Consider the following 57,671-nt stretch of genomic DNA (forward strand, 5'->3'; position numbering starts at 1 on the left):
GTGCCAGCGCCTATGGCCTGGGCGAGGAATAGAATTACATGACCGGAACGGACAATAAACGCGTCGAGATTTATACCGACGGCGCGTGCAGCGGCAACCCCGGCCCCGGTGGCTGGGGCGCGATCCTGCGATTTAATGGCGTGGAAAAGGAAATGTCGGGCGGCGATCCGGAAACCACCAACAACCGCATGGAAATGATGGCCGCCATCAGTGCGCTTGAAGCGTTGAAACGCCCCTGTGTGGTCGATATCTACACCGACAGCAGCTATGTCCGCGACGGAATTACCAAATGGATTTTCGGCTGGCAGAAACGCGGCTGGAAAACGGCGGATAAAAAGCCCGTCAAGAATGTCGAGCTTTGGCAAAGGCTTCTGGAAGCTCTTAAAACGCATAAAGTTGAATGGCACTGGGTCAAAGGACACGCCGGACACCCGGAAAACGAACGATGCGATGAACTCGCCCGTCAGGCCGTGCCGAAATAAATCCGCCCTAAATAAGAAATCCGAAATAAACTGGCATACAAGTGCTTGAAGCTGCTGCACTTCGATCCAAAATAGATGGATCGGATTGCTTTTTGTGAACGCTATATGAAAAAAATGAAATCAAACTTGCTTTTGGGCTGACTTCCAGATTGAGTAACGTCAGTGTCAGGGATGTTGGACCCCGTCCTAAGGTCGGGTATGGTTGCCATTAACTAGTCGATAGTGGGTGCCGAGGAGAAATACGCTTGTCGCGCGGATCGTACGGCTTTTTACAACGGAAGTCGCTTAGCAGCCGATTGCTTTTTATCGCGCTGCCGCTGGTTTCCTTGTTCTCCCTCGCGCTGTTCGTTGTCTTCGGATACGTCAGTTACACGGTTCTGCGTGACGACCTGACTGAAAAAATCGAACAGACCGCCGACATCAATGCCCGCGTTCTGGCGACACCGTTCTGGTATCTGGATGTCGACAATATCGAATCCGCCCTGAATGCCATGAGCCGGGATCGCGATATTGTCGCCGTGCTGGCACTGGGCGCTGACGGCACCGAATTTGCCCATACCGGCGTGTCACAATCCGAACTGAACGACACCCTGCGTCTGTCACGGCGCGTGTTCTTTGAACGCAATAATGTGCGTCATGACGTCGGCGAACTTGTGATTTACTTCACAGAAGCCCGCGTTCAGGATTTGCTGTTCCGCCGGATGGTGATCGACATGATCCTGTTCGGTCTGCTGATTGCGGTTGTCGCCGCCAGCCTTCTGATCGCCAACAAACGGTCGATCAAGGAACCGCTGAACCGGCTTTTGCATTCCATCCGCATGACCAAGCATGGCCGCCTGCGCCGTCCGGTGGAATGGAACAGTTCGGATGAACTGGGTCTTCTGATCCGCGAATATAATGAAATGGTGACCCTGCAAGGGCAGGCACAGGAAGAAGCCCAGCGCAAACAGGCCCTTCTGGAAGCAACCCTTCACAATATCGGCCAAGGCATATGCCTGTTCGATCAGGACCTGAACCTGATGGTCTGGAACGAACGCTATATCGAATTGCTGAACCTGCCGCGCGATCTGGTCAAGGAAGGAACGCCACTTTCCGATATACTGCGTTACAACGCCGAACGCGGCGAATATGGCGATGTCAGCATTCAGGCCCTGATTTCCGACCGGGTGGCGATTGCGCGCCGTCGCGAACCGTACCGCATGGAACGCACCCGCCCGAATGGCCGGGTCGTTCAGGTGGACCACAACCCGATGCCCGGCGGCGGTTACGTTGCGACCTATACCGACATTACCGAACGCAAACAGACCGAAGCCCGCATGCGCCATCTCGCCGTGCATGACGTCCTGACCAGCCTGCCGAACCGCACCCTGTTCCTTGACCGTCTGCGTCAGGCATTGCTATCCGCCCGCAGGTTCCAGCGCGGGGTCACGGTGCTGTTTGTCGATCTGGACCGGTTCAAGGACATCAACGATCACTTTGGCCATGATGTCGGCGATCTGATGATCCAAGAAATGGGGCAGCGCCTGTCGCGGATCATCCGTGATTCCGATACCGCCGCCCGCCTTGGCGGCGATGAATTCGCCATCATCCAGACCGATGTCCAGAATATCGAAGACACCATTGCCCTTGCCCAGCGCATCATTGATGAACTTTGCCAACCGTTCGATTGCCGCGGCATCCGCCTGCATTCAACCGCCAGTGTCGGCATCACGCTGTTCCCAGAAGACGGCGAAAATCCCGAACAACTGGTCAAAAACGCCGATATGGCGATGTATGCTGCCAAGGCCGAAGGGCGCAACAATTACCGGTTCTTCCTGCCGTCGATGCACGAGAGGGTCAAGGAACGCAAAACCATCGAAGAAGATCTGCGCAACGCGCTCGAATATGATCAGCTTGAACTTTACTATCAGCCGAAAATCGACTGCCGCACCGAGCGGGTTGTCGGGGCGGAGGCACTGGTGCGCTGGCACCACCCGGATCGTGGCCTGATCCTGCCGGGCGAATTCATTTCGGTGGCCGAGGAATGCGGCCTGATCAACCGGCTGGGCGCATGGGTTATGAACAAGGCCTGCCAACAGACGCAAATCTGGCGGGAAACCACGTTGCCGGGCCTTCGGATCGCGGTGAACCTGTCACCGGCACAGTTCCAGGATGCCGAACTGGTCCGTTCTGTTACCAAAATCATGGATCAGACCCGCCTGCCCGATGGCACGCTGGAACTGGAAATCACCGAATCGATCCTGATGAACAACCCGGAAAAGGCCGTTTCAACACTGAACGAGCTTAAGGCCCTTGGCGTGCGGATCGCGATTGACGATTTCGGCACCGGTTACTCATCGCTGAACTATCTGAAACGTTTCCCGGTTTCGTCGATCAAGATCGACCGGTCGTTTGTCAACGACATCCATGTCGATATGGATGACAAGGCGATTGTCGATGCGGTGATCGGCCTGGGCCACAGCCTTAATCTTGAAGTCGTCGCCGAAGGTGTCGAAGAAGTCGAACAGCACGAATATCTGCGCGACAAGGGATGCGACTTCATTCAGGGCTTCCTGTTTGCCAAACCGTTGCCCGCCGCAACCTTTGAAAGCTGGGTTCTTGAACGCCAGGGCGGTCAACCGGCACGGGTTGCCGTCAAGAGCTGACGGCAAATCCGCAAAACCGCAGCAATCAATAAATCGCCGTTCCGGCCCCTTCCGGCTTGCCTTCGATGTTACGCGGTGCCGGATGTTCGGTTGACTTGCGATCCACAAGATCGACAATTTCGGAAATCACCCGGACCAGTTGGTAATCCTTGGGCGTATAAACCGCCGATACGCCCATCTGACGCAGAACAAGCATATCGGCATCCGGGATGATGCCGCCAACAACAACCGGAATATGCCCCGCCCCTTGCGCACGCAGTCCATTGACCACTTCGCGCACCAGTGGCACATGCGACCCTGACAGGATCGAAAGCCCGATCACATGCGCGCCTTCGTCGATGGCATTGCGCACCAGTTCATCAGGCGTCCAGCGAATGCCGTCATAAAGCACGTCGATCCCGGCATCGCCCGCCTTGACCGCGATCTGTTCCGCCCCGTTGGAATGGCCGTCCAGCCCCGGCTTGCCGACCAGCATTTTCATGCGTTCGCCAAGTTTTTCGGAAACCTCGTCCACGCGACTGCGCAGGTTTTTGATGTCATCTGCATCCCCGGTCACGATCATCGATGTGATGCCGGTCGGCGCACGGTATTCGCCAAATACCTGACGCAGCGTTTCCGACCATTCCCCGGTCGTAACCCCGGCATGGGCACACGCAATCGAACTTTCCATGATGTTGCGGTCTTCGCGGGCGGCGGCTTCAAGATCGGCAAGGCTTCTGGCAACCGCGGACGGGTCGCGACCGGCCCGCCATTCTTTCAGCTTTTCAATCTGTTCCTGTTCGGCCATGTCATCGACCGTCAGGATCGATTTTTCCCCCGATGTCAGGGGTGATGCTTCGGTTTCGGTATAGGCATTCACACCGATCACCTTGGTCAACCCGGTTTCGATATCGGCCAGACGGCGCGCATTGGACCGCACCAGTTCCTGTTTCATGTAACCAAGATCGACTGCGGCAATCGCCCCGCCCATGGCATCGATTTTCGCCAGTTCTTCGCGTGCACCGTCCTTAAGCAATCCGACCTTGCGTTCAATCGCCGGATTGCCGTCAAACAGGTCGTCATATTCCAGAAGGTCGGTTTCATAGGCCATGATCTGTTGCAGGCGCAGCGACCATTGCTGATCCCATGGGCGCGGCAAACCAAGGGCCTCGTTCCACGCCGGAAGCTGCACGGCACGCGCGCGCGCATTCTTTGACAGCACCACCGACAGCATTTCGATCAGGATGCGATACACATTGTTTTCGGGTTGCTGTTCGGTCAGGCCAAGCGAATTGACCTGCACGCCATAGCGGAACCGGCGATATTTTTCATCGGCAATGCCATAACGATCCCGCGTGATTTCATCCCACAATTCGCAAAATGCCCGCATCTTGCAAATCTCGGTCACAAACCGGATACCGGCATTCACAAAAAATGAAATGCGCCCGACAACTTTGGCGAAATCTTCTTCGGGCACCTGACCGGATGCCTTGACCGCATCAAGGACGGCAATGGCAGTTGCCAGCGCATAGGCCAGTTCCTGTTCAGCCGTCGCCCCTGCTTCCTGCAAATGGTACGAGCACACGTTCATCGGGTTCCATTTCGGCACCTCGCGATAGGTGAAGGCCGCAACATCGGTAATCAGTTTCAGACTGGGTGCCGGCGGAAAGATATAGGTCCCGCGAGACAGATATTCCTTGATGATGTCGTTCTGGGTCGTGCCCTGCAGGCTGTCGCGCGGCGTTCCCTGTTTTTCGGCAACGGCAATATAAAGCGATAAAAGCCATGCCGCCGGTGCGTTGATCGTCATCGATGTGTTCATCTGATCAAGCGGAATAGCCTCAAACAGGGTCATCATGTCGCCCAGATGCGATACAGGCACGCCGACCTTGCCGACCTCGCCGCGCGCCAGAACATGGTCCGAATCGTAACCGGTCTGGGTCGGCAGATCGAACGCGACCGACAGCCCCGTCTGCCCCTTCGCCAGATTCTGGCGATACAGCGCGTTCGATGCGCTGGCCGAACTATGCCCGGCATAGGTACGGATCAACCACGGGCGGTCGCGTTCCGGCTTTGCTGCACTGCGTTGATTTTCCATCGACATGGCGACCTCGCGTATCTTTATTACCCAAAAGCTTTATGTTTATTACAAGAAAACGTTATTAAATTACCTACTAGACATCACTTGGATAATTATATAACAATTTGTGCAACGCGATAAAAGCAAAAACTAAGAAAGCATTCGGGGAACCCGGCTAAAACCCAAGGGACACCGGTGCATTTCAGGGAAAATATCACAAGTTCCGTGGCTTGGAGGATTCGTCGACCGCAGCGCAACACAAGGTAATTTTATTACCAGCCATTTACAGCGCATCCCGGATCGACCCCGAACAAGGAGTGAAGGCCATGAATACGACTGCTGAAGTTCTGCCGTTCCGTGGTGGTCATGAAGAAAAAGACCTGTATGAAATCGGCGAAATCCCGCCGCTGGGTCATGTGCCGAAAAATATGTATGGCTGGGCCATTCGCCGTGAACGTCACGGCGAACCCGATACCGCCATGCAATGCGAAGTCCTGCCCGTCATCCAGCCCGACAGCCACGAGGTCCTCGTCCTCGTGATGGCGGCGGGTGTGAACTATAATGGTGTGTGGGCGTCGCTTGGCAAACCGATCTCGGTCTTTGACGTGCATGACCTGCCCTATCACATCGCGGGATCGGATGCGTCGGGCATTGTCTGGGCGGTCGGGTCAAAGGTCACACGCTGGAAAGTCGGCGATGAGGTCGTCATTCACTGCAATCAGGATGACGGCGATGACGAGGAATGCAACGGCGGCGACCCGATGTTATCCCCCACCCAGCGCATCTGGGGCTATGAAACACCGGACGGATCCTTTGCCCAGTTCACCTGCGTGCAGGCCCAGCAGCTCATGCCGCGTCCCAAACACCTGACATGGGAAGAAAGTGCGTGTTACACGCTGACCCTTGCCACCGCCTACCGCATGCTGTTTGGCCATCGCCCGCATATCCTGCGACCCGGTCACAATGTTCTGGTGTGGGGGGCCTCGGGCGGCCTTGGATCGATGGCGATCCAGCTTATTACCACGGCAGGTGCCAATGCGATTGGCGTGATTTCCGATGAAAGCAAACGCGATTTCGTGCTGGGCCTTGGTGCGAAGGCCGTGATCAACCGCAAGGATTTCAATTGCTGGGGCCAGTTGCCAACCGTGAATGGCCCGGAATTTGGCGACTATATGAAAGAAGTACGCAAATTCGGCAAGGCGATCTGGGACATCACCGGCAAGGGCAATGACGTTGATATCGTCTTTGAACATCCGGGCGAACAGACCTTCCCCGTATCGTGCAACGTGGTCAAGCGCGGCGGGATGGTCGTGTTCTGTGCCGGGACGACGGGCTTTAACCTGACCTTCGATGCGCGCTTTGTCTGGATGCGCCAGAAACGCATTCAGGGCAGCCACTTTGCCAACCTGAAACAGGCCGCCCAGGCCAACAAGCTGGTGATTGAACGCCGCATTGATCCCAGCATGTCCGAAGTGTTTGGCTGGGACGATATTCCGCGTGCGCATATGAAAATGATGCGCAACGAACACAAGCCCGGAAACATGGCCGTTCTGGTTCAGGCCAAACGCCCGGGCATGCGCACCCTTGAAGAAGCAGTCGACGCCTAACCCACATAAAGCGTCGGCTGACCGTTGGCGGCCCTGATGCGTTCTCGCCCGATCCGCATCGGGGCTGCCACTTTTCAATCCTTGCCCAACCGGCAGGACAACAATGATAGTCTGCTTCATGCACCAGATGGACCGAACCCGATGACCAGACCGATGACCGATAATGCCCTGCTGCCCGAACTGACCCGGCTTTGCGATGATGCGCTGGCGGCCCTTGCCCCGGTGCATCACGCCGCCGAAACCGCCATGCGCGAAAGCGTGACGGTGGATGGCAAAATCGATGCCAGCGCACTTGATGAAAACCAGTATGCCGCCCATGGCTTTGCATGGTTTTCAACCTATGTCACAGCACTTAAGCAGATGAAGGCATGGGCTGATCGGCTTGAAACGCAGGGCAAATTCGGAACGCTTGAACAATTGATCCTTCAGGCGGCCTTTGGCGAATATCTGGCGCAAATTCAGGGCGGCATTCCAATGTCGCAGGGCGAATTTATCCGCCTTTCAACCCTTGGCGTTCCGGCTGATGTGATTGCCGCCCTTGGCGACAGCCGCGCGGTTGCGACCCTGACCGGTTCGGGCAACAACGACGCCACCCGGCGTGCGATTGCCGACCAGATCAAGGACAGCCTTGATACCGGCCGCTTTGGCGAAACCGGGCTTGAAGACGAAACCCTTGATATGGTCCGCGACCAGTTCCGGCGCTTTGTCAATGAAAAGGTCAGCCCGCATGCCCATGGCTGGCACGAACGCGATGAACTGATCCCGATTGAAATTATCAACGAGATGTCCGAACTGGGCGTTTTCGGCCTGACCATCCCCGAAGAATACGGCGGGCTTGGCATGGGCAAAACCGCGATGTGCGTCGTGACAGAAGAACTCTCGCGCGGCTATATCGGGGTGGGCTCGCTTGGCACCCGGTCCGAAATTGCCGCCGAACTGATCCGCCTTGGCGGCACCGACGCGCAGAAAGAACATTACCTGCCGAAACTGGCATCGGGTGAAATCCTGCCAACCGCGGTCTTCACCGAACCCAATAACGGATCGGATCTGGCGCATCTGCGCACGCGCGCGACCAAGGATGGCGATACCTATAAGGTCACCGGCAACAAAACATGGATCACCCACGCGGCGCGTTCCGACCTGATGACGCTTCTGGCACGCACCAACCCCGATGAAACCGGATATCGCGGGCTATCCATGCTGCTGGCCGAAAAGCCGCGTGGCACGGAAAATGATCCGTTCCCGGCCAAGGGCATGAGCGGCGGAGAGATCGAGGTGCTTGGCTATCGCGGCATGAAGGAATACGAACTGTCGTTTGACGGCTTCGAAGTCCCCGCCGAAAACCTTCTGGGCGGGGATGAAGGCCAGGGCTTCAAACAACTGATGGCAACCTTTGAATCGGCGCGCATCCAGACGGCTGCGCGTGCGGTTGGCGTCGCCCAGAACGCGCTTGAAATCGGGATGCGCTACGCACAGGACCGCATCCAGTTTTCCAATCCGCTTTACAGCTTCCCGCGGGTTTACGGCAAAATCGCCTGGATGGTGGTCGAAACCATGATCGCGCGCCAGCTCACCTATTTTTCCGCCATCGAGAAAGATCAGGATATCCGCTGCGATATCGAGGCCGGCATGGCAAAGCTTCTGGGCGCGCGCGTTGCGTGGTCAAATGCCGATAACGCGCTTCAGATCCATGGCGGCAATGGCTACGCGCTTGAATACCAGATCAGCCGGGTTCTGTGCGATGCCCGCATCCTCAACATCTTCGAAGGGGCGGCCGAAATACAGGCACAGGTGGTGACCCGCGGTCTTCTGGGCCGATAGCCAACGATTGGCCCCCTGATGTCGTCTCTCTCCAGCGAACCGTGGCCCCGGTGAAAAACCTGGGCAAACTTGGCCCGTCACCCTTGACGGGCCTCTTTCTTGTGTCAACCTAAAGTATGATATCTTTATATCTACCTTGCGGTGGTAACATCACCCCAATCAGCAGGTAAAAAATCGAAAAAATCGAAGCCTGCGCGGCCTGATATGCCGATGGGGAAACAGGGAGAGACGTTTCATGAATCACGCGTCTGCATCACCGGAAAATGCAATTTTCACGCGTGCACATGCTGCGCGTGAAATCTTTGACAAACATGCCGACAAGCTCGCCGAAAGCCTTCTGGCAGAGCTGTTTGGCACAGGCCAAAGCAGCCGCAATCCGCACGATCCGAAGGCCCATGTCAGCGAACTGGCCAAACGCCTGCGCACCTTGATGGCCGCCAATAGCGGATCGGATTTCGATGCCTGCTTTGCCGATCACATTCTGGCCGATGCCATTGCCGGCATCCCCGCCAGCCGCATCGTCCAAGCCTACCACAACACAATCGAAAATTTCGCCAGACTGGCAGCATCCGAGGGACGCGGCCGACGCGATCCCGGCGTTCTCGATGCCTGCCGTTCGATGCTGATGGGCGATATGGCCTGCCTGATGGCCAAGGCCGAACGCCACGCGGCACAGGCAAGGTCGGCATCGGAAATCCAGTCGATGTCGGAAATCATCGAACGCGAAACCGATAACATCATCGCCGAAGTCGGGTTTCAGGCCGGACGTACCAATGACGTCGCGCAAACCATGGCATCCGATGCGCATGATCTGTCGGAACTGGTTGAACGGATCACGTCAACCACCGCCATTGCCAGCAACAATGTTTCCACCGTCGCCTCCGCGACCGAGGAATTGCAGGCATCGAGCGAGGAAATCGCCGACCGCATCCACAAAACCAACGATATCGCCAGTCAGGCCGTGACCCGTGCACAGGAAACATCGGTCACGATGAACAGCCTGTCAGACACCGCAAGCGAGATCGGCAAGGTTGTCGATATCGTCAAACGCATTTCCGATCAGACCAAGATGCTGGCCCTTAACGCCACCATCGAAGCCGCCCGCGCGGGCGATGCCGGCAAGGGTTTTGCCGTTGTTGCCAACGAGGTGAAAAACCTGGCATCCCAAACCGAAAAAGCCATTTCCGACATCAACGCCCAGATCACCGCCATTCAGGACGCAACCTCCGACGCCGTTGGCGCGATTGAGGGCATCGGCGGCGCGATTGACGAAGTCAGCCAGCTGTCATCGGATATCGCCTCATCCGTCCAGCAACAGACCGCCGCCATCAGCGAGATTTCAACCAGCGCGCAGGAAGTGTCCACCCACATGCAGGGCATTTCCAGCGACATCGCACTGGCAAGTGAAAGATCGCACAATGCCAGCAAGACATCGGAAAACCTGCGTATTCTCTCTTCGAATATCCGCAAGGATATCAACGAAATGGAAAACCGGTTCCGCGTTGTTCTGCGCACCAGTGACAGCAGCAACCGCCGCAATCAGGAACGCGTCCCGATTGCCGTTGATATCGAAATGGATTTCGGCAATGGCGACAAACGCAAAGGTGTTTCCGCCGATATGTCGGTTGCCGGTCTTCTGGCGCGCATCAAGGCCAGCGATCAGGACAATGGCAAACCGGTTTCGATCCTGCTTGATGGCAGCACACGTTTACATGGCATTTTAAAAGCGGTTTCAGGTCTGGGATCGCATGTCCAATTCACCGAACTGGACGAAGACGCCAACCGCACGATCATGGGGCTTTTGCAAAAAACCCGCGATCACGACAACAAGATCGCCGAACTGGGCGCACCCTTGGCGGCCCAACTGGCAAAGACACTCGAAAACGGTATCCGCAATGGCGAGATCCGCAAAGATGATCTGTTCCGCCCCCGCTATGAACCGATTGAGGGCTCTGATCCGATACAGTTCATGACGCCCTATATCCCCTTTACCGACCGGCATTTCACCCCGTTACAGGAAGAAATCCTGCAAAAGGACAAACATATCGTCTTTGCCGCCGGGGTGGATATCAACGGCTTCCTGCCGACCCATAACAAGGTTTACAGCCAGCCACAGCGCCCCGGTGAACCGGCATGGAACATGGGCAATTGCCGCAACCGGCGCATCTTTGACGACCGGGCCGGCCTGATGGCGGCGCGCAACACCAAACCCAAACTGTTGCAGACCTATTTCCGCGACATGGGATCGGAAGTCGTGTTCATGAAGGAATGCGACATCCCGATTGTCGTGAACGGCGAACAATGGGGCAATCTGCGCATCGGATATCGCGCCTGATCAGATCGGGCTGCCCGCCAGATCGCAGATTGAAAAAAGGGGCAGATCACAAGACCTGCCCCTTTTGCATTTTGACCTAGCGAAATTCAAACAGTTCGGTATGGAATGATTTGGCGGGCAACCCCTCACGGACCAGATCGCGTTTCAATGCCGCGGCAAAGGGCTGTGGCCCGCAGAACCAGAAACTGGCAGCATGCCAGTCGGGGATATCGGCCCGAACCCGCTCCGCTTTCAAAAGGCCATCCTCATCATCACGCCAGACATGCAGGGTAACCCCGGCCTTGTGCGCCAGTTGCCTGATACGGTCCATCAGGGTCGCATCCTCGCTCGGGGCGACCTGATAGAAATCGATCTTCTGTTCGCCCGCAGCCGGTTTCAGCGCGAGTTCTTCAAGTTTTGCAAGGAACGGGGTCAAACCGATACCACCAGCAATCCAGACCTGACGATCATTGCCCTGCCCAAAGGTGAACCGGCCATAGGGCCCTTCAAGCCGGACGTCACCCCCGACGCGCAAATTATCCGGCAATGTTTCCGTATAATCGCCCAATGCCTTCACCAGCAGGGTGATCTGCGGGAATTCCGGGTTCCAGTGCGAGGAAATCGTAAAGGGATGCGGGCGTTCGTCATCCCCAAAGGCAACGCAGGCAAACTGCCCTGCCTTGTGCCCCCGCCAGCCCGCCTCGGGCATGATGGTGATCTGCACGGTATCGATATCAGGCAGACGCACGATATTGACGATCTTTCCGGCGACCTGCCGGTTACGGCCGACCCGCCCGGCAAGGACAATACATGCCGATATCGTGCCCGCGATCAGAAGCACAGCCGTCACAATGCCAATCGGGCTGATCCAGTTGCCAAATTCAAACAGGAACATAGCGTGCACCACCAGCACCAGATACGCCGCAGCGATGAAGGTGTGTGTTTTGGCAAACCAGCGATAGGGAAACCATTTGATCAGCGCAATAATCATCAGGGCCACGGCAACATAGAACGCCCATTCGCCAATCCCCTCGGCAAAGCCGCGCTGACCGGCAAAGAAGCCCTGTAACTGGGAAAATCCGGTCTGATCCCCATGCGACCTGCGCCGACCGCCTTCAATCAGGCCAAGGGCCGATGCCCATTTCGGGCCATTCGACCAAAGCCAGTGGATCACGGATGTCACCAGAACCGTAATGCCAAGCCATTTGTGCAGCCGATAGGTTTTATCCAAGCCGCCGGTATAATCTTCAAGCCATACCGGACGTGTCGCCAGGATCATGATCAGGCTCATGATGGCAATCGACAGGGTGCCAAAATACTGGACCATGAAATTTCGAAGCTGAATGAATTCGGCAACTTCGAACAGGCCCGGATTGGCCGCCAGCCAAAGCAGCGTAATCACAGAAAGAAAACCGGCATAAATGAAGGATATGTTTTTCATGATCGTGGTCCCGAATGTCATCCCGCAGCCGGGAAGACCCCGACAGCGCAATGAACTAACCAGAAAAACTTCACCATATTATGCCAGTTGGGGCATTAACTTGTATCAAACCGTATCAAAATACCGGTTCTGATACAAAAGGCGGGAAATCGATATCCCCGCCCTGTTGCATCTTCCGTCCTGTCAGCTGTGCGAATGCAAAACCGCCTCGGCGATTTCGCGTTCGACATCGGCCGGGTAATCATAGAATCCCGGCTTGAACGACGATGCCCCACCCGATGCCAGCCAGTCGATCCCGCGGATCAGAATGGCGGAAAATGGATCAAACAGATCCTTGCCCGAACCGCCCATGCCCGGCGCGAGGTTAAGCAGGCTACCACGGTTCAGAAGGTAGACTTCCTTGCCATTATCAAGCGTGAAACGCTCGATATAGCGGCGCATCCGGGTGCGTTCCTGCGTATCAAGCCATTTGACGTCAATTTCGGTATTGGAATGCCCGACATTGACCAGAATGACGCCACGACGCGCCAGCTTGATCTGATCCGCACCAAGAATGCCGGAAAAACCCGTCGCGGTAACGACAATCGCACACTCCCGAAGCCCGTCTTCAAGGCCAACAACCCGGCAACCGTGATGCTGGGCTTCAAGCGCCCGGACCGGATCACGTTCCGCGACCGATACCACAGCCCCCAGATTGCGCGCCCGTTCGGCAACGCCGCGCCCGACCGGGCCAAAACCGATCACCAGAACCGAACGCCCATAAAGCGCCAGACCGGTCACATTGGAAAACACCGGCCACATTTCCTGCGCCACGTGATGGCGGTTATGCAGACGATCCTTGATCGCAATATCGTTCCAGTTAAACACCGGGAAGGTGAAATCAAGCTTTTCGACGCGGTGAACACCCGTCGTGGTCGCTTCAAGCGCGCCATCGACCTTATGGCCCTTTTTCACGAACGCCTCGATCAGCTCCCCACCCATATCGGCCACGATATCGGCCGGGCTGTCGGACAGGATATCGATGCTTTTGGCATATTCATCAGGCGTCATGCCGGAAAAGGCATGGACCTCGACCCCGTTCGCCGCCAGATAGGCGGCGGCAACATCATCGGTGCTATCGGGGTTGCACGCCCCGACCTTGACCGTGGCGCCTGCTTTGACAAACGGCAGCAGGGTCGGAATGGTGTCTTCAAGAACGTGCTGAAAACTGACGATGGTTTTGTCACGCAAGTCGCGTTTGGCAACGTAATTGCCGTATTTGGCGGTCACCGGGCAGATCACCTCGCGCCAGGCAAGGGTTTCATCGGTGATATTGGCGGCAAGTGCCGGGTCCTTGATGCGGCTGGTCGTCGAGGTGGTCATGGGTGGGCTCGCTTGAAACGTGGGACGAATACTGGATTACCCCCATGTGTTAATCCCAGCCCGGCCGGATGAAAAGCATTTCTGACCGGCTGGTCAGATTTTTCATCCGGCAGGCCAATTGATTACACAACCCCGGCAAACTAAGGACGCGCCGGAATTTCCAGACCACGCTTGACCGCCGGACGCGCAAGCCCGCGCTCAAGCCATGCCGGAACGTTTTTCAGACTGTCATAATCCACCAGTGCCCCGGCATCATAGAAACCGATCAGGTTGCGCACCCAGCCAAGGGTCGCGATATCGGCAATGGTATATTCATCACCCATGATCCAGTCACGCCCGGCAAGACGGGTTTCGAGAACACCGAGCAAACGTTTGGATTCCCCAACATACCGATCCCGCGGGCGTTTATCCTCATACTCGCGACCGGCAAATTTGTGGAAGAAACCAAGCTGACCAAATATCGGGCCAATCGCCGCCATCTGGAAAAACACCCATTGGATGGTTTCGATCCGGGCAATCGGATCAGAAGGCAGGAATTTTCCGGTTTTTTCCGCCAGATACAAAAGAATTGCGCCCGATTCAAACAGGCCAACCGGTTTTCCATCCGGGCCGTTCGGGTCAATGATGGCCGGGATTTTGCCATTCGGGTTCAGCGACAGGAATTCCGGTGTCCAGGTTTCGTCCTTGCCGATATCAATGAAATGCGGCTCGTAATCGATGCCGGTTTCTTCCAGCATGATCGAAACCTTGACCCCGTTCGGTGTCGGCAGGGAATAAAGCTGCAATATATCCGGGTTCGTAGCAGACCAGCGTTTGGTGATGTCAAATGCGGACAGATCAGCCATCTGATTATTATCCTTCCTGATTTGGGTCATGGCGGTTGATGGGGGCGGCATTGCGCCAGACCATCAACCCTTATCCAACGTGATATCCCCAAGATGCAGGACAAGACGGCCTTCCCGCCAGCGCGAAATTGGCAATTGACTGTTTCCCGCCCTGTTTCAGTCCTGCGGCAACAACAGATCAGGCCAACCCGCTGATGCAGATTGGCCTGACTGGACTGCGACATCCGGATCAGTATTCATCCGCTGCCGATATGGGATTGCCTAAACCGCGTGCGATATTACCACGCACGATAAGGCAGGAATTTGCCATCAAGGGTCACGACAACGCGGTCGCCCTTCGGATCGGCCTTGCGTTCGATATACATTTCGTAATCAATCGCGCTCATGATGCCGTCGCCGAACTTCTCATGGATGATTTCTTTGATCGTTTCGCCGTAAACGCCCATGATTTCATAAATGCGGTACACCGCCGGATCGGTCGGCACCGCCTGCTCCCAGATTTTCATCGGGCATTCCTGCAGCACGGCGGATGCCTCCGCCGGAAGCTCCAGCAACGCCACCAGCATATCGGCCTTTTCCTTGGGCGCGGAATTCATGCCAAGGCAGACCGAGGTGGTCCAGACCGGGGACATGCCGATCTTGCTGGCGATTTCTTCCCAGCCAAGGCCCTTGGCTTTTTTGGACGTAATGATCAGTTCTTTCACATCTGCTTTTTTCACAGCTTTTCTCCACTTCACTGTCTGTGTCGTTACGGATTAGTCGGCACCATTCACCACCCGCGCACGCGCAGGTGTTTCCCCGGTACCTTTGTTGGATGTATTGGCAACCGGCCCGTTCAGGCCAAAACGGACAACGTTTGGTTCGGAAACGCCATCCTCGTCGCGCTTCCCGGCCAGTTCGCGGGACCGCTTGGCAAGGAATTCGACCAGATGGTTGCGAATGTCGTAATAGTCGGGATGATGGATGATATCGGCGCGAACGCGCGGACGTTCGATATCGACCTGTACCGATTCCGCGACCCGCGCATAAGGTCCGTTGGTCATCAGAAGGATGCGGTCGGCAAGAAGGATCGCCTCGTCCACATCATGGGTGATCATGAAAACGGTCTGATCCGACCCGGCCCAGATACGGATCAATTCATCCTGAATGCTGCCCCGTGTCAGGGCATCAAGTGCCCCAAACGGTTCATCCAGCAACAAAAGTTCCGGCTGAATGGCAAAGGCCCGTGCGATTGAAACGCGCTGCCGCATACCGCCTGATAACTGCGATGGCTTGCGAAGCTCTGCCCCGCCGGTAAGTCCGACCATTTCCAGATATTTGATCGAATGATCATGGACCTGCTTCTTGGTCCAGTTGCGATGACGCGCCTGCACGGCAAAGGTCACGTTTTTAAGCGCGGATAACCACGGCAACAGGGAATAGTTCTGAAACACGATACCGCGATCAAGACTTGGCCCCGATACTTCCTTGCCATTCATGATCACCGCACCGTCGGTCGGCTCGTCCAGCCCGGCAAGGATATTCAGGATCGTCGATTTGCCGCAGCCCGAATGACCGATGATGCAGACAAATTCGCCCTTTTCGATGCCAAGATTGACGTTTTCAAACACGGTTAACGGATCAGAGCCCTTGGGGCCGGGGAACCGTTTGCTTAGTCCCTGTACGCTCAGGAAGGGTGTTGGCATGGTGCTTTTCCTTATTCCTGGTACTGCACAAGGCGGGCGCAATAGGCGAACGCCGTATCAAGAAGCATGCCGACAAGACCGATCATCAGGATCGAAAAGATCACACTGGTCAGATCCAGATTGTTCCATTCGTTCCAGACGTAATAGCCAATGCCGGTACCCCCCACGAGCATCTCGGCGGCCACAATCACCAGCCACGCAATCCCGATGGAAATCCGCATCCCCGTCAGGATGGTCGGTGCCGCCGCCGGAAGAATGACGATCCACGCGGTTTTAAGCGTGCCAAGTTCATGGGTGCGCGCTACATTGACCCAATCCTTGCGCACACCGGCAACACCAAAGGCCGTATTGATCAGCATCGGCCAGATCGAACAGATAAAGATCACAAAGATCGCCGATGCCTGACTGTCCTGAATGATAAACAGCGCAAGCGGCATCCACGCCAATGGCGAGATCGGGCGAAGGATCTGGATGAACGGATCAAGTGCCCGATACATCAATGGTGACATGCCAATCAGGAACCCGGCGGGAATGGCAATTGCCGCCGCCAGAAAATAGCCCGATAGAACGCGATAAAGCGAATAACCGATCTGAATGCCAATCCCCTTGTCGTTGGGACCGGCATCATAGAAAGGGTTGGAAAGTTCTTCCCACGCCTTGACGAACACCGCAGATGGCGGCGGCACAGCGGCCTTTGGCTCTGCCCCGCCCATCAGGATTTCATATTCTGTCAGTTCACTGCCCAGTTTCTGCTGGGGGCTGGCGGCCTCCCATATTCCAAGAAGAACCGCCAGCAAAACAGCAGACAACAGCAGCGCCCTGGCATTCAGGGATGCGATCATATCAGCTTACCCCTTTGCCAATCGGGAAGCTGTTGACATAGGCCTCGGGCTGATCGGGATCGAACACTTTGCCCATGATCGTGTATTTCTGATAGGTGCTGTCTGGCGCTTCGTAACCAAGGTCTTTCATGATCTTGGCGCAATCGGCCGCGACATAGACTTCTTCGGCGATTTTCTTGTAATCAACATCGCCGTCGATATAGCCCCAGCGCTTCATCTGCGTCAGAATCCACACACCCATCGAATGCCACGGGAACGGATCGAAATCGATGCGATCCGGCACATTTTTGACCTCGCCCAGACCATCGGCATACCGCCCGGTAAGCACCTGCTCGATGACCGGCACCGGCTGGTTCAGATAGTTGGTCGGCGCAATTGCGGCCGAAATTTCCTTGCGGTTTTCGGGTTTGGATGCGTATTGCGTCGCATCAACAATCGATTTCAGAAGTGCGCCATAGGTATTGGGCATTTCATCGGCAAACGCCTTGGAACAGGCAAATGCGCAGCACGGATGACCTTCCCAGATATCCTTGGTCAGGGTGTGGATGAAGCCGATTTTTTCCCAGACGGCGCGCTGGTTGAACGGATCAGGCGACAGATAACCATCAAGGTTACCGGCACGCAGGTTTGCGACCATTTCGGGCGGCGGAACGACACGGATCTGAATGTCTTTATCCGGGTCAAGGCCATGTTCGGCGACGTAATAACGCAGCAGGAAGTTATGCATCGAATATTCGAACGGCACACCGAACTTGAAGCCCTTCCACTGTTTGGGATCGCGTTTATCAAGATGGTCGTTATGCAGGACAATCGCCTGCCCGTTTATGTTTTCAACCGCCGGCATCAGGAACGGGGTCGCGGTCGATCCGGCCCCCATGGTGATGGCAAGCGGCATCGGCGTCAGCATATGCGACGCGTCATATTCATTGTTCAGGGACTTGTCGCGTGCGACTGCCCAGCCCGCCGTCTTGATCACATCAACATCAAGACCGTATTTCTCATAAAAGCCCATCGGCTGGGCCATGATGATCGGTGTGGCGCAGGTGATCGGAACAAAACCGATATTAAGCTTGGTTTTTTCCGGCGTGCCCAGATCATCAAGGATCGCCGCCTTGACCTTATCAAGCGGCAGGACCGACGCCAGTGCCGCCATCATCGTCCCGCTGCCAACCATTTTGGCAAAGGAACGACGTGAAATCTCGTTATGCCCGAAGACAGAGCGGACCACCGCACTTTCAATCGCGCGATCCAGCATTTCCTCGCTGCTGGCAAGCTTGCCAGACGACGAAGCAACGCCATCCACAGCCATATCGCTATGGGCGGGCATCGATGCCAGATCGTATGTGTCTTCGTGATGGTCATGACCGGCATGGTGATGTTTGCCGGTTGCGCAAGCCTCGCAGCCGCAAGATTTGCTATGCCGCAGATCGCTTTCGCCACTGAATGGATCGCCCAGACTTTTGATAGACATGTGGTCACCCCCTGTTTTGTTTACGCCGCCCGTCAGGCGACACCGATATTCGGGGTGATAACAGCAACCGGCGTGCCAGATTTGTGCAGCGCGAAAAACTCTAGGGAAAGACTGGACTTTGGCCCGAAACAGGCGCAATCTCAGACCATACGAAATTTCGTAATTTACGATATTTCGTAACCATATTTACGAAATATCGTAGGCCGACCACGATGGATCAGATTGCAAACCCGCCACCCCCAACGGTTTCGGACGCCCTGTATCAACAGGCCCTTGCATCGCATATTCATCCGACCCTGCTGGTGCATCCGCAAAGCGATCGCATCATGTTTGCCAATCAGGCCGCGGCGAATTTGCTGGGCCGCAGCATTTCCGATCTGAAATCCACCGCCATGAGCAGCCTGCACAAGGGACAGGTGCCAAGCCTTGTGGTGTTCAGTCAGGCCGCCCTTTATCACGGTTTTGCCTGGACACGGGGCCTGAACCTGATGCATGCGGATGGCACCGAAATCCGGCTTGAACACGAAGCCCGCGCCCTGCATTGGGAGGGCGCGGATTACCTGATCATCATCCTTTGTGATCTGGACGCCCGCCACCGCCGCGACGTTGATGCAGAGGCCGATAATTACCTGCGCGAAGGCATTGCCGAATGGCGGCGCGCCGAACGTTTTTTCCGTGAAATCGAACGCGAAAACCAGTTGATACTGGGTGCGGCGGGCGAAGGCATTTACGGGGTCAACAGCGACGGCGTCACCACCTTTGTCAATCCCGCCGCCGAACGCATGCTGGGCTGGACGGCCGAGGAACTGGTGGGCAAGGAAATCCATTCGATCATCCACCATTCGCATGTCAATGGCGACCCATACCATGCCGAACATTGCCCGATTTACAATGCGTTTCGCGAAGGCATCGTTCGGCGCGTTGACGACGAAGTCTTCTGGCGCAGCGACGGCAAACCGATCCGGGTTGAATATACCTCCACCCCGATCCGCGATCATGGGCTGGTGATTGGCGCGGTGATCGTGTTTCGCGACATTACCGAACGCAAAATTGCCGAGGAAAAGCTGCATGCCGCCCTGGCCGAGGTTGATCGCCTTCGCGAAAGGCTGGAACTTGAAAACGCCTATCTTCAGGAAGAAATCCTCTCGACCAACAACCATCACGAAATCATCGGCCAGTCCGAGGCGATCAATAGTGCGCTTAAACAGATCGATCTGGTCGCCCCTACCGATGCCAACGTCCTGATCACCGGGGAATCGGGGACCGGCAAGGAACTGATCGCGCGCGCCATCCATCAGGCCAGCCACCGGCGCGACCGCGTTCTGGTGCGCGTAAACTGTGCCGCCATCCCCCATGAACTGTTCGAAAGCGAGTTTTTCGGCCATGTCCGCGGTGCCTTTACCGGGGCCGTGCGCGATCGCGTTGGCCGGTTCGAACTGGCCGATGGCGGGACGTTGTTTTTGGACGAGGTCGGTGAAATCCCGCTGGAACTGCAGGGCAAGCTTTTGCGCGTTCTGCAGGATCAGAAGTTCGAACGCATCGGCGAGGAACGCACGCGCGAGGTCAATGTAAGGCTATTGGCCGCAACCAACCGCGATCTCAAGGAAGAAGTCCGGCTCGGCCGCTTCCGCGAGGACCTGTATTTCCGCCTCAATGTATTTCCCATCGAATGTCGGCCACTGCGCGAACGGCCCGACGATATCCCGCCATTGGCGACACATTTCCTGCGCAATATCTGCCAGCGGCTGAACATCCCGCAACTGACCCTGACCAACGGGCAGGTCAGAAGCCTGATGAAATATGACTGGCCCGGCAATGCGCGCGAACTTGAAAACATTATCGAACGCGCCGCCATTCTGGCCCGTGATGGTAAACTGAATTTTGACCTGCCCGAACCCAATCGCCGCGAAACCGACCCCGGCAATGCCGACCCCGCGCGTGATCAGATAAACCACGCATCCGCAATCCTCACCGAAGATGACCGGCGCAAACGTGAATATGACAATATCATCCGCGCCCTTGAAACCACACGCGGCCGGATTTTTGGCCCCGATGGCGCGGCGGCCCTTTTGAATGTAAAGCCAACAACACTGGCATCGCGGATCAAAAAGCTTCGGATTGACCGGCGCGATTTCACGCCATCGGGCCAGCACTAGGAACCAGTCATCGGAAATCGCAAAGATTTTTCGATCTGCGACCTTGCCCCCGCCCGCAGTTTGACGCAGCATGTCGCCCCGCCCGGCACATTACCACCGCAAGGGCGGCACAAAGGAGTAGTCCGGTATGGCTGGATTTTTACAGATTGGCGTTCTGATCGCGATGGCCGCGGTCGCGGTTATTCTGGTACTTGGCATCGTCACCATGGCGCGCGGCAAGGATGCCAGAAAATCCAACAAGCTGATGCAGCTTCGCGTACTGGTACAGGGGATTGCCCTTTTGCTGCTGGTCATCCTGTCCTTCATGGCGCTTGGCAAATAAAACAAGCCCGCCGAAGGTCTAGCCTCAGAAAGTCACGTCTCAGAATAACGGAATTCAAGATGGTTCAACTGACCCGCATCTACACCAAATCCGGCGACAAGGGTAAAACCGCTCTTGGCAATGGCAACCGCGTTGCCAAAAACGATATTCGCGTTGCGGCCTATGGCACGGTGGACGAAACCAATGCGGTGATCGGGGTTGCCCGCCTGCATGCGACGGGTGATGTCGATGCCATGCTGGCCCGGATCCAGAACGATCTTTTTGATCTTGGGGCTGATCTGTGTACGCCCGGTGACGGCAGCGACGATAACCCGGAACGCCCGGCCCTTCGCATTACGGCCACGCAAACCGAACGGCTTGAGGCCGAAATCGATGCGATCAATGCCGATCTGGACCCGCTGACATCCTTTGTCCTGCCCGGCGGCAGCGCCCTTTCCGCCCAGCTTCATGTCGCGCGCACCGTGTCGCGCCGCGCCGAACGGCTGATTGTGGAGCTCTCGGGAATCGAGGCGATCAACCCCGAAGCAGTGCGTTACATCAACCGCCTGTCGGACCATATGTTCGTTCTGGCCCGTCATGCCAATAATGGCGGCAGGGACGATATCCTGTGGCAACCCGGCCTGACCCGCTAGGCAAATATTCGAATAAATCCCTGTCTTTTCGGGGGCTGGTTGCCTATCAATACCGCCAGATACTTCAGAATTTCAGTAAAGAAGTTATCGTTAACGTTAACCTCTTTACGTAAATTGACAAGCCCCGTAGCACCCCCTATTGTGCATCGCGGGGAAAACAGTAACATCGGGCCCCGCTACGGACTGCCCCGGCAGAACGCAGCAAGCCCATAGCTTCGACAACAAAAACGAACAGGTCTGTCATGAAGGTTCTTGTCGCCGTTAAGCGCGTTGTGGATTACAACGTCAAGATCCGTGTCAAACAGGACCAGTCTGGCGTTGAATTGAACAACGTCAAAATGTCCATGAACCCGTTTGACGAAATCGCCGTTGAAGAGGCCGTCCGCCTCAAGGAAGCCGGCACCGCGACCGAAGTGGTCGCCGTATCGCTGGGTGTGAAACAGTGTCAGGAAACACTGCGTACCGCCCTTGCCATGGGTGCCGATCGCGGCATTCTGGTCGAAACCGACGACGAACTGCAACCGCTTGCCGTTGCCAAACTTCTCAAGGAAGTCGTTGCCAAGGAAAGCCCGGATCTCGTGATCCTCGGCAAACAGGCCATTGATGACGACGCCAACCAGACCGGTCAGATGCTGGCCGCCCTTCTGGACTGGCCGCAGGGCACATTCGCGTCCAAGGTCGCCGTTGCCGATGGCAAGCTTGACGTCACCCGCGAAGTCGATGGTGGCCTTGAAACCATCAAGATCGATCTTCCGGCCATCGTCACCACCGACCTTCGCCTGAACGAGCCGCGCTATGCGTCGCTTCCCAACATCATGAAGGCCAAGAAAAAGCCGCTTGATACGTTAAGCCCGGCTGATCTTGGTGTCGACACCGCGCCGCGCCTGAAAACCCTGAAAGTGACGGAACCACCGGCACGTCAGGCAGGTGTGAAAGTTGCCAGCGTCGCCGAGCTTGTCGACAAGCTTCGCAACGAAGCCAAAGTGATTTAAGCGGGGGCCGATCAAATGAGCATTCTTGTTATTGCCGAACACGACAATACCGAACTGAAGGGCGTAACGCTCAATACCGTTGCCGCCGCACAGAAAATCGGTGGCGACATCACCATTCTGGTCGCGGGCGAAAACTGCCGTGCGGTTGCCGATGCGGCCGCAAAGGTGGCGGGCGTTTCCAAGGTTCTGGTTGCCGATAACGCGGCCTATGGCCATTTCCTGGCCGAAAACATGGCGGGTCTGGTCAATGAACTGGCCGGTGATTACAGCCACGTTCTGGTGGCGGCTTCGACCACGGGCAAAAACTTCATGCCCCGCGTTGCCGCACTAAAAGACGTCGCACAGATTTCCGACATCACCGATGTCGAAAGTGCCGATACGTTCGTCCGTCCGATCTATGCCGGAAACGCGATGGCAACCGTTCAGTCGTCCGACAGCCTGAAACTGATCACCGTGCGTACCACGGGCTTTGATCCGGTCGCGGCCGAAGGCGGTTCCGCAACCATCGAAGATATCGCAACTGCGAAAGATGCCGGGAAATCCGCTTTTGTCAGTCAGGAACTGACCGAGTCGGAACGTCCGGAACTGACCGCAGCCAGCGTTATCATCTCTGGCGGTCGCGGTATGGGCTCGGGCGAGAACTTCCACCTGATCGAACCGATTGCCGATAAACTCGGCGCTGCCATTGGTGCTTCGCGCGCCGCCGTCGATGCGGGATACGCCCCGAACGACTGGCAGGTCGGCCAGACCGGCAAAGTTGTTGCACCGCAGCTATACATTGCGGTAGGCATTTCAGGTGCGATTCAGCACCTTGCCGGCATGAAGGACAGTAAGGTCATTGTTGCGATCAACAAGGACGAAGAAGCACCGATCTTCTCGGTTGCCGATTACGGTCTTGTCGCGGACCTGTTCGAGGCCCTTCCCGCATTGGCGAGCGAACTCGACAAATAATCAGATCCCATCTAGGGTCAGAACAATCTAAAGAACGTTGTTCTGACCTTGTTTTGACCCTTGGGGATGAGTGGGGAACAAATGGCTTCGCTTGAAGATATCAAGACCATTGGCGTAATCGGTGCCGGTCAGATGGGCAATGGCATTGCTCATGTGATTGCACTTGCCGACTACGACGTCCGACTGCTTGACGTATCGGCAGAGGCGCTCGACAAGGCGCTTGGCCTGATTGGCAAGAACATGGATCGTCAGGTCAAGAAAGACCTGATCACCGAACAACAGAAAGCAGCAGCCCTCGCCCGGATTACCACGGGTACGGAATACAGCTTCCTGTCTGATTGCGATCTCGTGATCGAGGCCGCAACCGAGAACGAAGAAACCAAGAAACAGATTTTCAAGGCTCTGTGTCCGGTTCTGGGCCCCGAAGCCATCATTGCGACGAACACCTCGTCCATTTCGGTGACGCGTCTGGCTTCCTATACCGACCGCCCGTCGAAATTCATGGGCATGCACTTCATGAATCCGGTGCCGCTGATGAAGCTGGTCGAACTGATCCGCGGCATTGCCACGGACGAGCCGACCTATCGCACCATTCATGAATTGACCAAGAAACTGGGCAAAGACACGGCAAGTGCCGAAGATTTCCCGGCCTTCATCGTCAACCGCATTCTGCTGCCGATGATCAACGAGGCGATCTATACGCTTTACGAAGGCGTCGGCAATGTCCGGTCCATCGATGATGCCATGCGCCTTGGCGCAAACCATCCGATGGGGCCGCTGCAACTGGCCGATTTCATTGGTCTGGATACCTGCCTGTCGATCATGCATGTCCTGCATGATGGTCTGGCCGATACCAAATATCGTCCCTGCCCGCTTCTGGTCAAATATGTCGAAGCCGGTTGGCTTGGCCGCAAGGTCGGCCGCGGCTTCTATGACTATAGCGGTGACGAGCCGGTTCCGACCCGCTAATCATTGCCAGGTTACGCATTCAAGGGCCACTGCATCGCTGCGGTGGCCTTTTTGCATTGGATTGATGATTTAACCAACGTGCAAAGCTTTTGATCTTTCGATCAGAAATTGCCCTGCTATGATGACGGCCAAGGAACCAAGACCAAAAAAAGAGTCCAGGTCAGGACCCAGGAGGCCGTCCCACATGTTTCTCGGAATAGATGTCGGCACATCTGCCGTTAAAGCGCTTCTGATGGATGAACATTCGCTCACCGTCGCCGAAACCGATGTGCCCCTGACGCTCAGCAACCCCAAACCATTCTGGAGCGAACAGCACCCCGATGACTGGTGGGCGGCGACCTGCACGGCGCTGGATCAGTTGAAATCATCCAACCCCGCCGCCCTTGCCGCGGTTCGGGCCATCGGCCTGTCTGGCCAGATGCACGGGGCGGTAATCCTTGATGCGAATGACAAGCCACTCCGCCCGGCGATCCTGTGGAATGACGGCCGGGCCAAGGCCGAATGCGATGAATTGCAGGCCGCCCTGCCCGATCTGCCATCGCAGGCCGGTGTGGTTGCCATGCCCGGTATGACCGCGCCCAAACTGATGTGGCTGCGCAAACACGAACCCGAAATCTTTGCCCGAATCAAAACCGTCCTGCTGCCCAAGGATTACATCCGTTTCTGCCTGACCGGCGAAAAGGTCACGGAAATGTCGGATGCCGCCGGAACCCTGTGGCTTGATGAAGAAAGCCGAAGCTGGAATTTTGACGCCATTGCCGCAACCGGCATGGATATTGCCCAACTACCCCGCCTTGCCGAAGGAAGCGATCCCACCGGCCATTTGCGCGGTGAACTGGCCGCGCGCTGGGACATGAAGCCGACCGTGATTGTTGCCGGTGGTGGCGGCGATGCCGCGACCGGTGGCATCGGTGTCGGCGCGGTCAGCCACGGCGACGGCTTCATTTCGCTTGGCACCTCGTCACAGATTTTCGTGGCATCCGACCGTTATCGCCCGAAACCCCTGGAACTTTTGCACAGCTTCGCCCATGCCGTGCCCCAGCACTGGTTCCAGATGGCGGTATTGCTCAACGGGGCAAGCTGCCTTTTGTGGGCGGCAAACCTGTTGGGCGAAAAGGATATCGGCGCATTGCTGCAACGCACCGAAGCCGGGCATAAGGCCCCGTCGGATGTTGTGTTCCTGCCCTACCTTAATGGCGAACGGACCCCGCATAACGATCCCTATGCGCGCGGCGTGTTCTTTGGCCTTGGTAGCGACACATCGCGCGAAACAATGGTCCAATCGGTACTCGAAGGGGTCGGTTTTGCCCTTCTGGACGGGCAATCGCGCCTGCATGCCGCCGGAACGCATTGCGAATTGCCCGGTGTCATTGGCGGCGGCGCGCGCAGCCGATACTGGATTCAACTGATATCTGACATCATGGGATGTCCGCTTGCCCGATACGAAGGGGCGGCCAAGGGCCCGGCCTTTGGCGCGGCACGTCTGGGGCGGCTGGCACTTGATCACGAAACGGTCGAGGATGTCTGTCAGAAACCGGTCATTCAGGAAGTGATCGAACCCGATATGCGCAAACATGCCGATTATCAGCCGCGATTTGCCAAATTCAGACGAATCTATGCAGCCCTGCGCGATGAATTCCAACCTGTCTGAATACGTCATCAGACCATACCGATTGCCTTACCTGACCGGCCTTTCAGCGGTGTGATGCATTTCACCTGAAATGTTGCATCCGGGTTCTTTAAACACCTGAAAAGATGCCAATATCAGTAAAAGGTATTAGAAATTTTCTAATCGGATAGTCCATGACCATTGCCATCGTCGGAAGTTCCAATATCGATTTTGCCGCCCGAGTTGCCCAATTGCCCAAACCCGGCCAAACCGTATCGGCCAAGGATTACATGACCGGCCCGGGCGGAAAGGGATGCAATCAGGCGATTGCCGTTGCACGACTGGGTCAAATGCCTGTTTTCATTTCCAAAATCGGCAATGATGTTCTGGGACGCAGCCTGATCGATACCCTGAACGCCGAAGGCTTTGACACCAACCAGCTGATCCAGTCGACCGACGCCCAGACCGGAACTGCCCTGATATCCATCGACGATGCTGGCGAAAACATCATCACGGTGGCCGGTGGGGCAAACATGACCATGAGCCGGGCCGACATCCGCGAAAAACAGGTGTTTCTGGAACATTGCAATTATCTGCTGGTGCAGCTCGAATGCCCGGTTGTTGCCATTGCCTGCGCAATGAAATACGCCCGCGAAGCTGGCGCAACCATCATCCTTGATCCGGCACCGGTGCCCGACCGGGTTGTTTTGCGCGATCTGATGGAACTGACCGACATCGTCACCCCGAATATCAGTGAATGTTCTGCCATGACCGGCATTCACCCCGACAATGATGAAACCGCCCACGCGGCCGCATCAAAACTGCACGAAATGGGCGCGCGTATCGTGGTGATCAAAATGGGATCAAGGGGCGCATTTTATTCCGACGGCGACCAGTCGGGCAGGGTCGACCCCTTTGACGTTGCCGCAATTGATACGGTTGCCGCGGGGGACTGTTTCAATGGCGGGCTGGCCGTTGCCCTGCATGACGGACGACCACTGCGTGATGCCGTCCGGTTTGCCTGTGCGACCGGGGCATTGGCGACCACGCGCTATGGTGCTGCCGACGCCGCCCCGACCCTTGATCAGGTTCTATCACTGATGGAAAGTGCTGATTGATCCCAATCAGGACGCGGCATCAATCAGATTGTTGAAATAGTCGATAACCCCGTCGGCATCCCATTTGGCCGTGCCTTCCAGTTTGCCGATAACCTGCCCGTTGGCATCGATCACGAAACTGGTCGGAAGGCCGCGCGCGCCAAAGGCCCGTGCGGTTGCCCCGCGCGGATCAAGCACGACATCAAGATGGCCGATTCCGTTTTCATCAAAGAATTCCTGCACGATTTCTGCCCCACCACGATCCTGACTAAGCGCCAGAACACGGAACGGCTTGCCATCCATTTTCGCCGCCAGTCGATCAAGATCGGGCATTTCCTCGATGCAGGGCGCGCACCATGTCGCCCAAAGATTGACCAGAATAACCTTTCCTTTCAGGTTCTTAAGGTCACTTTCGCTGCCATCGGCCTCGATGAAAACCGCCTTTTCCGGCAGGCTTGAGCCCTCAGGCACCGTCTCCATTTTCGAAAGTTCTTGCGGCAATTGCGTATCTGCAAAGGCAGGGCTTGCATAAATGGCCGATATGGCGACAATCACGCCCAGTTTTACGTAACGAAGCAATGCCTTCACAATACTCACCTTTCCAACGCTTGCGGATCACAATGACCGATCAAAACGCCACCGACCAGAAAAATGCCAACGCCCTGTGGGGAGGCCGCTTTGAAGCGGGCCCGTCCGCCATCATGGAAGAAATCAATGCTTCCATCGGCTTTGACAAACGCCTGTACGCCCAGGACATTCAGGGTTCCAAAGCCCATTGCGCCATGCTGGTCAAGCAGAAGATCATCCCCGCAGAAGATGGCGACAAAATAGTCGCGGGTCTAGACCAGATCCTTCAGGAAATCGAAAACGGCACATTCACCTTCTCGGCCGCCCTTGAAGACATCCACATGAATGTCGAAAGCCGCCTGCGTGATCTGATCGGGCCTGCCGCCGGTCGCCTGCATACCGCGCGCTCCCGCAATGATCAGGTCGCAACCGATTTCAAACTCTGGGTCCGCGACGTTGCACTGGCCGATCTTGAAGCCGGGCTCAAGGGCCTTCAGGAAGCCCTGATCGAACAGGCCGGCACCCATGCCGAAACCATCATGCCGGGCTTTACCCACCTTCAGGCCGCCCAGCCGGTCACCTTTGGCCATCATCTTCTGGCCTATGTCGAAATGTTTGGCCGGGACCGTGGCCGCGTTGCCGATTGCCGCACGCGTGCTAATGAAAACCCGCTGGGTTCGGCGGCCCTTGCCGGAACGCCCTATCCGATTGACCGTCACATGACGGCATCATCGCTTGGCTTTGATCGCCCGACCGCGAACTCGCTCGATGCGGTGTCGGATCGTGACTTTGCGCTGGAATATCTGAACGCGGCATCGATCACCGCCATGCATCTGTCGCGCCTGGCCGAGGAAATGGTGATCTGGTGTTCCGCACAGTTCAAATTTATCGGCATGTCGGACAAATTTTCGACCGGCTCCTCGATCATGCCGCAGAAACGCAACCCCGATGCTGCCGAACTGATCCGCTCCAAAATCGGCCGTATCGTTGGCTGCTACAATTCCCTGATGCTGTCGATGAAGGGGCTGCCGCTGGCCTATTCCAAGGACATGCAGGAAGACAAGGAACCGGTCTTCGAAGCCCACGACCATCTGGGTCTTTGTGTCGCCGCCATGACCGGCATGATTGCCGACATGAAGGTCCATAAGGACAACATGCGTGCGGCTGCCGGGGCCGGTTACACCACCGCAACCGATCTGGCCGACTGGCTGGTGGCCGAACTGGGCATGCCGTTCCGCGACGCCCATCACGTGGTCGGTGCGACCGTAAAACTTGCCGAAGGCAAGGGGTGTGATCTCGATCAGCTTTCGCTAGAAGACCTTCAGGGGATCGAACCCAAAATCACCAAGGCCGTTTACGATGTCCTGACCGTCGAGGCATCGGTCAGTGCGCGTCAAAGCTTTGGCGGCACCGCGCCGGTCCGGGTGAAGGAACAGGTTGCGGCGGCAAAGGAAAGGTTCCTGAAATGAGCAACCCGATCTTCAAACGCAGCACAGTGATCGTACTGGCGGTGATGCTGGGCCTGTCTGTTGCCGCGTGTGGCAAAAAAGGCCCGCTTGAACCACCGACCGACGAAGGCCGCAACTATCCACGGACATATCCGGCACAATGAACCATTTTGAATATATTGATGGCGTCCTTCACGCCGAAGGCGTTTCCATCCCCGAGCTTGCCGAAAAAGTCGGCACGCCGTTCTATTGCTATTCCACCGCCACCCTTGAACGTCACTATCACGTTTATGCCAGTGCGTTTGACGGGCTTGATGCCACGGTTTGCTACGCCATCAAGGCGAACTCCAATCAGGCTGTGCTGAAAACACTCGCCAAACTGGGGGCCGGTGCCGATGTGGTTTCGGTTGGTGAAATGCGCCGTGCCCTGCGCGCCGGTGTCGCACCGGGCAAAGTCATTTTTTCCGGCGTTGGCAAGGCCGATGCCGAAATGCGCGAAGCCCTTGATGCCGATATCGCCCAGATCAATGTCGAAAGCATCCCGGAACTTGAAGAACTCAACCGGGTTGCCCTCGATATGGGCAAAAAGGCCCGGATCGCGATCCGCATCAACCCGCATGTCGATGCCAAAACCCACGAAAAAATCGCTACCGGCAAGGCCGAAAACAAATTTGGCATCGACTGGACCCGCGCGATCGAGGTTTACCGCATGGCCGCCGCCATGGACGGGATCGACGTGACCGGCATTGCCATGCATATCGGATCACAGCTGACCGATCTTGCACCCTTCCGCGAAGCCTTCACCCGTCTTGCCGATCTGGTCGAAAAGCTTCGGGCCGAAGGCATCAATATCCGCAATCTTGATCTTGGTGGCGGGCTTGGCATTGCCTATCAGGGCGAAACCCCGCCCCTGCCCGATGCCTATGGCCAGATGGTGCGTGAAACCGTCGGTCACCTTGGCTGTCACATCACGCTCGAACCGGGCCGCCTGATTGCGGGCAACGCCGGGGTGATGATTTCGCGCGTCATGTATATCAAGGATGGCGAGGCCAAACGCTTTGTCATTCTTGATGCCGCGATGAACGACCTGATCCGGCCAACCCTTTACAACGCCTATCACGAAATCATCCCGGTCGATGAACAGACTGAAGGCGACAAACAGGCAACCGTCGATATCGTCGGCCCGGTCTGCGAAACCGGCGATACCTTTGGCAAGGACCGCAAACTGCCCGATGACCTGAAACCGGGTGATCTGGTCGCGGTCATGTCGGCGGGTGCCTATGGTGCGGTGATGTCATCGACCTACAACACCCGTGCCCTGACGCCCGAAGTTCTGGTCAAGGGCGACGATTTCGCCATCGTCCGCCCACGTCAGTCGATTGACGACCTGATCGGTCTGGACCGCATTCCCGACTGGCTGGACTGACCCGGACCGGAATATGCAAACTAACCGGCAATATATTGCCGGTTAGTTTGACGGGGAGCTTGGCCTGTATCAGTCTTCGCTATGTTTGAGGCGATATAGGCCGTCAAGATCGGGGGACGCAGATAAGGCGTGGTTGTCGGTATTTGTCGCTTTATCTTGACGCATGACTTGGACCGTTGCGGTCATGCCAGCCACCAGCTCTATGCTGGCAGGGATTTTGTCAATTTTGATGCGAACAGGGATCCGTTGGGCAAGGCGAACCCATGAAAATGTTGTGGCGACATTGGGGAGGCCGAGATGCCCCGGTGTGTCATTGCTGTTTTCTATGCCGCGGCCAATGCTTTCAACATGACCAAATGCCGGTTGGTCAAAACCCATCAGCTGTATCGATATGGGCGCCCCAATATGAATCCGGCCTATCTTCGTTTCTTCAAAGTATCCGGTGACCCAGAAGCTGGAGGCATCGATGACGGAAATTTTTGTTATACCTGCCGTCGCATAATCGCCTGGGCGGAGCTTTAGATTGGTTACATAGCCGTCAACTGTTGAACGGATTGTCGATCGGGCGAGGTTGAGTTTGGCCAGATCGAGGGAGGCCTGCGCCGATTGATAGGCCGCGCTGGCAACTGCTGCGGCACCATTCGCTTGCTGAATGGCTTCCCGGGATGCGAAATCCTTTAATTGGCGCTGTCGCCGGGCGGTTGCCTGCCGGACAATCATGTCCTGTTGTTTTGCTTCGACATCTGCTTTGGCCAGGGCTACAGCCAGTTCCAGGCGTTCTGGCTCTATCTGATATAGAACGTCGCCCTGTTTTACATATTGGTTGTCCGCAACGGAAACAGAACGGATCGTGCCGGAAACTTCCGGGGCGATCTGTACGACATCAACGCCAACGCGGGCGTCTCGGGTCCAGAGTGTTTTGTCATAATGGCTCCAAGCCTTGAACGCGACAAAGGCCGATACAGCGACCAGACAAAGAGTAACGATGTAGCGGCCGACGAGAGAAATAACAGTTTTCACGGTAAAAGTCCGTTTAATGGCAGGTATAGCGTGAGCAGACCGTAAATGGTGATAAAGAGGGCGAGCTCGATGAGCGGTCTGTAGGTAAAGATGCGGGATAAGCGGGTAGCGAACAGCAAGCGTATGGTTGCGATGGTTCCGACCAGTGCCATAGCGGCGAGAACCACCAAGCCGGGAATCAGAACTCCCCAGAAATTGACATCCTGGGTCATGATTCAGGTTTTCCCGCCTGCGAAAGGGGCGCTGCACCCAGGGCAAAGCATAGGTCAATGAGCAGATCGCGTATTTGTGCCCGGTTTTTCTTTGGGCCTTGTGTGCTGATCGCCATCACAGTCGCGATGTGCTGGTTAAGCGGCACAGGGTCATGGTTCTTTGTCGGCTTTCTGGCATTGACATAGTTTGCGGTTGCCAAAAGAAGGTCCTTTATCGGGGCTCTTGTTTCGAACGGAAGCAGGGGGATCATCTTGTGGAGCCGACCTGCGACATGGCCGATGCGAAGATGATGCAGCGTGTCGTCCAGGACAGAGCTATAGGCCTTGCCGGATGCCCGAAGTTTGGGCTGCAACAGTGCTGTCCGGTCTATCATCAGGCTGATCCAGCGCGCTTCGTTGGGGGCATGGCCCAATGCGCGGCGTCCGATATCCCGTCGACTAAGGTCGAGCAGTCTTTTGATCGCAGTGTCAGCGCGAACTGTTTGAAATATGGACATGCTTAGTGCCCCGAAGTTTACGGCGACCAAGACTGCAATCGAGATATTGAGCGAGGCAGCAAAGTCACCTGAATAATTGGTGCCGAGGCCTGACAGGATTGGAATGGTCAGGGTAATGCCAAGGGCAGTCATCATGGTAGGCAAGCGCGCCTGAAGGGAGCCCGCGAGCAGGAAAACCGGTGCGAGAACTGCGACAAGAACGGCGAAATCCATGACCTGCGGCAGGATGAAGAAACTGTAAAATAGGCTGAAGGCGATGCCATACAATGTGCCAATGGTATATTTGACAACAAAGGGCACCGGCGTATCGAAATTGCCAAACAGGGTGCAACAGACACCGAGAACGGAAACAGCGGTTCCCCCTTCTGTCCAGCCTGACCATATCCAGAATGCACAGCCGCATAAAATGCCCGTAATGGCGCCAAGTGCAGCACGCGCGGCCATCTGGGAGTCCCGGTGATAAACATAGCCCCTGGCGTGTTTGGGACCATGCAGCGATCTTGTGTTCCGAAGAGGATTGATAAGAGTTGCACTGAACTTCAATTGCTTGCAGTCATGAAGCAGGCCGATCATCTCGGCAAGATGGCCGGCAAGGTTCGCACCAACCAAATCAACCGAAGATGCCTTTTCTTTCGCCAATTGTTTTTGCACGGTTCGTGCATGTGCGATCAGATCAAACGTTGCGTCGCTCTCATCGGCGATATCTGCGAGTGTGCACCATGTCCTGACGTCATCGATCAGGCGGGTAAGTTCGGCAGGGGCAAAATCGCCATCATGACGCAGAAAATGAATGCGTTCTTCGATTTCTGTCGTGAGCAGAAGCAACCGCGCCAGACGATCATGAATAAGACGCAGAATTCTGCGATGGGGTATGACAGGTGCTGGATCATAAGGCAGATGGGTGGCCAGATCCTGAAGCGTCAGCAGGTCAAGCGAGAGCTGTTTACGGTCGCTACGGTTTTCTTCTGGCGTGCCATTTAGCGCATCCCTGGCCAGTTGATGCGCATTCTGCATTGTTGTAGCAAGTTTACCGGTAAATAGGCCCGTCATGCGTTTTGGCAGGACATAACGATGTATCAGTACGGCACAGAGAATGCCGATGGAAATTTCCTGCACGCGCAAGGATGCGATGTCGAAAACCGCACCGGGATCAAGGACGCTGGGGAAGCCGATCAGGCTTGCGGTGTAGCCTGCAAGAACGAAGGCATAGGCGCGGGGCGTGCGATCAAGCAGCGAAAAGAACAGGCACAAACCAATCCAGCCAGAGAGGATGAGGCTGCATAAAATCGGTTCATTCACAAAGTTCGGGACGATGGCTACGGTTGCGATAGCCCCGATGAAGGTGCCTGCAAAGCGATATACACCCCGGCTAAGGGATGCACCGGCAGAGGTTTGCGAGACGATATACACCGTTATGATCGCCCAGAACGGGCGGGGCAGCCCGATCCGGAGCGAAATGTAATAGGCCAGCATCGCCGCAATGAAGGTTTTGGCGGAAAATAGGATTGCGTTTGCATCAATCTTCAGGGTGGGAGAACAAAAGAAGTTTATTCCAATTTTTATGGCCTGGGTCAAAAGGGACCTCCTGGAGCGTGTTGTCCTCAATGCCCGCGATTGTGAATGATTTGCAAAAACTAATAAATTCGATATTATGACATAAAATCACTAAAAACTGCCATTCTCATGACGGAATTACGATCTGCTGTTTCTGTTTTTGATCCTGACCTCATACCTGTGCCTGCACTCGCCTATAAGCTGAATTTCTCGGACCACGCTGGTGAAGTACCTTTGCATGTGCATCGCAAAGGGCAGTTGATTTTGGCCTTGCGCGGGGCTGTTACCTGTCGTGCAGGTAACGAGCTTTGGGTGGTGCCACCCAATTGCGGGGTTTGGATTCCGGGTGATGTTCCGCATAGCGCGCGTGCCACGGCGAACGCATGCCTTAATTATCTGTTTGTCGCGCCAGGGGCGGCTGATTTGCCTGCAACCTGTTGTACGTTGTCGATCTCACCGATGATCCGCGAAATGATTGATCGGCTGGCCCGGGATTGCTGTGCGTATCCGCCCGATAGCCATGCGGCGCGGCTTGCGCGTGTCATGCTTGATGAATTGGCCGACATGCCACGAGAGCGTTTTAATCTGCCAATTTCCAATCATCCAAAAATTAAGCTGATGGCAGATGCCTTGACGCTCGACCCTGCTGATCGCACCACGCTGAAGGATTGGGCCAGGCATGTCGCGATGAGCGAACGGTCTCTCGCCCGTTTGATTGTGCAGGAAACGGGTCTTACCTTTGGGCGCTGGCGACAGCAACTGCATCTGGTTGTTGCCCTGCGGGAACTGGCCAGTGGTGAGGCGGTGCAGAATGTTGCAGGTGCGCTGGGATATGAGTCCGTGAATGCCTTTATCACAATGTTCAAAAAAGCCCTGGGCAGCACACCAGCTCAGTATTTTGCTCAAAACAGGGATGTCTAGTTATTGTGCCAGAAAAAGAAAGTTCGGTTTCGGAGCTGATAAGAGTATCGGTAACCAGACACCGCGTCGCAAAAATATCTGCGGGAAAGAAAGTCAGAGCGAACTCATTTCACTCAAATGAACTTGCTCTGCCCATTCTAATTTTATGTGTCGCGTTTCCATTTTTATGCGTCAATTCACACAATGACAGGATAGGAACGCCAAACTTTGGAAGCACGGCAACAGACGACCCCAGCCACAGGCTTACCGCGAGCTCCGGCCACGACCACCGAACCCCGGTCGGGCCTCGGTCCCCTGCCAGCCTGACCAATGGACGGCTCGCCGACCGCCCGCACCCTCGTTGCCCGCTTCGGCCAAATTCAGCAATGCCGTGACCTCAGAAGCCCAGACACAACTCGGGCCTCCAGCAACCGTCGCCGACGGACCATCATCGGGCTCTCTGCCGCATCGATCACCGTCCGGCCAAGGCGACAACCTACTACCCCGACGTTCAGACACACCTCGGGCATCCGCCATTTTCACCGGCAGACGGACTTCGGGCGCACTGCCACCAACCTGTCCACCACCGACGGGCCACAATCCGATGCCGTCACTGCCGCCACCGCTGCCATTGCTGCCGCTTCCGGCAAATCCGGGGTCCGTTCCCCGACAAGACGCACCTCTCCCGTCATGACAAACAAGCGTGTTAAAAGCGTATTAGAACCGGCGCGTAATACCGCCGTAATGGCTCCGCCATCCGCCGACGCATATCCTGCGGACTGCCCCTCCACCCTGCCTCAATCCTTGCCGCTGCATCCTGATCCCCTCTTTGATCCGGCCCCAAACGCAAAAACCCGCGAGGCTCAGGGCCTTGCGGGTTTCTGTCCGGGTGCATTTCTCCCGTTGACTTTTCTCTTATGCCATAATCAAAAGAACAAATCAAGAACTTTTTGAAAAAACTTTATATACCGTCCAAGGCTGCCGCCCTTCAGGGACCGCCTTTTATTTTGGCCTGGCCGCGATCCTGACTTGACCCGCCCCGCCAAAGCCCCAAACTTAGATTAAGGTCTGAAATCTGTTCATAGGACCACGCTGGCGTCACATGTCCCGGACACGGGGCGATTGCAGGGGCCTGAAATCGATATGTCGATCATACCACCCAATCCCCGACTGGAACGGCATCTGCGCCTGGCGCGGATGATCATGTCGTGGGAACGGGTGTGGCCCCGGCTGATCCCGCCTTTGACAATCGTGATGCTGATTGCCGGTCTGACCCTGACCGGTACCTTTGAAATACTGCCCGCGACCGGGCATATCATTTTGCTGTCGATCCTGTCGGTTGCCGGTCTTGCTGCCATTATCCTGCCGTGGCGCCATTTCACATGGCCCAATCGCCGTGCTGTCCTGCAAAGGATGGAACAGGAAAACGGCCTTGAAAACAACCCGCTGCAAAGCCTTGAAGACCATATCGAAGATCGCGACGACCCACTGACCAGCTATCTGTGGCAAAAACAATTGCAACGCCACGAAGCGATGCTGAACCATCTGCATCTGCCGCGTCCCGCGCCGTCCCTTGCCAGGGTGGATCGATACGGGCTGGTCGTCTTGCCGGTATTGCTCCTGAGCGTTGGGCTGTTTGCGGGCCATGACCGTATCAGCGAGCGGTTTTACAAGGCATTCAGCCCCCTGCAACGGCTGGGTACCGCCGATTTCAGCACCACATTGTGGGTGACCCCACCGGCCTATACCGGACAAATCCCGCGCGTCCTGCGGTTTGAACAGGTTAAAGGCGCGCAAAAGCAGGATGATGGCGGCTCTGACGCATCACGCGTCATTGATGTCGACGTGCCTGTCGGATCGACACTGGCCGGCAGCATCGGCAGCGTCTGGCAACCGACCCTGCATACGCCGACCGGTGAACGCGACATTTCCGAAAGCAGCGACAACAGCTATGTCCTCTCGACCGCTCTTGATCAGGCCGGACCATGGCGCATTTCGGTGTGGGGCACGGATCGGCTGACCCTTAATGTCAATCTGGTTGCCGATAAACCACCCGCCCTTTCATTCGTAAGCCCGCCTTCGATTACCCGGCGCGAACATATCCGGCTGGATTACGTTGCGACCGATGATTACGGCATGAAAAATCTTGAACTGGTTATCACACCCGCAACCGACGGCATTGGTCGGGAACAGTTTGGCACCATCGATAATATCCGTATCGATCTGTCTGGTGGCGACACCCCGGGGGGGGAGGCCGCCATGCCAACACGGATCGAAGGACCACGTTTCATTGATCTGGTATCCCATCCATGGGCGGGGCTCCCGGTTAACCTGCAACTGGTATCAAAAGACAATGCCGGACAGGATGGTGAAAGCGACATACGTTCGATTATCCTGCCCGAACGCGAGTTCACCCATCCCGTCGCCAAAAAACTGATCACGATCCGCCGCGGATTGCTGCGCTATCCCGACAAGGCCCTTGAAATGCGCAACGCCCTTTTGCCTGTCATTTATGCCCCGCAGGCATTCAACGGCCATATCGGCATTTTTCTGGCACTTTCCGTGACCGAGGCACGGCTTTCGGCGCATCTGCGCGACCGCGCGGTCCATCAAGACGTGGCCGGTTTGCTTTGGCACATCGCCGAAGAGATCGAACGCGGCAGCTATGGCATGGCCGAACGCAATCTGATGGAGGCCGAGGAACGGCTGCTGGATGCCCTTGCCAACCCGGACGTGACCGAAGCCGAAATCGCCGATCTGATCGAAAACTATCGCCGCGCCCTTAACGAATATATGGCCGCCCTCGCCCGCGAGGCACCGCAGAATCAGCAAAGCCAGCAACAGGGCCCCGCCGCCATCCTTGAACAGCAGGACCTGTCACGTATCGTCGATCAGATCGAAGCACTCATGCAGGCTGGTGCGCGTGATCAGGCGCGCGCCCTGATCGACCGCCTGCGCGAACTGGTCGAAAACATGCAGATCACATCGGGCGACGGCGGGGCCGATATCACATCCACCTTGCGCGAAATGCTTGATGGCATTCGTGATCTTGCCCGCCGCCAGCAGGACCTGATGAACCAGGGTGACAATCCGTCAAGCCCCGGCGGAAATGGCAACCGCGCCCAGCAGCAGCAAAATCTTGCCGGGGACGCACAGAACCTGACCAATAATTCCGGCTTTGGCCAGTTTGGCAATCTCAGCGGCATTGAAACCGCGATAGAGGCCATGCAACGCGCCGCAGAGGCCCTTGACCACAACCGTGCCCACGAAGCCCTGCAACAACAGGGACAGGCCATGGAAGCCCTGCAACAGGGTATTGGCGAGTTAAGCCGTGCTCTTGAAGGTTTAAGCCAGATGATGCCGATGCTCGATGAACTTCAGGGGTCGGGCAATCGTGATCCGCTTGGTCGGCCGGTGGGCGGCGATGGCACCACCGTCATCCCCGAAGTCGACACCCTTGAAAGGGCATGGCGCATTCTTCAGGAACTCCGCCGTCGTTCCGGCGACCCGGACCGCCCGGTGATCGAACAGGAATATATTGATCGCTTGCTGAAACGGTTCTAAAGGCCTGTCCAAAGGACGACACAGATAAAACAAAAGGGCAGCGACGGATCGCTGCCCTTTGTCATTTTCAGATCAAACCGGTCAGGGTTCAACCGCTTCCCGCGGGTCAAGGAATGTGACCTGCAAACGGGTTGCTGTCGGGTTCGGACGGCGGATTTTGGTTTCGACCGTCATGGTTTCACCAACCGGCAGCATCTGGGCTTCCATCGGCATGTCCGCCCCGCCCTGCACCGCACTTTCGTCATAGATCAGCGGCACCTTTTTGCGCTGAACCACACGATCCAGCGGATCGAGAAGCTCAATCAACAAATAGGGCAACGCCCGGTCGATCTCATCGATATTGACGATCTCGGCGCGAACGACAAGAACGTCAACACCGTCTTCTTCTTCGCGAGTCGGCGGCAATTCACGAATATCAAGGCCTTCGCCAACATGAGGGACGTCAAGCCCGACCATGTCATAGACCTTCGCAATCGGCGGCCACAAATTGATCAGGATATCTTTGGCAAAATATCCGCCCGCACCAATCCCGCCAAGGATCAGGAAGAACAGGATCCAGCCAATCACACCCTTTTTCGATTTCGCAGGCGGTTTCGGATTGTTGCGAATCAGCTGCTGCGGGATGGGGGGCGGATCGGGAATTTTGTCCGCGTCCTCGAAACCGGGATCAACCTGACCTGGCATCTGATCGGCATTGAAATCGGCACCAAGCGCGCCATCCTGATCGAAAGGCGGCGGCAGCTTGTTTTCCTGTGCTGGCGACGGGGTTTTCATTCCCGGCGGGTCCTGATGCCAGCTATTGCCGCAGTTCTTGCAGCGTACGGTTCTGCCCTTTGGGCCGATCGCCTCTGTTTTCACAGAGTATTTTTTTGAACAATCTGGGCAAGTAATGATCATTGCAAACCTGGCATCTCGATGTCAGCGGCATGAAACCCGGGGCACGGCCATAACCTAGTGATTTCCGGCGATCCCCCGAATTCGCCGGGTAGGGCAGAACCTACACTATATGTAAATAGCGGCGATTTAACAGACTGTTAAGCACAGATAACTGAAGCTGCCCCAATTTGGATAGCACAGCATTGCACATATGGTGCTTAGATGACATCCGAAGAACTGTTTAAGTCGTCATATTTTCGGCCAATCTATAATGATACCCACTTTGGGATCAGCCAGATCGGACTTTTGCAATTGTTCAACCGGCCCCATCATTATCATGTTATGTCGGGTCTGATACGTCGTGCTGCGATATGGAGCGCAAGTTTTGACTGAAGTCGTAAGTTTCAGGAATGTGGGTGTCCGCTATGAATCCGGGCCGGAGATTCTGCGCGATCTGAACTTTACCCTGCATCGTGGCAGCTTTCATTTCCTGACCGGGGCTTCGGGCGCGGGCAAATCGACATTGATGCGCCTGCTCTATCTTGCCCTGCGCCAGACACGCGGCGAGATCAATATTTTCGGACGCGACAATATCCGCATTCCGCGCGACGAACTGCCCGCCATCCGCCGCAAGATCGGCGTGGTGTTTCAGGACTTCCGCCTGATCAATCATTTGACGACTTTTGAAAATGTCGCCCTGCCGCTACGCGTCGCCGGGGTCGAGGATTTGCAAATCCGCAAGAACGTGACCGAACTTCTTGAATGGGTCGGCCTTGGTGATCAGATCAACGCGGTGCCGTCCCGGCTTTCCGGCGGGCAGCAGCAACGCGTTGCCATTGCGCGCGCGGTTATAGGTCGCCCGGCCCTGCTTTTGGCTGACGAGCCGACCGGCAACGTTGATGACCGGATCGCCATGCGGCTGTTATATCTTTTTGAAGAACTGAACAAACTTGGCACCACGGTGCTGATCGCCACCCATAACCGGCAACTTGTGCGTCGCTTTGGCCATAATCAATGGCTGCTTGAGGCTGGCACCCTGCACGACATCACGCATAGCGCGTAACCGACCAAACCGACGGCAACTGGCTCAGACAGGACCCAAAATCGATCATGGCTTTTCGTTCGCAACCGTCACATCTGCCACTTGATAGCGACTCATCGACGCGCTTTTTGCCAAGCATCGTCGCATTGATGGTGGCCTTGCTGACGTTTTCGATCGTTGGCCTGGCGGCCCTGCATGACAGTGTCGGCAAATGGTCCGGTCAGATCGAAGGCAGCCTTTCGATACAGGTTCCCCCGACCGGCATGGCGGATCGCGACCCCGAAGAACGCGAACAGGCTTTGCAGGCAACCGTTGACGATATTATCGAACAGCTCGCCGACATGCCCGGCATCTCCCGGATCGAGGAACTCAGCCCCGAAACCATGTCGGCCCTTCTTGAACCGTGGCTTGGCCCCGATGAAATCGTCAGCGAATTACCGATCCCGCGCATTATCGAAATCACCCCGGAAACCGGGTTTAATTTCGATATGCTTGAACGCCGTCTGGGTGAAATCGCCCCCGAAGCCGTTCTGGACGATCATCGCATCTGGATCGAACGGATTGCCGATGTTGCCTTTTCGGTGGAACTGGCATTGATGGCGTTAATCGTCGTGCTGTTTGGGGCAACGATGCTGTCGGTTGTTTTTGCCACACGTTCGGGTCTTTCAATCCATCGGACGATCATTGAATTGCTGCATCTGATCGGGGCACAGGATTCCTATATCGCGGGCCAGTTTGCCCGCCATAACCTGCGGCTGGCATTTTTCGGGGCATTGATCGGCCTTCTGATCGCCCTGCCGGTTTCGGGTGTGATCGCGTGGCTTGGCCTGCGCGCCGGATGGCCTATCCCGACACTGGTTTTCAGCCCGCTTTTCATCGGCATCATCATCGCCATTCCGTTCGTGGTCGCCGGTGTCGCACAGATGACGGCCAAAAGAACTGTGCTGCGTGTCTTGCGCAGAATGTTGTAACCTGCCTCACTCCTCCGTATAGTCGGCCTGCAGCGTCGTGATCATTTACTGTTTCGGATCATGACCTTGTCCCAAAAGGAGAGCCCCGTCGCATGCCAGCGTCCCGCCAGGCCCAATCATATGAATAGGCCGCCCCTTTCCGTTCAGCACCGACGACGCTTTCGCCGGTTCCGGTTTTTGCTATCGACCCTGATCCTGCTGGGGCTGGTCTGGGCGGGTGGCTTTATCTGGTATGTCGACATCATTCCAACCGCGGTTGATGAACCTGATCGCAAGACTGACGCCATCGTTGTTCTGACCGGTGGCAGTGAACGGCTTTCGGAAGGGCGCCGTCTTCTGACCCGCCAGCTTGCCAGAAAACTGTTTATTTCCGGCGTCTATCGCGGGGTTGAAGTCGACGAGCTTCTATCGGCGGGCAAAGCCGATCCCCGGCTGGTTTCATGCTGTGTAGTTCTGGGTCATGTTGCGGAAAACACCCGCGGCAATGCGCAGGAAACGGCGGTTTGGGTGTATGAGGAAGGCTATAAAAGCCTGCGCATCGTCACGGCAAACTATCACATGCCGAGGTCGCTTCTGGAATTTCGCAGCCTGATGCCCGATGTCGAAATCATCGCCCACCCGGTGTTCCCCGATAACGTCAAGGTCGACAGTTGGTGGCGGTGGCCGGGAAGCGCCAGCCTGATCGCAAGCGAATATAACAAATTCCTGTTTGCCAGCCTCAGGAACTATATCCTGCGGCTGCTGCCAGACGGTGATCGCGCCAACCTGCATGGCCCCGCCCCGACACCAGACCCCTCCGGACAGGATTATTCCGCATCAAATCGCCCGGCGCAGAAATCGGGTTGAAGATACAGCGTTTCACTCGTGTCGTATAACTGTTACAAACCCTTTGACTAAGTGTTTGAAGGATCTGTCTGCATGAGAGCCCTGCGCGCGTTTTTGTTTAACGTGTTGTTTTTCGCCGGTACAACAGCACTTTGCATTTGTATGGTTCCCCTGATGCCGTTTGGTCGCAAGGCCAATCAGCTTGTTGGACATATGTGGTGTCATTTGACGCAAGGCGCGTTGGCCATCTCTGTTGGCATGTATAAACGTATTCGCGGCCTTGAAAACCTGCCCAAAGGCCCCTGTATTCTGGTTGCCAAACATCAGTCTGCGTGGGAAACCCTGACCTTTCACACGGTCGTGCCTGACCCGGCATATATCCTGAAAAAGGAACTGACCCGCATTCCGTTGATGGGGCAGTTCCTGTTGTTTTCCGGGCAGATTGCGGTCGACAGATCGGCTGGATCATCCGCCCTGAAAGACATGATCAAGGGTGCTGAACGTGCGCTTGAGGACGGCAGGCAGATCGTAATCTTCCCCGAAGGAACCCGCACACCGCCCGGTTCGGATCGGCCGTATCATCCCGGTATTTATGCGCTATACAAGGCGTTCCCCAATACGCCGGTCATTCCCGTTGCCATCAATTCCGGCATGTTCTGGGGACGTCACAGCTTCATGAAATACGGTGGCGAGGTCACCATGGAATTCCTGCCCGCGATTGAGCCGGATCTGGATCGCAAAACATTTATGAAAACCATCAAAAGCAGGATTGATGACCGCACACGGGAACTTGAACGCGAAGCACAGGCGGAGTTTAATCTGCCGACCCTGACATCACGTGACGTCGAGATCGAGGAAGCCCGCGAAAAAGCCGAAGCCGAACAGCAGGAAGCCAAAACCGCGATTCCGATGAAATCCGTCAACCAGGAAAAAACACCTTCCTGATCATACGGATCGTTCGAACACCCAAAAGGCCGGAGTTTGATCCGGCCTTTTCGATTCTATCCGTCCGGCAGCTTTTATGCTTTCCGGCGTGTTGCCTGCCAGATGCCAAAGGCAATCAATGTGATCCCGCCCAGATGGTAAATGTGTAGTTCCTCGCCCAAAAAGATGATGGCAAGGATGCTGGCAAAAACCGGCATCAGATACAGAAACACACCGGCATTTGCCGGGCCGACAACCGCAACCCCCTTGTTCCAGAACAGATAGCCCAAAAAAGCGGGCCCCGCGCCGATATAGAAAATCTTGAGCATATCGGGCCATGCCGGATCAAGATGGGTAAAGAACGGCTCATTGCGAACAGTCACCGACCAGATATAAAGCGGAGTCAGGAACACCAACCCGATCAGGGCCGAAACAAACACAAGGCTTAGCGGATGGACCCCCTTGGGGGCGCGTTTCAAAAGCATCGAGTATGCCGCCCAGACCATTGCTGAAATCATCGCAAACAGATCGCCCGAGACAAAGTTCATCTCGGCAAAGACCGAAAAGTCGCCTTTGGCAATGATCACCGCCGTCCCGACACCGGCAATCAGCACACCGGCCCACTGGCCAAGCTTGGGTTTATCGGCCGTAAGCACCGCTGCAAATAACAGAACCCAGACCGGAGTTGTCGCATTGAGAAGCCCGGTATTGACCGCCGTTGTGTTGTAAGCCGCCAGATAAATGACGATTGAAAACATGAAAACGCCGGTTGTTCCGATCAGGAACATCGACATTTTATGATCGGCCATCAGCCTCAGATCGCGTTTAAGGTGCGGAATACAAACCGGAAACAGTAATACGGCGGCCACAACCCAACGCCAGAACGCCAATGCTTCAAGCGGCACCGTGGCATTCACCCCGCGTGCAACGACATGGTTTGACCCCCACATCATCGCGCAGGCAACCAGCATCAGATAGGCAGCCATCATCGGGGCATTGGCACCTTTGGACGTTGTGGTGGCGTCCGACATCAGATTCCGGCTCCCATATTGATTTCACCGTATTCGCGGCGCACCATATCCATCAGATCGTGCAACGGCGGGTCGACAATTCCCATCTCGTCAAGATGGCAGACCGTGTTTTCAAGATATTCCAGGTTCGGGCCAATATTGCCATGTGCCGCAACAATGATTTCAACCGCCGTTCGCACCGGCAGGTTTCCGGCGAACTGTTCATGCGTTGGATCGGCGACATAGGTGTGCGCGATGACCGTGCGTCCGTCGGCAAGCTCGACCTCGACATCGGCGGGAATATAGGTGTTGGTCACCAGTTCGCGTTCATCAAGATAGGCCTTGACCAGCGGCCAGTTGTCAGGCGCGATCCGAAACGCGTTCCCGACACATTCCCCGCCGACATTCAGCCCCAGGACCAACCCCGGATTTTCCGGTGTGCCGCGATAGTGATGGGAATAGATGCAAAAGGACCGGTGATAGCCGCGCAGCGTCGCGCGTGCCCGTTCTTCAAATTCGAAGCCCGGACGCCACAGCAGCGATCCATATCCAAATACCCATCTTTCCTGGGGCTCAGTCAAAATTTCCTCCGGTCACGCTGGCATTTTTCAAGTTTCGCCCTGAACCTAGCGTTTCACCATTACCAATGCCACCCCAAGTGCGGCAATTGCAAATCCGGCAAAGCCGAGCATGCCCAGATGTTCATCAAAAAGCAGCCAGGCAAAGAAGGCAGCCGTGGGCGGGACAAGGTAAAACATGCTTGCAACCCGGGTTGCCTCGCCCTGCTTGATCAAAACCATCAGAAGCATGATCGCGCCGATTGACAACACCAGAACCAGCCACGCCATCGCAAGAATGAAGTTCATGCTCCATTCGATCACCAAGGGTTCCTTGATCAGGGCAACCACCCCGACAAAGGCCGCCGCGGCAACATACTGGATAACCGTACCGCTCATCAGGTCCATGCCCGTGCAGAACCGCTTCTGATAAAGCGTCCCGGCCGTCATGCCAAACAGCGCCATGATGGCAAGCCCGATGCCAAAGGCCGTAATACCGATCCCGTCACCGATTTTGGGCACCAGCACCAACGCCACACCGATCAGGCCAAGAACAAGCCCCGCCCACTGGCGTCCACTGACACGTTCCCCAAGAAGGGCACCGACGACCGATGCGGTCACGACCGGCTGCAATCCGACGATCAAGGCCGCCAAGCCCGACGGAAGCCCCGTATCAATTGCCCAGAAAACACCGCCCAGATAAATCCCGTGGACAAGAACACCGGTCGTGCTGATATGGGCAACCTGCTGCCAGCTTTTGGGCCATTTGGCACCTAGCAACGAAATCACCGGCACCATCAGAACAATCACAATGGCGAAACGGGCAAACAGAAAGGTAAACGGGTCGGCATAGGGGAGTCCGAACTTTGCGCCAACAAAGCCCGTGCTCCAGAGGAACACAAACAAGAACGGCATAATCCTTGCAAAAGCCGGATGATCGGTGGCAGGCATGACGTTCCCCTTTTTCCGGCGAAAGATGCTGTTTGGGGCGCATCTTTCCACCCGACGACGGCCTGCCATTTGCAAACCGTGAATTGATTATTTATCGGTCTTGTTTTTGCCCTTGGCGTCGCTTTGGCGGTCTTCACCTTCGGCCGAGAAATTGGTGAAATACTGCCCGGCATCGACAATACCACGGCGGATTTCACGCGTACGGCTGAACAGGTCGAACAGTTTTTCGCCCTCGCCCCAGCGGATCGCGCGCTGCAACGCCATCAAATCTTCCTGAAAACGGCCAAGAACTTCAAGGACCGCTTCGCGGTTGTTCAAAAACACGTCGCGCCACATCGTCGGGTCGGATGCGGCAATACGGGTGAAATCACGGAAACCCGATGCGGAAAACTTGATGACTTCCTGACGCAGTGCATCTTCAAGATCGGTTGCCGTCCCGACGATGGTATAGGCGATCAGATGCGGCAGATGCGATGTGATGCCAAGAATGCGATCATGATGATCGGCATCCATGCACTCAACCTTCATGCCACATGCTTCCCAAAGGGCCTGCACGCGCGCGGTCGCACTTTCCTTTTCACCGGGAACCGGGGTCAGGATGCACCACCGGCCTTCGAACAGTTCGGGAAAACCTGAATCCGGTCCGGAATGTTCGGTCCCGGCCAAAGGATGGCCCGGCACGAACGAGACGCCTTCGTCAAGATGCGGCGCAATGTCACGAATGACCGCCTGTTTGACCGACCCGACGTCGGAAACAATCGCACCCTTTTTAAGTTTTCCGGCAAGCTGTGCGCCGATGGCTTCATTGGCCCCCACCGGCGCACAGATCATCACCAGATCGGCATCCTTAACCGCTTCCTTGATGTCGCAATAAGCTTCATCGGCGATACCCAGTTCAAGCACCCGGTCACGGGTGGCTTCGGAACGCACGGCACAGGTGATTTTTTTCGCCAGACCGTCGCGCAGGATACGACGGGCAAGTGACGAGCCAATCAGCCCCATGCCGATAAAGGCAACGGTATCAAAAAGCGGTTCGGATGCGGTGTTGGTCATTTTACCTGTTCACAAAGTCTTTGATCGCCTGAAGGCAGATTTCCATTTCTTCCTTCGTACCAATCGAAATACGCAACATCTGCGGCAGGCCATAAGCACCGATTTTGCGCGGGATAACGCCCTGTGCCATCATGAAATCATTGGCAGCATCGGCGTTTTTGCCTTCTTCCTTGGGGAATTCGACCAGAACAAAGTTGCCATAGCTCGGATGGGCGATCAGGCCGTCAATCGCGTTCACCTGATCGCGGAACCACGCCAGCGTTTCAGCATTATGACGCACGCAGGCATTGACGAATTCATCATCATCAAGTGCCGCAAGACCGGCTTCCTGTGTCGGAAGGGCCACGTTAAACGGATTGCGCAGGCGTTGCAGAACATCGGCAATATCAACCGGCGCATAGCACCAGCCAAGGCGAATGCCACCAAGACCATAAATCTTGGAAAAAGTGCGGGTCATGACGGTATTTTTACCGGCACGCACCAGTTCTTCACCGGCGGAATAATCTTCCTGACCAGTCATGAATTCGGCATAAGCCGCATCAACAACCAGAACGATATCTTCGCGCAAACCATCACGCAGGCGTTTCATTTCCGCATCATTGATGTAGGTGCCCGTCGGATTGTTCGGGTTCGCGACAAAAACGATTTTGGTTTTTTCGGTAACAGCCGCCAGCAACGCCTCAACGCTGGTGGTCATATTGGTTTCGGCCGCAGTCACCGGAACCGCACCGACACCCTTGGCCGCAATCGGATACATCAGGAAACCATGCTGCGAATACAGCACTTCATCCCCCGGACCGGCATAGGCACGGATCAGAAGGGTGATCAACTCGTCCGAGCCGGCACCGCAGACAATCTGATCGGCTTCAATATTGTATTTCTCGGCCAGCTTTTTGCGGAGCGCCTCGCAACCGCCATCGGGATAGCGATGCAGCTTTTCAGCCGACTTGCGGAGCGCCTCGATGGCCTTGGGGCTCGGACCAAGCGCGCCTTCGTTCGATGAAAGCTTGATCACGCGGGTTGCACCATCGGTGCGCGACTTGCCGCCAACATAAGGCGCAATATCAAGAATGCCGGGACGTGGGGTGGGCGCAGACATTTCCTAGTTTCTCCCAGTGGGCAGGGCCGGTGACAATCAACCGACCGGTATTATCAACTCAGCGCGTCTTCAGGAATCGGCACGCCATAGGCACCGACAACACTGAGCCCTTCGGGATCAAGTCCCTGATCGGTCAGTGCACGCTGAAACGCTTCGGCGCGATTACAAAAGAATCCCGGCACATCAACAAGAACAAAACGCCGATCACCGGTTTCATCGGCAGAAAAGCCAAGGATTGCCGATCCATCGATGCCACTCGCAATTTTTTTGCGCGCCGTATCCATCGAAATCTCGTTTGGCAGGCTGACGATAAACAGCGTGCGATCATCACCGCTTTCTTCAAGCTCGATTGCCGCAAGGACAAATCCTTCGGTCTGCTCACCCCGTCCGACCGGACGTCCGCCAAATGGCAGTTTCGAGACAATGCGCACCGGGCTGTCATCGGACAACAAGGTCCACCATGGCTGTGCTTCGCCCAGTTCGGGTTTCGGGAACACACCGACCGCCGCGCGCCCTTCTTCAAGGGCATAAAATGCTTCGCGCGGTGTATCGAATTCGACGATTTCGTTCAGGCAGCCAAAGTTAAGGCGCGCAAGTTCCCAGCAATCCACCCCGTCGGCATTGCGGCAAAGGGCGACCGTATAAGGCGCTTCAAGGCGCGTTCCGGCAGCGATCATTTCGCGCCAGATCTGGATCAGGGCCGTTTTCGGAAAGGCACCATCGTGACGATCAACCAGTGTACGCATGATACGGGCTTCACGTGCCGGACGATACGGCACCTTGACCTTGCCACCGGCCGCAATCACCCGGTCCTTATAGGCCCCGACTGCCTGCACAACCTTGGTGCGCCGAATGATCAGCGATTGCAGTGCCTGATCGATATCATCGATTTCCGCCCTCAGCCCGTTCAGATCAAGATTTGCTAAATTTTCGTCGCTTTGCGCCATGATCCGCTCTTTTGTCAAACGGGGCCCAGTATTAGGACAGGGCAGCCGAAAAGCAAAGAAAAGATTGACTAAATCCCGGTCTATTCCTAGCTAGAATAGGCTTGTTTTCTTTGATGCCAAGGAACAGCCAGCCCTGCCTGCAACAAAAACAACCTAATCCAAGGGAAACGGACATTCATGTCGACCGCCGCCAGCACAAATCAGCGCAGCAAACTTCCCGGCCATCACATGGTCCTTGGGGAAACGGAAAAGCTGCGTCTTGATAGCGGCATCGAATTCGGGCCGTTCACCATTGCCTATCAGACATATGGTGAACTTAACGCCGACAAGACCAACGCCATTCTGGTTTGCCACGCCTTGACCGGCGATCAGTATGTCGCCGATGAAGTCCACCCGATCACCGGCAAGGAAGGCTGGTGGCGTGAAATCGTCGGGCCGGGCAAAATCATCGATACCAACAAATATTTCGTCATTTGTTCGAACGTGATTGGCGGTTGCCTGGGAAGCACCGGGCCCAAGGAAATCAACCCGGCTACCGGCAAGCCCTGGGGCCTTGATTTCCCGGTGATCACGATTGCCGATATGGTGCGTGCGCAGACCATGCTGATTGATGCATTGGGCATCGATACCCTGTTTGCGGTTATTGGCGGCTCGATGGGCGGCATGCAGGTTCTTGAATGGTGCAAAAGCTATTCCCATCGCGTTTTTGCCGCCGCGCCGATTGCAACCAGCTTCCGCCATTCGGCGCAAAACATCGCGTTTCACGAAGTCGGGCGTCAGGCGGTCATGGCCGATCCGGACTGGTGCGGGGGCAATTACCTGCTGGAAGGCAAAAAGCCTTCCCGCGGGCTGGCCGTGGCGCGGATGACCGCGCACATCACCTATCTGTCGCAACCGGCCCTGCATCGCAAATTCGGCCGCAAGCTTCAGAACCGCGGGGCGATCACCTATAGCTTCGATCATGATTTCCAGATCGAAAGCTATCTGCGCCATCAGGGCAAAAGCTTTGTCGACCGGTTTGATGCCAACAGCTATCTCTATATCACGCGGGCGATGGATTATTTCGATCTGTCCGCCGATGCCGAAGGCCGCCTTGGCGAAGCCTTCGTTGGCTGCAAAACCCGTTTCTGCGTCATTTCTTTTTCCAGCGACTGGTGCTTTACCACCGCCGAAAGCCGCCAGCTGGCCCATGCACTGAATGCGTCGTCATGCAATGTCAGTTGTGTGGAAATCGAAAGCGACAAGGGGCATGATGCCTTCCTGCTCGACGAGCCGGATTTCCATATGGTGTTAAGCGGCTTTATCGAGGGCGCTGCTGAAATCCGGGGATTGAAATAGGTTATGAATCATTCTTTACCAAACGCGACCAGCGTTATCCCTAATGACCGTATTCGTGTCGATCTGCAGCTGATTGCCGATATGGTCGAACCGGGTACGCGCGTGCTTGATATCGGGTGCGGCGATGGTGAATTGCTGGGTTATCTGACGCGCAGCAAGGATGTTGACGGTCGCGGACTTGAGCTTTCCAACGAGGGGGTGCGCAATTGCGTGGCACAGGGTCTTCCGGTGATGCAGGGCGATGCGGATCGTGATCTTGGCGATTATCCCGACGGGGCGTTTGATTACGCCATCCTCAGCCAGACATTGCAGGCGACCAACCGCCCGAAACAGGTTCTGAGCGAACTGCTTCGCATCGGTCAGAAAGCCATCGTTTCCTTCCCGAATTTCGGTCACTGGCGTGCGCGGTTTGATTTGATGTTCCGCGGGCGCATGCCCCAAAACCCGAACCTGCCGATCATGTGGTACGAAACCCCGAACATCCATTTTTGTACCGTCCGGGATTTTGTGGCCCTTTGTGATGAATGCGGCTTTAAAATCGAACGGTCGATGGTGCTGAATGAAAGCGGATCGAAAGTCAGTCTGGATAGCCATTCACGGCTTGCCAACTTCTTTGGCAATCAGGCGCTTTTCATGCTGAGCAAGTAGTTCCTGCCAACGCCTTTGTCATTTTTGCCATCACAATTGCCCCCCATCCCCGTCAGATGACGAGCATGATCACGTGATGGGGACGTTATGGCAGTTTCATCGATCTACCAATTCACACGCAAGGCAGTTCTGATTATTGGCATCGGGCTTTTGGCCGCCTGTTCGCAAAAGGCCGAAACCCTGAAAATCACGGTCACCCAGTTTGGCAGCGCGACCGAGGATGCCTTTGATGCCTATGGCACGGCACAGACCGCGCAATTTGCGCCATCACCAAAATCGCAAAACGCCCGGCAATCGGAATTCATCGCGAATATGGAAGCCTTCACAGGCAAGGTGACGCCATCCAATCTGCCCACCCTGCTTGATCCGGATGCGGTTAAAATCGATCCGAATGTTGCGCAACAATGGCAAAAGACACTGGCCAGCCTGCGAAACCAGTATCAGCAATTTGTCGCGATTTTCGATCAGATCGAAGCCGGATCGGCACTTGGGGCATCGGCGGTAACGGATACCGGTCCGATCCTTGAAAAACTACGCAATCAGCTTGACGCCATCACCAGCGATCTGGCCAAAGACCCGCCGCAATTTCTGGTGCGCCGTGGCACACTGATTGCCGATTTGAACAAAATCCGTTCCGAACCGAACGATGATGACGATGCCAAATCACTGCGTCTGCAAATCTGGTGGCAGGATTGGAACGCTTTGATGGCCGAAGAAAAACTGCTTCAGGCACATACATTGCGCAGTTTCATGGCGGCATCTGCGTTAGGCAGACATTTGCAAACGCAGATCGATAATTACGCCAAGCTGGATGTAAATGCCCTGATCGGGGCTGCCGAACAAGGCATAACACTGGCCGGAAAAGTGCGCAGCCTGTCCCCAACGGAACTTGTCGCCGAGGGCCGCAATCTGTTTGAGACCGCAACCGGCAGCACAACAGCCACACCGGCACAATAGGGAGATTCCCATGAACAATCTTGATGAATTGATCCGTGCGGCCAAAAACAGCTTTGTTGAAATTGACGCAGCCTATCAGGCAGCCGACATCAACGAAAAACTCGTGATGGCCGAAACGCGCAACAAGGCCGCCGATCAGCTTATAGCGCTTCAGGCCAAGCGACTTATCCGGAATGCATCGGCAATTACCGATGCGGATATAACCGAGATGAAGAACCTTAAAGACCGGATCGACGATGCCGCCCAAATCCAGACAGCCCTGCTGCAATTTGTCGGGTTGCTGGCAAAATTTGTCGGTTAATCCGTGTTCCAGCGATCGGCATCGGCATCGTCCGATGCCTTCGCTGTGACCCAGTGATCGCCTTTGGGGGTTTGTTCGCGTTTCCAAAAGGGTGCACGGGTTTTAAGGAAATCCATGATGAAGTCGCAGGCTTCGAACGCGGCGCGACGATGGGCCGACAACGTGATCACCAGGACAATCCGTTCACCGGGCAACATACGGCCGAACCGATGCACAATCCGCACATCATCAAGCTGCCAGCGTCTGGCGGCTTCGTCTGCGATATTTTCAAGTTCGCGTTCGGTCATCCCCGGATAGTGATCAAGGGTCAGGGCCGAAACCTGATCACCGCCATGAATATCACGCACCAGTCCGACGAAACTGACCGCCGCCCCGATATCGGCACGGCCATCGGTCAGGGCTGCCAGTTCGGCGCCCGGATCAAAATCGTTTTCCTGAACGGATACGCGTGCCATGCGGAATCTTATCCTATGCAGCTCTTAGTCGAGATGCTTAAGCCCGGTGCGAAGATAGATATACCCGGTCTGAACCGTCACCAGCCCGGCAATCCATAACAGGATATCACCAATCAGGATCGACGGGATCATGTCCGGCGACGCATCGCCAACCAGAAGAAACCCGATGGCAAGGATTTGTGCCGTGGTTTTCCATTTCGCAAGCACCGTCACCGGTAGCGGTACTTTCAGTTCGGCCAGATGTTCGCGCAGGCCCGACACCATGATTTCCCGGCACATGATGATCACAGCCGGCAAAACAGCCAGACCGGAAATACGTTCAAACGCCACCATCATCATCAGGGCGGCGGCAACCAGAAGCTTGTCCGCGATGGGATCAAGAAACCGGCCCAGCGGCGAAACCACATTCATGCTACGCGCAAGGTAGCCATCAAAAAAGTCCGTTACCCCGGCAAAGGCAAACAGCACAAACCCGATCCAGTTGCCAATCGGCCCGTTGATATAGAAGGACGCGACCAATGCTGGAATCACGATGATGCGCGACAAGGTCAGCAGATTGGGAATCTGGTTTTTCATGAGGGGCCTGTTTGCGGGTATGTGCGGCAGTAATAAAATTTCGGATGACCTGTTATGAGCCAAACCGCACAATTATTAAAGTCTTGAATATATGACAACAAGGGCGATGTTTCAGATGTCAAACAACCGAAACATCGCCCTTGCGTTTCAAACGCCTCAGTCCGCGGGGGCCTCTGATGATTTGCGACCAATGCTGAGCAACTGGTAAAGAATGATTGCCGCAAGCGTCGCCGTGCCGATCCCGCCAATCGCGAAACCACCAAATTGCACCGTGAAGTCGCCGCCCCCGAAAATAAGGGTAATACCAACGGTGAACAGATTGCGCGGATCGGAAAAATCGACCCGGTTATCCACCCAAAGGCGCACCATTGCCGCCGCAATAAGTCCAAATACCGCAACACCAAGCCCGCCCAGAACCGGCCCCGGGATGGTATGGAGCAACGCCCCGAATTTCGGCGAAAAGCCGAGTAAAATCGCAATTACCGCCGCAATCACAAAGATCAGGGTCGAAAAGACGCGCGTTACGGCCATGACACCCATGTTTTCAACATAGGTGGTCACCCCCGTACCGCCACCGGAACCGGCCAGCATGGTTGCCAGACCATCGCCAACAAAGCCACGGCCGATATAGCGATCCATATTCTGTTTGGTCATGCCACCAATCGCCTTGATATGGCCGAGGTTTTCCGCCACCAGAATGAAGGCCACCGGGGCGATCATGAACATTGCCGAACTTTCAAAGCGCGGCGCGACAAAGGATGGCATGCCAAACCACGCTGCCTGCGAGAGTTCTGTAAAGTCAATCGCTGGCATCAGGCCAAACCCGTTCCCCAACACCAGAACCAGCACGTAACCCGCCAGAATCCCGATCAGAATCGAAACACGGCGCACTGAAACCGGCGCATAGACAGAAACCATCGCCACCGACAGCAATGTCAGAAGCGCCACCAGCATATGCATGTTATCGCCGGAAATACCGTTGATCCCGACGGGTGCCAGATTAAGACCGATGGCCGCCCCCACCGCTCCCGTCACAGCCGGTGGCATCAGTTTTTCAACCCAGCCGGTTCCGGTTGCCATCACGATCAAACCGATCACGACATAAAGCGCACCTGCCGCAATAATACCGCCAAGCGCGCCACCGATATCCGGGTTGGGCCCAGATCCGGCATAGCCGGTCGCGGCAATAACCACCGCAATAAAGGCAAAGGATGACCCCAGATAGCTTGGTACACGTCCCGCCGTGCAAATAAAGAAGATCAGCGTGCCGATCCCGGAAAACAGGATCGCAAGGTTCGGATCAAACCCCATCAGAAGCGGGCCAAGAATGGTGGCACCCGACATGGCGACAAGGTGCTGCAAGCCCATCGGGAACATTGCCCCCCACGGCAGACGTTCGTCAGGCATGACGGTAGAAGACCGGGTCAGAGACCAGGAAGGAAAATATCGCATCGGTTTCCTTAAGCTGACTTTTAGACGTTACCCCAGTAACGCACTCTGCCCGATCAGCATGGCGCGTTATCAAACCGCGTCGGGTATCGCGCCCTGACCGGCAAAAAGCAAGATGCCTGCCGCAGGTTTTTTATTCCGTGTCATGAAAATGATCGTAAATCTTGCGGGCGAGGGCGGCACTGATGCCATCTACCGCCTCAAGGTCGGTCAAACCGGCATCCGCCACCCCGCGTGCCGACCCGAAATGATGCAGCAACGCCTTTTTACGCGCCCCGCCCACGCCGGGCACATTATCAAGAACGCTTTTGCCGATCTGCTTGGACCGTTTGGCGCGATGCGTGCCAATCGCCCAACGGTGCGCTTCATCGCGCAAACGCTGGATGAAATATAAAACCGGATCCTGCATATCAAGACGCACGGGCGGTTTTCCGGGGATATGCAGCACTTCCTTGCCCGCATTGCGATCAACACCCTTGGCAACGCCGACAAGCATCACGTCTTCGATCCCAAGGTCTTCAAGCACTTCGCGGGCCACACCAAGCTGCCCCAAGCCACCATCGATCAGACAAAGGTCCGGCCATGTGCCGTTTTCCCGGTCCGGGTCTTCCTTTTGCGCACGCGCAAAGCGGCGGGTCAGAACTTCGCGCATCATGGCAAAATCATCACCCGGTGCGATATCGCCCTTGATGTTGAATTTGCGATAGGCACTTTTCATAAAACCCTCGGGTCCGGCAACGATCATGCCGCCCACCATGTTGGTGCCCTGAATATGACTGTTATCGTAAACCTCGATCCGTTCTGGCGTGCCGTCCAGTTCGAGTTTATCGGCCAGATCTTCCAGCAATTTCCGTTGCGAAGCACTTTCGGCCATGCGCCGCCCAAGCGCGTCCTTGGCATTGGTCAACGCATGTTCAACAAGCTTGCGTCGACCGCCACGCTTGGGCACCTGCAAGGTGATCTTGCGGTTATTATTGATCGACAATGCGGTTTCGACCAGTTCCTGACCTTCGATCTCATGCGATAGCAGCACCTGTTTCGGGGCCGGTTTATCGGCATAGAACTGCCCGACAAAGGCCGACAGGATTTCGGCAATTTCCGCCCCCTGTTCATGGCGCGGGAAATAGGACCGGTTGCCATAGTTCGAGCCCGAGCGGAAGAAGAAGACCTGAACACAGCTTTGCCCGCCTTCGTGATGCAGGGCGATCACATCGGCCTCTTCTACGCCTTCCAGATTGATGTCCTGATGCGACCTGATCTGGCTTAACGCACGGATACGATCACGATACATCGCGGCCTGCTCGAAATCCATCCGCTCAGACGCGGCAAGCATGTCACTTTCAAGCTGCTTGAGGATTTTCTGGCTGCGCCCGGTCAGGAAGTCACGGCAGATATCGACAAGCGCGTCATATTCGGCTTTGGCAACCCGATCCACACACGGCGCGGAACAGCGTTTGATTTGATACAGCAGACACGGACGCGACCGGTTGGAAAATACGGCATCTGTGCAGGAGCGCAGCAAAAAGGCACGCTGCAAATGGTTGATCGTGTTGTTCACCGCCCAGGCGGACGCAAACGGACCAAAGCAACTGCCATCCTTGGCCCGTGCCCCGCGATGTTTGACGATGCGCGGATAATCATGATCCTCGGTGATCAGGATATAGGGGAAACTTTTGTCATCGCGCAGAAGGATGTTGTAACGCGGTTTAAGCTTCTTGATCAGGTTGGATTCAAGAAGAAGCGCCTCGGCTTCGGTGTGGGTGGTGATGATTTCCATCCGCACCGTCTGTGCGACCATACGGGCAATCCGTATCGGCAACTGCATCAGACGGGTATAAGCCACCACGCGCTTTTTAAGGTTCTTGGCCTTGCCGACATAAAGAACCCGGTCCTTGTCATCAATCATGCGATAGACACCGGCCGATCCCGGCATGGTTTTCAGCGCATGTTTGATGGCCTCGACACCGCGCGCAGCCCCCCCGTCATAATCATCGCCTTCAAGCGACAATCCGATTTCCCGAGCGGGGTTTTCGGAGGGGGTTTCAGGCTTCATCAGGCGTCTCCGGCAGATTTATTAAAAATCAAAAGTTGTGACGGCTGTCACTTCTCAAAGTGGCTTCCGACAATACCCAAAAAGATTAACGTCGCAACATCACTTCACAGAATCGCAACCCAAAAAAGATGTCCACCAAGGCTGTGGATAAGTTTGTGGGTAATAGGGGGGCTCTTTGCTGCACCCCTTGAGAGTCTTAACGTTCTATGAAGTGCACATTTATTGAGCAAACAATCTAAGTTATTGTTTTTAAACACAAAAAATACTGTCAACCTGAAAACATTCGGTAATACAGGAGTCAAAAAAGAATATTTTCCTTTGATTCCATGCCCCCAGATGCTTGTGCATAAGGGAGACAGCGATTCGGCCTAGAGGAATCACAGAGTCCCCGTCCAAAACCGTTAACAAAAGTAAATTTTAAGCAGATTTACGGATGGGATCAGCGCGCGATATTAAAGCGCTCTATTTCCACTCCGACCGCGGCAACGTCGTCAAAGACATCAAGCTTTTCAACTCGGACGTTTACCTTGCGTACCCGACGATCCGCCAGGCACATATCGGCCAGTTTTTCCCCAAGGGTTTCCACAAGGTTCACATGACCGTCACGGCAAATTTCCCGCGTGCCGGTCACCAGATCTTCGTAGCTTAAAACAGTGGCAATATCGTCATTCTGGACACCCTCGCCTTCCAGAACGGCAAGGTCCAGATTGATACGCACCCGCTGCGGGGCATGTTTTTCATGATCATATACGCCAATGGATGTCTCGACGACCATGTCACGCACGAAGACACGACGCAAACTGCCGGCATGATCTGCGTAGGGCAGTGTCGTAATGTTATCGTCCTGCTTAAGGCCTGCGGTCATGGTCTGGTCTTCCTTGTGCTGCGCTTGGTGCGGCCAGATGTCCGGAACCCAAGCCCGACGCATCATTCCTCTGGCATATTCTGTTCGCCACTGGGCGCCCAATTGAGGTGCTGCCCGCCGTCAAGCGCTAACATTTGCCCGGTGATGGCTGGCGCGGCAAGGAAAAATCGTACCGCGTCGCAAATCTCTTGCGGGTTTGTCCCAATTTTCAGGGGCGTCTGATCGCATTGCTGATCGAAAACTTCCTGTGTTTGCCGGACACTAGGCAGTGCCGGGCCGGGACC

53 protein-coding genes (2 of these 53 cut by a window edge) are annotated in these 57,671 nt (G+C 55.8%); 27 read left to right on the plus strand and 26 right to left on the minus strand.

Translation table 11 applies throughout. The features are described 5' to 3' along the window. The 3 genes from BC440_RS06125 to BC440_RS06135 form a co-directional block, all read left to right on the plus strand. Positions 1-32, plus strand: the final stretch of a protein-coding gene (locus BC440_RS06125) for a homoserine kinase (protein ID WP_065701836.1). Its footprint begins 943 nt before the window's first position; 32 of the gene's 975 nt are visible here — the last part of the coding sequence; the start codon falls outside the window, past its left edge; its stop codon occupies positions 30-32. A gap of 6 nt (positions 33-38) precedes the next feature. After that, positions 39-482, plus strand: a complete 444-nt coding sequence (gene rnhA, locus BC440_RS06130; RefSeq protein WP_007092363.1) for a ribonuclease HI — start codon at positions 39-41, stop codon at positions 480-482. Between the two features lie 245 nt (positions 483-727). Continuing rightward, positions 728-3,127 carry an EAL domain-containing protein gene (locus tag BC440_RS06135; protein WP_223304874.1) on the plus strand — a complete coding sequence of 800 codons (2,400 nt, stop codon included), beginning with the start codon at positions 728-730 and terminating at the stop codon, positions 3,125-3,127. Positions 3,128-3,152: 25 nt separating this feature from the next. On the opposite strand, the gene BC440_RS06140 is transcribed toward BC440_RS06135, so the two are convergent. Beyond that, entirely contained in the window at positions 3,153-5,210 is a 2,058-nt protein-coding gene (locus tag BC440_RS06140; protein ID WP_083195721.1) for a protein meaA, read from the minus strand. A 302-nt stretch (positions 5,211-5,512) separates the two neighbouring features. On the opposite strand from BC440_RS06140, the gene ccrA reads away from it, so the two are divergent. The 3 genes from ccrA (at position 5,513) to BC440_RS06155 (ending at position 10,949) form a co-directional block, all read left to right on the plus strand. Continuing rightward, positions 5,513-6,793, plus strand: coding sequence for a crotonyl-CoA carboxylase/reductase (gene ccrA / locus BC440_RS06145; RefSeq protein ID WP_007092360.1), 1,281 nt, complete (start codon positions 5,513-5,515; stop codon positions 6,791-6,793). Between the two features lie 153 nt (positions 6,794-6,946). Further along, the gene (locus tag BC440_RS06150) at positions 6,947-8,614 is read left to right on the plus strand and encodes an acyl-CoA dehydrogenase family protein (protein ID WP_065702154.1); all 1,668 of its coding nucleotides are present in this window, start codon (positions 6,947-6,949) and stop codon (positions 8,612-8,614) included. A 235-nt stretch (positions 8,615-8,849) separates the two neighbouring features. Next, entirely contained in the window at positions 8,850-10,949 is a 2,100-nt protein-coding gene (locus tag BC440_RS06155) for a methyl-accepting chemotaxis protein (RefSeq protein ID WP_065701838.1), read from the plus strand. Between the two features lie 76 nt (positions 10,950-11,025). On the opposite strand, the gene BC440_RS06160 is transcribed toward BC440_RS06155, so the two are convergent. The 7 genes from BC440_RS06160 to BC440_RS06190 form a co-directional block, all read right to left on the minus strand. Beyond that, the gene (locus BC440_RS06160; protein ID WP_065702155.1) at positions 11,026-12,369 is read right to left on the minus strand and encodes a ferric reductase-like transmembrane domain-containing protein; all 1,344 of its coding nucleotides are present in this window, start codon (positions 12,367-12,369) and stop codon (positions 11,026-11,028) included. A gap of 183 nt (positions 12,370-12,552) precedes the next feature. Beyond that, on the minus strand, positions 12,553-13,731 hold the full coding sequence (locus BC440_RS06165; RefSeq protein WP_065701839.1) for an adenosylhomocysteinase: 1,179 nt from the start codon (positions 13,729-13,731) through the stop codon (positions 12,553-12,555). A 140-nt stretch (positions 13,732-13,871) separates the two neighbouring features. Beyond that, entirely contained in the window at positions 13,872-14,576 is a 705-nt protein-coding gene (locus BC440_RS06170) for a glutathione S-transferase N-terminal domain-containing protein (RefSeq protein ID WP_065702156.1), read from the minus strand. A 278-nt stretch (positions 14,577-14,854) separates the two neighbouring features. Next, positions 14,855-15,295: a cyanase gene (cynS, locus tag BC440_RS06175; RefSeq protein WP_007092354.1), complete on the minus strand. Its 441-nt coding sequence runs from the start codon at positions 15,293-15,295 to the stop codon at positions 14,855-14,857. Between the two features lie 36 nt (positions 15,296-15,331). Next, positions 15,332-16,261 (minus strand): ABC transporter ATP-binding protein, encoded by a 930-nt coding sequence (locus tag BC440_RS06180; protein ID WP_063092068.1) that lies wholly within the window; start codon positions 16,259-16,261, stop codon positions 15,332-15,334. An 11-nt stretch (positions 16,262-16,272) separates the two neighbouring features. Then, positions 16,273-17,103, minus strand: coding sequence for a nitrate ABC transporter permease (ntrB, locus tag BC440_RS06185; protein ID WP_065701840.1), 831 nt, complete (start codon positions 17,101-17,103; stop codon positions 16,273-16,275). Between the two features lies 1 nt (position 17,104). After that, positions 17,105-18,574, minus strand: a complete 1,470-nt coding sequence (locus BC440_RS06190; protein ID WP_065701841.1) for a CmpA/NrtA family ABC transporter substrate-binding protein — start codon at positions 18,572-18,574, stop codon at positions 17,105-17,107. 212 nt (positions 18,575-18,786) lie between these two features. On the opposite strand from BC440_RS06190, the gene BC440_RS06195 reads away from it, so the two are divergent. The 8 genes from BC440_RS06195 to rbsK all read left to right on the plus strand — a co-directional run bounded on the left by BC440_RS06195 (position 18,787) and on the right by rbsK (position 27,323). Beyond that, complete coding sequence (locus tag BC440_RS06195) at positions 18,787-20,730, plus strand: sigma 54-interacting transcriptional regulator (RefSeq protein WP_065701842.1); 1,944 nt, start codon at positions 18,787-18,789, stop codon at positions 20,728-20,730. Positions 20,731-20,857: 127 nt separating this feature from the next. Continuing rightward, positions 20,858-21,052: a twin transmembrane helix small protein gene (locus tag BC440_RS06200; RefSeq protein WP_007092349.1), complete on the plus strand. Its 195-nt coding sequence runs from the start codon at positions 20,858-20,860 to the stop codon at positions 21,050-21,052. A gap of 59 nt (positions 21,053-21,111) precedes the next feature. Beyond that, entirely contained in the window at positions 21,112-21,684 is a 573-nt protein-coding gene (locus tag BC440_RS06205; protein WP_065701843.1) for a cob(I)yrinic acid a,c-diamide adenosyltransferase, read from the plus strand. A 242-nt stretch (positions 21,685-21,926) separates the two neighbouring features. Next, the gene (locus BC440_RS06210; RefSeq protein WP_037987118.1) at positions 21,927-22,676 is read left to right on the plus strand and encodes an electron transfer flavoprotein subunit beta/FixA family protein; all 750 of its coding nucleotides are present in this window, start codon (positions 21,927-21,929) and stop codon (positions 22,674-22,676) included. 15 nt (positions 22,677-22,691) lie between these two features. Then, positions 22,692-23,627, plus strand: coding sequence for an FAD-binding protein (locus tag BC440_RS06215; RefSeq protein WP_065701844.1), 936 nt, complete (start codon positions 22,692-22,694; stop codon positions 23,625-23,627). A gap of 81 nt (positions 23,628-23,708) precedes the next feature. After that, positions 23,709-24,596 (plus strand): 3-hydroxybutyryl-CoA dehydrogenase, encoded by an 888-nt coding sequence (locus BC440_RS06220; protein WP_037987116.1) that lies wholly within the window; start codon positions 23,709-23,711, stop codon positions 24,594-24,596. 184 nt (positions 24,597-24,780) lie between these two features. Continuing rightward, the gene (gene xylB / locus BC440_RS06225; protein ID WP_065701845.1) at positions 24,781-26,247 is read left to right on the plus strand and encodes a xylulokinase; all 1,467 of its coding nucleotides are present in this window, start codon (positions 24,781-24,783) and stop codon (positions 26,245-26,247) included. 152 nt (positions 26,248-26,399) lie between these two features. Beyond that, positions 26,400-27,323 (plus strand): ribokinase, encoded by a 924-nt coding sequence (rbsK, locus tag BC440_RS06230; protein WP_065701846.1) that lies wholly within the window; start codon positions 26,400-26,402, stop codon positions 27,321-27,323. Positions 27,324-27,329: 6 nt separating this feature from the next. Here the strand turns inward: rbsK and BC440_RS06235 are convergent, their stop codons facing one another. Then, positions 27,330-27,890: a TlpA disulfide reductase family protein gene (locus BC440_RS06235; RefSeq protein WP_007092017.1), complete on the minus strand. Its 561-nt coding sequence runs from the start codon at positions 27,888-27,890 to the stop codon at positions 27,330-27,332. Between the two features lie 32 nt (positions 27,891-27,922). Between BC440_RS06235 and argH the strand changes: the two genes are divergently transcribed. From argH to lysA, 3 genes are read left to right on the plus strand one after another with little or no spacing between them, the layout of a single operon-like run. Next, entirely contained in the window at positions 27,923-29,338 is a 1,416-nt protein-coding gene (argH, locus tag BC440_RS06240) for an argininosuccinate lyase (protein ID WP_037987105.1), read from the plus strand. Continuing rightward, positions 29,335-29,481, plus strand: a complete 147-nt coding sequence (locus BC440_RS23085; protein WP_007092015.1) for a lipoprotein — start codon at positions 29,335-29,337, stop codon at positions 29,479-29,481. Before argH ends, BC440_RS23085 begins: the two co-directional genes overlap by 4 nt. After that, positions 29,478-30,743, plus strand: coding sequence for a diaminopimelate decarboxylase (lysA, locus tag BC440_RS06245; RefSeq protein ID WP_065701847.1), 1,266 nt, complete (start codon positions 29,478-29,480; stop codon positions 30,741-30,743). The genes BC440_RS23085 and lysA overlap by 4 nt, the downstream gene beginning before the upstream one ends. 69 nt (positions 30,744-30,812) lie before the next feature. Here lysA and BC440_RS06250 read toward each other — a convergent pair whose 3' ends face one another. The 3 genes from BC440_RS06250 to BC440_RS06260 are packed head-to-tail and all read right to left on the minus strand — an operon-like array spanning position 30,813 to position 34,047. Beyond that, positions 30,813-31,763, minus strand: a complete 951-nt coding sequence (locus BC440_RS06250; protein ID WP_083195722.1) for an efflux RND transporter periplasmic adaptor subunit — start codon at positions 31,761-31,763, stop codon at positions 30,813-30,815. After that, on the minus strand, positions 31,760-31,975 hold the full coding sequence (locus BC440_RS06255; protein WP_065701848.1) for a DUF1656 domain-containing protein: 216 nt from the start codon (positions 31,973-31,975) through the stop codon (positions 31,760-31,762). Before BC440_RS06255 ends, BC440_RS06250 begins: the two co-directional genes overlap by 4 nt. Continuing rightward, the gene (locus BC440_RS06260; protein WP_223304876.1) at positions 31,972-34,047 is read right to left on the minus strand and encodes an FUSC family protein; all 2,076 of its coding nucleotides are present in this window, start codon (positions 34,045-34,047) and stop codon (positions 31,972-31,974) included. The genes BC440_RS06255 and BC440_RS06260 overlap by 4 nt, the downstream gene beginning before the upstream one ends. Positions 34,048-34,155: 108 nt before the next feature. Here BC440_RS06260 and BC440_RS06265 point away from each other — a divergent pair, with 108 nt between their 5' ends. Continuing rightward, positions 34,156-34,947: a helix-turn-helix transcriptional regulator gene (locus tag BC440_RS06265; protein WP_065701850.1), complete on the plus strand. Its 792-nt coding sequence runs from the start codon at positions 34,156-34,158 to the stop codon at positions 34,945-34,947. Positions 34,948-35,465: 518 nt separating this feature from the next. On the opposite strand, the gene BC440_RS22605 is transcribed toward BC440_RS06265, so the two are convergent. Beyond that, on the minus strand, positions 35,466-35,717 hold the full coding sequence (locus tag BC440_RS22605; RefSeq protein ID WP_139189979.1) for a hypothetical protein: 252 nt from the start codon (positions 35,715-35,717) through the stop codon (positions 35,466-35,468). A 352-nt stretch (positions 35,718-36,069) separates the two neighbouring features. Here BC440_RS22605 and BC440_RS06270 point away from each other — a divergent pair, with 352 nt between their 5' ends. Beyond that, positions 36,070-38,490 (plus strand): DUF4175 family protein, encoded by a 2,421-nt coding sequence (locus BC440_RS06270; RefSeq protein WP_065701851.1) that lies wholly within the window; start codon positions 36,070-36,072, stop codon positions 38,488-38,490. 81 nt (positions 38,491-38,571) lie between these two features. Here BC440_RS06270 and BC440_RS06275 read toward each other — a convergent pair whose 3' ends face one another. Continuing rightward, positions 38,572-39,387, minus strand: a complete 816-nt coding sequence (locus BC440_RS06275) for a DUF3426 domain-containing protein (protein WP_074624793.1) — start codon at positions 39,385-39,387, stop codon at positions 38,572-38,574. Between the two features lie 364 nt (positions 39,388-39,751). Between BC440_RS06275 and ftsE the strand changes: the two genes are divergently transcribed. The 4 genes from ftsE (at position 39,752) to BC440_RS06295 (ending at position 43,149) form a co-directional block, all read left to right on the plus strand. After that, positions 39,752-40,429, plus strand: coding sequence for a cell division ATP-binding protein FtsE (gene ftsE, locus BC440_RS06280; RefSeq protein WP_037987102.1), 678 nt, complete (start codon positions 39,752-39,754; stop codon positions 40,427-40,429). A gap of 47 nt (positions 40,430-40,476) precedes the next feature. Continuing rightward, positions 40,477-41,379, plus strand: coding sequence for a cell division protein (locus BC440_RS06285; protein WP_063094384.1), 903 nt, complete (start codon positions 40,477-40,479; stop codon positions 41,377-41,379). A 120-nt stretch (positions 41,380-41,499) separates the two neighbouring features. Continuing rightward, the gene (locus BC440_RS06290; RefSeq protein ID WP_062948446.1) at positions 41,500-42,225 is read left to right on the plus strand and encodes a YdcF family protein; all 726 of its coding nucleotides are present in this window, start codon (positions 41,500-41,502) and stop codon (positions 42,223-42,225) included. A 72-nt stretch (positions 42,226-42,297) separates the two neighbouring features. Beyond that, the gene (locus BC440_RS06295; RefSeq protein ID WP_063094382.1) at positions 42,298-43,149 is read left to right on the plus strand and encodes a 1-acyl-sn-glycerol-3-phosphate acyltransferase; all 852 of its coding nucleotides are present in this window, start codon (positions 42,298-42,300) and stop codon (positions 43,147-43,149) included. A gap of 74 nt (positions 43,150-43,223) precedes the next feature. On the opposite strand, the gene BC440_RS06300 is transcribed toward BC440_RS06295, so the two are convergent. From BC440_RS06300 to BC440_RS06325, 6 genes are all read right to left on the minus strand, one after another. Then, the gene (locus BC440_RS06300) at positions 43,224-44,159 is read right to left on the minus strand and encodes an EamA family transporter (RefSeq protein WP_063094380.1); all 936 of its coding nucleotides are present in this window, start codon (positions 44,157-44,159) and stop codon (positions 43,224-43,226) included. Next, complete coding sequence (locus tag BC440_RS06305) at positions 44,159-44,719, minus strand: gamma-glutamylcyclotransferase (RefSeq protein WP_063094378.1); 561 nt, start codon at positions 44,717-44,719, stop codon at positions 44,159-44,161. The genes BC440_RS06300 and BC440_RS06305 overlap by 1 nt, the downstream gene beginning before the upstream one ends. A gap of 45 nt (positions 44,720-44,764) precedes the next feature. Beyond that, positions 44,765-45,646 carry a DMT family transporter gene (locus tag BC440_RS06310; protein WP_063094376.1) on the minus strand — a complete coding sequence of 294 codons (882 nt, stop codon included), beginning with the start codon at positions 45,644-45,646 and terminating at the stop codon, positions 44,765-44,767. Between the two features lie 87 nt (positions 45,647-45,733). Continuing rightward, on the minus strand, positions 45,734-46,699 hold the full coding sequence (locus BC440_RS06315) for a prephenate/arogenate dehydrogenase family protein (RefSeq protein WP_007092001.1): 966 nt from the start codon (positions 46,697-46,699) through the stop codon (positions 45,734-45,736). A 1-nt stretch (position 46,700) separates the two neighbouring features. Next, entirely contained in the window at positions 46,701-47,798 is a 1,098-nt protein-coding gene (gene hisC, locus BC440_RS06320; RefSeq protein WP_063094374.1) for a histidinol-phosphate transaminase, read from the minus strand. Between the two features lie 53 nt (positions 47,799-47,851). Then, positions 47,852-48,745: a chorismate mutase gene (locus tag BC440_RS06325; protein ID WP_063094372.1), complete on the minus strand. Its 894-nt coding sequence runs from the start codon at positions 48,743-48,745 to the stop codon at positions 47,852-47,854. 177 nt (positions 48,746-48,922) lie between these two features. On the opposite strand from BC440_RS06325, the gene BC440_RS06330 reads away from it, so the two are divergent. The 4 genes from BC440_RS06330 (at position 48,923) to BC440_RS06345 (ending at position 51,989) form a co-directional block, all read left to right on the plus strand. Continuing rightward, on the plus strand, positions 48,923-50,083 hold the full coding sequence (locus BC440_RS06330) for a homoserine O-acetyltransferase (RefSeq protein WP_007091998.1): 1,161 nt from the start codon (positions 48,923-48,925) through the stop codon (positions 50,081-50,083). 3 nt (positions 50,084-50,086) lie between these two features. After that, a complete protein-coding gene (gene metW / locus BC440_RS06335) occupies positions 50,087-50,731 on the plus strand; it encodes a methionine biosynthesis protein MetW (RefSeq protein WP_007091997.1) in 645 nt (214 codons plus the stop codon). Between the two features lie 87 nt (positions 50,732-50,818). Next, the gene (locus tag BC440_RS06340; RefSeq protein ID WP_063094370.1) at positions 50,819-51,688 is read left to right on the plus strand and encodes a hypothetical protein; all 870 of its coding nucleotides are present in this window, start codon (positions 50,819-50,821) and stop codon (positions 51,686-51,688) included. Between the two features lie 10 nt (positions 51,689-51,698). After that, positions 51,699-51,989 carry a hypothetical protein gene (locus tag BC440_RS06345; RefSeq protein WP_037987088.1) on the plus strand — a complete coding sequence of 97 codons (291 nt, stop codon included), beginning with the start codon at positions 51,699-51,701 and terminating at the stop codon, positions 51,987-51,989. Here the strand turns inward: BC440_RS06345 and moaE are convergent. From moaE to BC440_RS06375, 6 genes are all read right to left on the minus strand, one after another. Beyond that, a complete protein-coding gene (gene moaE, locus BC440_RS06350; RefSeq protein ID WP_063094366.1) occupies positions 51,986-52,444 on the minus strand; it encodes a molybdopterin synthase catalytic subunit MoaE in 459 nt (152 codons plus the stop codon). The two genes, BC440_RS06345 and moaE, sit on opposite strands and share 4 nt — an antisense overlap. Before the next feature lie 24 nt (positions 52,445-52,468). Beyond that, entirely contained in the window at positions 52,469-53,020 is a 552-nt protein-coding gene (pgsA, locus tag BC440_RS06355) for a CDP-diacylglycerol--glycerol-3-phosphate 3-phosphatidyltransferase (protein ID WP_007091993.1), read from the minus strand. Between the two features lie 156 nt (positions 53,021-53,176). Beyond that, a complete protein-coding gene (locus BC440_RS06360; protein WP_223304878.1) occupies positions 53,177-54,427 on the minus strand; it encodes a uracil-xanthine permease family protein in 1,251 nt (416 codons plus the stop codon). Between the two features lie 175 nt (positions 54,428-54,602). Further along, positions 54,603-56,522 carry an excinuclease ABC subunit UvrC gene (gene uvrC, locus BC440_RS06365; RefSeq protein WP_139189980.1) on the minus strand — a complete coding sequence of 640 codons (1,920 nt, stop codon included), beginning with the start codon at positions 56,520-56,522 and terminating at the stop codon, positions 54,603-54,605. Positions 56,523-56,961: 439 nt separating this feature from the next. After that, a complete protein-coding gene (gene folB, locus BC440_RS06370) occupies positions 56,962-57,387 on the minus strand; it encodes a dihydroneopterin aldolase (RefSeq protein WP_051682075.1) in 426 nt (141 codons plus the stop codon). A 62-nt stretch (positions 57,388-57,449) separates the two neighbouring features. Then, positions 57,450-57,671: the final stretch of an SDR family oxidoreductase gene (locus BC440_RS06375; protein WP_040060167.1), read on the minus strand. 549 nt of this gene lie beyond the right edge of the window; the window shows 222 of its 771 coding nt (coding positions 550-771); the start codon falls outside the window, past its right edge; the stop codon is at positions 57,450-57,452.

The sequence above is a fragment of the Thalassospira sp. MIT1004 genome (genome assembly GCF_001858545.1).
GTDB lineage: Bacteria > Pseudomonadota > Alphaproteobacteria > Rhodospirillales > Thalassospiraceae > Thalassospira > Thalassospira xiamenensis.

What these genes read in the sequence shown, in the direction of transcription:
- BC440_RS06290 (WP_062948446.1), top strand. Translation starts at nt 41,500, where the DNA reads ATGAATAGGCCGCCCCTTTCCGTTCAGCACCGACGACGCTTTCGCCGG.
- BC440_RS06270 (WP_065701851.1), top strand. Translation starts at nt 36,070, where the DNA reads ATGTCGATCATACCACCCAATCCCCGACTGGAACGGCATCTGCGCCTG.
- BC440_RS06170 (WP_065702156.1), bottom strand. Translation starts at nt 14,576, where the DNA reads ATGGCTGATCTGTCCGCATTTGACATCACCAAACGCTGGTCTGCTACG.
- uvrC (WP_139189980.1), bottom strand. Translation starts at nt 56,522, where the DNA reads ATGAAGCCTGAAACCCCCTCCGAAAACCCCGCTCGGGAAATCGGATTG.
- BC440_RS06295 (WP_063094382.1), top strand. Translation starts at nt 42,298, where the DNA reads ATGAGAGCCCTGCGCGCGTTTTTGTTTAACGTGTTGTTTTTCGCCGGT.
- BC440_RS06255 (WP_065701848.1), bottom strand. Translation starts at nt 31,975, where the DNA reads ATGACCCAGGATGTCAATTTCTGGGGAGTTCTGATTCCCGGCTTGGTG.
- BC440_RS06315 (WP_007092001.1), bottom strand. Translation starts at nt 46,699, where the DNA reads ATGACCAACACCGCATCCGAACCGCTTTTTGATACCGTTGCCTTTATC.
- BC440_RS06325 (WP_063094372.1), bottom strand. Translation starts at nt 48,745, where the DNA reads ATGGCGCAAAGCGACGAAAATTTAGCAAATCTTGATCTGAACGGGCTG.
- argH (WP_037987105.1), top strand. Translation starts at nt 27,923, where the DNA reads ATGACCGATCAAAACGCCACCGACCAGAAAAATGCCAACGCCCTGTGG.
- BC440_RS06340 (WP_063094370.1), top strand. Translation starts at nt 50,819, where the DNA reads ATGGCAGTTTCATCGATCTACCAATTCACACGCAAGGCAGTTCTGATT.
- BC440_RS06215 (WP_065701844.1), top strand. Translation starts at nt 22,692, where the DNA reads ATGAGCATTCTTGTTATTGCCGAACACGACAATACCGAACTGAAGGGC.
- BC440_RS06160 (WP_065702155.1), bottom strand. Translation starts at nt 12,369, where the DNA reads ATGAAAAACATATCCTTCATTTATGCCGGTTTTCTTTCTGTGATTACG.
- BC440_RS06155 (WP_065701838.1), top strand. Translation starts at nt 8,850, where the DNA reads ATGAATCACGCGTCTGCATCACCGGAAAATGCAATTTTCACGCGTGCA.
- BC440_RS06150 (WP_065702154.1), top strand. Translation starts at nt 6,947, where the DNA reads ATGACCGATAATGCCCTGCTGCCCGAACTGACCCGGCTTTGCGATGAT.
- folB (WP_051682075.1), bottom strand. Translation starts at nt 57,387, where the DNA reads ATGACCGCAGGCCTTAAGCAGGACGATAACATTACGACACTGCCCTAC.
- ntrB (WP_065701840.1), bottom strand. Translation starts at nt 17,103, where the DNA reads ATGATCGCATCCCTGAATGCCAGGGCGCTGCTGTTGTCTGCTGTTTTG.
- rnhA (WP_007092363.1), top strand. Translation starts at nt 39, where the DNA reads ATGACCGGAACGGACAATAAACGCGTCGAGATTTATACCGACGGCGCG.
- BC440_RS06360 (WP_223304878.1), bottom strand. Translation starts at nt 54,427, where the DNA reads ATGCCTGACGAACGTCTGCCGTGGGGGGCAATGTTCCCGATGGGCTTG.
- BC440_RS06210 (WP_037987118.1), top strand. Translation starts at nt 21,927, where the DNA reads ATGAAGGTTCTTGTCGCCGTTAAGCGCGTTGTGGATTACAACGTCAAG.
- pgsA (WP_007091993.1), bottom strand. Translation starts at nt 53,020, where the DNA reads ATGAAAAACCAGATTCCCAATCTGCTGACCTTGTCGCGCATCATCGTG.
- BC440_RS06140 (WP_083195721.1), bottom strand. Translation starts at nt 5,210, where the DNA reads ATGTCGATGGAAAATCAACGCAGTGCAGCAAAGCCGGAACGCGACCGC.
- metW (WP_007091997.1), top strand. Translation starts at nt 50,087, where the DNA reads ATGAATCATTCTTTACCAAACGCGACCAGCGTTATCCCTAATGACCGT.
- BC440_RS06265 (WP_065701850.1), top strand. Translation starts at nt 34,156, where the DNA reads ATGACGGAATTACGATCTGCTGTTTCTGTTTTTGATCCTGACCTCATA.
- BC440_RS23085 (WP_007092015.1), top strand. Translation starts at nt 29,335, where the DNA reads ATGAGCAACCCGATCTTCAAACGCAGCACAGTGATCGTACTGGCGGTG.
- BC440_RS06300 (WP_063094380.1), bottom strand. Translation starts at nt 44,159, where the DNA reads ATGTCGGACGCCACCACAACGTCCAAAGGTGCCAATGCCCCGATGATG.
- hisC (WP_063094374.1), bottom strand. Translation starts at nt 47,798, where the DNA reads ATGTCTGCGCCCACCCCACGTCCCGGCATTCTTGATATTGCGCCTTAT.
- BC440_RS06205 (WP_065701843.1), top strand. Translation starts at nt 21,112, where the DNA reads ATGGTTCAACTGACCCGCATCTACACCAAATCCGGCGACAAGGGTAAA.
- BC440_RS06165 (WP_065701839.1), bottom strand. Translation starts at nt 13,731, where the DNA reads ATGACCACCTCGACGACCAGCCGCATCAAGGACCCGGCACTTGCCGCC.
- BC440_RS06285 (WP_063094384.1), top strand. Translation starts at nt 40,477, where the DNA reads ATGGCTTTTCGTTCGCAACCGTCACATCTGCCACTTGATAGCGACTCA.
- xylB (WP_065701845.1), top strand. Translation starts at nt 24,781, where the DNA reads ATGTTTCTCGGAATAGATGTCGGCACATCTGCCGTTAAAGCGCTTCTG.
- BC440_RS06200 (WP_007092349.1), top strand. Translation starts at nt 20,858, where the DNA reads ATGGCTGGATTTTTACAGATTGGCGTTCTGATCGCGATGGCCGCGGTC.
- BC440_RS06220 (WP_037987116.1), top strand. Translation starts at nt 23,709, where the DNA reads ATGGCTTCGCTTGAAGATATCAAGACCATTGGCGTAATCGGTGCCGGT.
- ccrA (WP_007092360.1), top strand. Translation starts at nt 5,513, where the DNA reads ATGAATACGACTGCTGAAGTTCTGCCGTTCCGTGGTGGTCATGAAGAA.
- BC440_RS06330 (WP_007091998.1), top strand. Translation starts at nt 48,923, where the DNA reads ATGTCGACCGCCGCCAGCACAAATCAGCGCAGCAAACTTCCCGGCCAT.
- rbsK (WP_065701846.1), top strand. Translation starts at nt 26,400, where the DNA reads ATGACCATTGCCATCGTCGGAAGTTCCAATATCGATTTTGCCGCCCGA.
- lysA (WP_065701847.1), top strand. Translation starts at nt 29,478, where the DNA reads ATGAACCATTTTGAATATATTGATGGCGTCCTTCACGCCGAAGGCGTT.
- BC440_RS06275 (WP_074624793.1), bottom strand. Translation starts at nt 39,387, where the DNA reads ATGATCATTACTTGCCCAGATTGTTCAAAAAAATACTCTGTGAAAACA.
- moaE (WP_063094366.1), bottom strand. Translation starts at nt 52,444, where the DNA reads ATGGCACGCGTATCCGTTCAGGAAAACGATTTTGATCCGGGCGCCGAA.
- BC440_RS06180 (WP_063092068.1), bottom strand. Translation starts at nt 16,261, where the DNA reads ATGCCAACACCCTTCCTGAGCGTACAGGGACTAAGCAAACGGTTCCCC.
- BC440_RS06310 (WP_063094376.1), bottom strand. Translation starts at nt 45,646, where the DNA reads ATGCCTGCCACCGATCATCCGGCTTTTGCAAGGATTATGCCGTTCTTG.
- BC440_RS06190 (WP_065701841.1), bottom strand. Translation starts at nt 18,574, where the DNA reads ATGTCTATCAAAAGTCTGGGCGATCCATTCAGTGGCGAAAGCGATCTG.
- BC440_RS06195 (WP_065701842.1), top strand. Translation starts at nt 18,787, where the DNA reads ATGGATCAGATTGCAAACCCGCCACCCCCAACGGTTTCGGACGCCCTG.
- BC440_RS06345 (WP_037987088.1), top strand. Translation starts at nt 51,699, where the DNA reads ATGAACAATCTTGATGAATTGATCCGTGCGGCCAAAAACAGCTTTGTT.